This window comes from Actinoallomurus sp. NPDC050550 (assembly GCF_040655075.1).
In the GTDB taxonomy this organism is placed as follows: domain Bacteria; phylum Actinomycetota; class Actinomycetes; order Streptosporangiales; family Streptosporangiaceae; genus Actinoallomurus.
The window spans coordinates 1-56118 of record NZ_JBFAJC010000031.1 but is presented as its reverse complement, the minus strand read 5'-3'; the positions used below and the strand labels follow the sequence as shown (position 1 = coordinate 56118).

Genomic DNA, 56118 nt, shown 5'->3' with positions numbered 1-56118 from the left:
CCCGGACCGGTTCCGCCGTGTCGTGGCGACCAACACCTCCTTTCCCACCGGGGACCAGAATCTCGGCGGCGCGTTCGCCACGTGGCTGCAGCTCAGCCAGCGCGCGAACCCGTTCGACCCCGGAGAGGTCGTCGACCGGGGCACCGTGAGCGAACTCGACCCGGCGGTACGCGCGGCGTACGTCGCGCCGTTCCCCGACGAGTCCTACCTTCAGGGCGCCCGGCAGTTCCCGCTGCTCGTCCCCATCGTTCCCTTCGACGAGGCGGCACCGGCGAACCGCACGGCATGGACCGTGCTCGAAACCCTGAAGACCCCGTTCATGTGCGCCTTCAGCGACAACGACTACGGCGTCGGAGACGGCAACCGGATCTTCCGCTCGCGCATCCCCGGCGCGGCGGGACAGGCGCACACCACCATCACGAACGCCGGCCACTTCGTCCAGGAGGACCAGGGCCCACACCTCGCCGCCGTCATCGACGGCTTCATCGACTCGACGCGCTGAACGAAGACAGCGGGCCGGCGGGTCAGGGCAGGGCGCGAAGGGCGTCTTCGCCCCCTGCCGGCCTCCGCATGGGGCCCGCCGGGTGCCGACCTCACCAACTGATCCATTCGAGCCAGAAGAAGGCGAGCGCAGCCAGAGCACCGGGGGCGCCTGCCCCGAAGGCGACCACCATGGCCTGGCCGATGGCCAGCGGTCATGACTGATCCGTAGCGGCCCGTGCGGACTGTCGGCCATACGGTGATGCGAGAGCCGGACCTTCCGGCGCTTGGCGAAGATGGACATTGGTCGCTCCGGATCGGTCAGTTGGCGATGGCGATGGACTTCCCGATGGTCTCGGGCCGTTCGATCGCGCGGAGCATGAAATGCGCGGCGTCGGCGCGGGTGATGCGGTTGCCACCGCGAACGCTCTGCCCGTAAGCCGTCCGGTAGGTGCCGGTCGGCGGCTTGTCGGTCAGGAGCGGTACTCCTACGGCGGTCCAGTCCAATCCGCTGTCGCGCAGGAGATCCTCCATCAGTGCGACGTCGGCATAGTGCCGTCCGAGTCTCGCCTTCGCCATCGGACTGAGCACGTTCCGCATGAACCAGCCCATTCCCGGGTCGCGCTTGGGGGGATTCGGACGGCCGGGTGTCGGGATCGTCGAGATGCCCGCGACGCTGATGACGACGATGCGGCGTACGTCCGTCGCCTTCATCGCCTCGATGATCGCCTCGGTGCCCCGAGACGCGATACCGAATTCGCCCTTACCTCGGGGGCCGAGGCCGGATAGCACGGCGTCGGTTCCGCGGACGGCGGACCTGAGCGCCGCCGGGTCGGGTGACGCCAGGTCGGCGGTGACTTTACGTACGTCCGCGGTCAGCGCCTGCGGGTTCCGTACGACCGCGGTGACGTCGTGCCCGGCCGCGACCGCCTGTCTGACGAGTTGGCGGCCGATACCGCCGGTCGCCGCGAAGATCGTGAGTCTCACCGGCGGCTCCGAAAACAATATGGAATACATGCATTATCGTTTCCATACTATATTACGCCAAGCCGCCTTCCCACCTGCGACGACGCTCCCGGCGGGTCAGTCGCCGGCCAGTTGCTCGGTCGCGTGCTGCCCGGCGTCGATCGTGCGCCGCAGAAAGTCGGCGAGCGTCTGGAGCTCGCCGTCGCCGTACTCCGCACAGATCCCGTCCATCGAGGCACTCATCCCGGAGTAGAGCTCATACAACTCGGAGTTACGGTCGCGCAGGGGGTACACGGTGACGGCACGTCGGTCGACGGCATCCGGGTCACGCTGACGAACGGCCCAGCCGCCACGCTGAAGACGATCCAGAATGCCGGTCATCGTGGCCGGATGCAGGCCGGCGCGGCGAGCAAGGACGCTGGGACTCATCGGCCCGTGCCGGTTGAGCAGATCGACACAGTACAGATCGACGTCCTTCAAATCGACGTGGTCGCAGATCTGGTGGTTGAGCAACGACAGCTGAACGACCAACTCACGCAGAGACTCCTTGATCGCGGCAGTCGTACGCCGCCGATCCCGCGCAGACCCGGCGTCCTGACGCGTCGTCGACGCCATGGCCATACGCTCCTAACCAGATACAATACGTGACACGTATTTGATGGACTCCCGACAATGGTAGCGCCGCGTCACAGACCGAGCCACCTCGACGCGTTCATGCGTGCCTCCTGGCGAAGAGGCGGGCGCCGAGCGCCAGGAAACCCGCGGCGGCAACCCCGGTGCCCAAGAGGTCATCGAGGCGCCGGGTTCCGACGGGTCAGTCCGCTTCCCTTGGCTCCCAGATGACGGCGTACAGGCGCACCTCGGCCGGGCGACCGGAGGCGTCTCGCGTGACGGCGGCGATCCGGCAGAGCACGTAGCGGCGAGTGTCCGTGATGAGGCAGAAAAAGGTGCCGGGCCGGTCCAGGGCGGGGGTGACCGGTTCGCTGTAGTTCTGCTGTGCTCCGCATTCCGCGCGCGTGCCGTGGCTGCCGGGCGGCAGGATGGTGATGTCGTCGCTGCCGATGCTGTCGAGCGTGCGCTTGTCCGAGGTGAACTCAAGGTCGTACGGGTTGCCCCTGGACGCCTCGGCGGTCGGCCATGACCGGTCGTCGAAGTCGATGATCTGGTTCGTACGCAGCGTCACGACGCCTTCGCGGAGTACGGGGCGCGGGCGGCCCTTATTGTCGTCGTCCCGCGCGTCGGCCGCGGCCATTGTCCGTGCGGGGGACGCGGCGGGCCGACGCGCCGCGTGCGCGGCGAGCCGATGCGCCGGGTGCGCCGCAGTCGATGCGGCCGGTAGCAGGGCTGCGGCCGCGCCGCCGGTGGCGGCGAGCCCGATCACGACGGCCGCAGCGACCCACAGCCGTCGCCTACCGCGAGCGCGGTCAAGAGCGGACGCCGGCCCGGAATCGGGGGCGAGCCGGGAGGGGGAAGCGGACAAAGAAGCGGGAACGGGATCGGCGGCGGATGCCGGTGGCGCTTCGGTCAGCTCACGTGCTTCGGCCTCCGCCGCCTCGCCCCTCAACTCCGCGCGTACAGCGTGCCAGCGGTCCTTCCACGCCCGGGTGTCCCCGCCGCACGCGGCCACGAAGGCGAGGGTGACCTCGAGTGACGGCAACGCCTTTCCGGAGGCCGCCCGGGAGAGCGCGGTGGCGGAGAAGTGGGCCTCGGCGGCCATTTGCCGATAGTTCGGTGTCCCCGCCTTATGCCGGAGGGCGCGTAGGTCGTGGGCGAAGTCGGCCAGCGGTCCCTGCGTCGGGTCCAGCGGCCGCTCGGGTCTTCCCATCGGGGCGATGACCCTCCAAACCTGCACGGGCTATTGATGCCATATGTCCCGGATTGATTGTTAACCGCGGGCATCGCTTGGTCATCAACCTATGGCCGTCTTCTCTGGTGTCGCAAGACGTCACCGCGCGACCGACGCGGCGGTGACACGGATTCCTTGGCGGCTCGGCCGGTCCTCTTCGGGCCCCGAAGCCGTCGGCCTGACCGAGGGCAGGGATTTCCGGCCATTGCTGCGGAACTGGGGTGGGTGTGCTCATGGCTGACAAGGATTCGAAGGTGCTGCCTGACCGACCGTGTGCGTTGCCGGGGTGCACGGAACCGGTCATACCGGCCGAGGACGGGGTGACGCGGCTGTACTGCTCTCGTGCCCACCGGCATGCGGCACGTCGATTGCGTCGGGCCTCCGCTGTCTCCGCACCTCAGGCGGCGATCAGCCGAAAATCGGATGACATGGAGCAAAAAGTCACCCGGCAAGGGCGGCGCGCCCCGCTGGGGGCGGCGCTGGTCGGCGGAGTCGTGTTCATCTCCGGATCCGCAGTTGGAGTCGCCCGTTTTACCGGCCAACACTCCACTACGCCCATCGCGCGTCCCAGCGTGAGCCCCCAGCCCGTACGCGCCGGCGTCGATGTGACCGGTGGCGCCGGTTCGAAGATCCCGGCGGTCAAGCCGGTGGCGGACACCTCTCTCGTCGTCACGCTGAAGCAACTGTCACGCGTCCAGTCGTCGCTTCGGGAATTGTTCGCGCTGCCGCCTGGCAAGCGGACTCCCAAAGTGCTGCTGGCCATCCACGCACTCGAACAACGTGAGGCCGGTCTGCTGCAGCGTGCACGCTCCCTAATGAAGGGCACCGGCGCCAAGTCCGCGAAGCGCCAGCTCGCCGCCGCGATCGCCGCAACCGGTAAACAGTTGAAGGCGACGAACGCGGCGGACGCCGCGCTGCATCATGTCGCCGATGGCGGTCGGTCGCCGGGTCTCGTCGCCGCCGCCCGGGAGCTCGATACGCAGAAGGGCTCCCTGGCCGACCAGAAAGACACCCTTCAGAGGGCCATCGATCTCCTGTCCTCCCCGCTTGTCCCGGTCGCCGAGCCGCCGGGCGACGTTCCGAGAGCTCCCGAGGAGCGTCCCGGACACGGCCGACCTCATTGGCCTGTGAGGAGCCCGGGCAGGCACGACCTACCCGGTGACCCGCCCAAGGCGGTGGACTCATCGAGAAGTCGCCATGACGACGCGCCTGCCAAGGGGTCACCCACTGAACGTCCGCCGATACTGGGCCGCCCTCCAAGATCGGCGGCTGTTCATCTGGTCTACCCGGTCGGATCTGCTCTCGCCGCCCCGACCGGGCAGGGACAGTCGAGCCCGAGTTCCCAGAGCCCGGCGACCAGCCCCACAACGATGCCAGGAGCCGATTCGAACACCCCGAACGCTGCTCCGCGGACATCCGCGCCGAGCAGCAACAACGGCGGTTCCTCCCACGACCACTCGGGCTCCAGCGACGACCACGGCTCCAGCCACGACCACTCGCATTCCAGCGACGACCACAACTCCGACCACGAGCACTCGGACCACGAGCACTCGAACTCGAACGACCACCACGGCTCCAGCCACGACCACTCGGACCACGACCACCACAACTCCGACCACGACCACCACGACGACTGACATTTCTTCGGGTCGATGATGTGACGTGAACGCTGGTCGATAACCGGACCGGAAAAAGCTCGGCAGGCGATGAGACGGCGTCGCCGCCCCATCGCCTGCCATTGATCATCACGGAAGGACGCCGATGCGTCTGGCCGCGATCACCGCATCCATCCGGCTGTGCGCGCCGAGCTTGTGCATCGCGTTGCTCAGATAGCTCTTGACCGTCTCCGGCCGCAGGCCCAAGCGCCGGGCGGCCTCGGCGTTGCCGCAGCCCACCGCGACCAGGGCCAGCACGTCCAGTTCGCGGGGCGACAACGGATTCTCGAGGGCCTGCCGGTCGGTGGATCGGGTCAGACGGTCGCAAACCCGCTGGATGCGCTCGCGCAGGACCGGGTCGGTGATCTCCTGGGCGATCGAGCGCAGCTCTGCGTGCGCCTCCCGGACCTGTTCCCACTTCGGCGCGGACGGCGCGGCGCGGGCGGCCCGAGTGATCGTGGCCGTCTCGATCTCCACCAGCCGCCGTTCCACCTGCGCTTCGACGGCAAGCTGGACGCCCACACGCCGGGCGGTCTGGTCCATCGTCTCCAGAACCCGGTTGCCCAGTGACAGCGACTCACGGATACCGCTGTACAGGACCCCGAACACCGACTCGCCGACCATCACGGGCACCGCCGCGATCGCCCGCAGGCCTTCCGCGGTCACCGCCGTGTCGTACTCGTGGCTGATCTTCGAGTCGGCGGCATAGTCGTTGACGCTGCCCGGCCTGGCAGTGACCAGCACCCGTCCGCCCAAGCCGTTGCCGGCGCCGATGACCAGGCCGGAAAGCGCGTCGGTGCGGATCCCGACGAACTCGGTGAGCGGCATGCTCCGTCCTCCGGGCAAGACCACGCCACCGAAGGTGACGGGCAGCCCGGTCGCCCGGCACATCCTCTTCAGGGCGGCGCGCAGCAGCGCTCCCCGCTGCACCGTCGCGGTACTCATCGGAGGCCTTGCCACAGCCATGCCGTCAGAATGGCATCGCCCGGGAGCTGCGACCACCCCCGAACGGGGGTGCCCCCTCCCCCGTACTGGGGCGATGCTTCGGGATATGGGTGACTCACTGCTCTCCTACGCGTCCGGCGTCTCCTCCGCGCCGTTGGTGGGCGAGACGATCGGAGAGAACCTCGAGCGCGCCGCGGCCAGGTACGCAGACCGCGAGATGCTGGTCGACATGGCCGGCGGCAGGCGCTGGACCTACGCCGAATTCAACGCAGCCGTGGACGAGGTGGCCCTCGGGTTGCTGGCCATGGGCATCGCCAAGGGCGACCGAGTCGGCATCTGGGCGCCCAACTGCGCGGAATGGGTGCTGACCCAGTACGCCACCGCGAAGATCGGCGCCATCCTGGTCAACGTCAACCCGGCCTACCGCGCCCATGAGCTGGACTACGTGGTCCACCAGTCCGGCATGCGACTGCTGATCAGCGCCGTCGCGTACCGCACCAGCGACTATCGGGCCATGCTCGCCGAGGTCGGCTTCGAACGCGCGGTGTTCATCGGCGAGCCCGGCTGGGACGACCTGATCGCCGCCGGGCACGGCACCGACCCCGCCGCACTGCGCGAACGGATGGCTGCGCTGGCATTCGACGACCCGATCAACATTCAGTACACCTCGGGCACCACCGGATTCCCCAAGGGCGCCACGCTGTCCCACCACAACATCCTCAACAATGGATACTTCGTCGCCGAAGGTGTCCGCTACACCGCAGACGATCGGATCTGCCTGCCCGTGCCGCTGTACCACTGCTTCGGCATGGTGATGGGCAACCTCGCGGCCACCTCACATGGCGCCTGCGTGGTGCTCCCGGCACCCGGCTTCGATCCCGAGGCCACGCTGGCGGCGGTGCAGGCCGAGCGATGCACCTCCCTATACGGCGTGCCGACCATGTTCATCGCCGAACTGGACCACCCGCGGTTCGGCGAGTTCGACCTGTCCGACCTGCGCACTGGAATCATGGCCGGATCGCCCTGTCCGGTCGAGGTGATGAAGCGCGTCGTCAGCGAGATGCACATGAGCGAGGTAGCGATCTGCTACGGCATGACCGAGACCTCCCCCGTCTCCACGATGACCCGCCACGACGACGGCCTGGCCCGCCGCACCCAGACGGTCGGCCGGGTCATGCCACACCTCGAGGTGAAAATCGTCCACCCGGACACCGGCCTGGTCGTACGCCGGGGTGAGCCCGGCGAGCTGTGCACCCGCGGCTACTCGGTGATGCTCGGCTACTGGGACCAGCCGGACAGGACCGCCGAGGCCATCGACCAGGCCCGCTGGATGCACACCGGCGACCTGGCCACCATGGACGACGAGGGCTACCTCAACATCGTCGGCCGCCTCAAGGACATGGTCATCCGCGGCGGCGAGAACATCTACCCTCGCGAGATCGAGGAATACCTCTACACCCACCCCGACATCGCCGACGTCCAGGTCATCGGCGTCCCCGACCCCAAATACGGCGAAGAGCTCATGGCCTGGATCATCATGCGCCCAGGCGCCGAACCGCTCACCGCCGAACGCGTCCGAGACCACTGCACGGGTCGGCTCGCCCACTACAAGATCCCCCGCTACATCCACATCGTCGACGAATTCCCCATGACCGTCACTGGCAAGATCCGCAAAGGCGAGATGCGCGAACGCGCCATCGACCTGCTGGACCTGCACAACGCCGCGAACAGAAAGAATGCGTGACGATCGCCACCGACGTGGTGCGCACGCACAGCCATGACCGCGCTGCTCACCGTTCGCGCGACAGCCGCCTCGCGACTGCCGGGATGATGATCGCACCGGCGATCAGGTGTGCGGCGGCGAGCGTGAGCTTCGTCGAGATCACCGTGTCCGCTGCTGTGAGCGGCGCGGCGAGGGAGAGTGCGAGCAGTGGCAGTGCCGTGCGGAGGTAGGTGCGCTTGGGATTCTTCGCGAAGCGGGCCATGAGGATGACGGCGAACGTGAACCAGAACGTGACGACCATCGTCCCCATCGCGAACATGCCGACGGTGATCGGCGTCGCGTGGTGCGAGCCGAGGCCGGCGGCCCTCATCGGCACGCCGGCGGCTCGGGTGGCCAGTCCCCATGCCTCGACGGCGACGCCGGCGGCGAGGCCGGACAGGTAGCCGACCTGCCAGACGGGGCGGCGCGCCAGGAACGACGCCGACGGTGCGGACGACGCGGCGGACGTGGGCGTGGAGGCGGGCGTGGTGGACATGATGTTCCTCCGGGATTCTCCGATGGTGCCTTCTCAGGGAGAACGGGGCGGATCTGCGTTTCTCGACACGGACCCCGGCGGATCGGTAGGAAGAAGTCCGGCAGGGGCATGTCGAGAACGTGGACGCAGCTTCGTTCCTCCGGTGAGAGCGCGTTGGCCCGGCGTGCTTACGGTGGCCCGCCGGGCTGTGATCCATCGGAGAGAGGAACCGCGATGAAGTACCTGCTCATGATCTACGGCAAACAGGAGAAGTGGTCCAGCATCCCCGCGGAGGACTGGCCGCGCGAGATCGCCAAGCAGGACGCCTACAACAAGAAGTACACGGCGACCGGGGAACTGCTCGGCGGGTACGGGCTGGCCGACGCCGCCGCCGCGAAGCTGGTGACGCGCAAGGACGGGGTCCCGGCCGTCAGCGACGGCCCCTACCTGGAGACGAAGGAGTACATGGCCTCCTTCTACCTCGTCGACGTCGAGAGTGAGGAGCGGGCTCACGAGCTCGCCGCGGCGATGCCGTGGGCGGACCAGAACCCGACCGAGGTCTGGCCGATCCTGCACGAGTCCGCGAGTGACGCCTGAGGCCAGGGCCGAACCGGTGACGGACGCAGTCCGGCGACGCGTCGAGGACCTGCTGCGCGAACTGGCGCCGCAGGTCCTCGGCACGCTCATCGGCCGCTACGGCCAGTTCGGCGCCTGTGAGGACGCCACGCAGGAGGCGCTGCTCAAGGCCGTGCGGCACTGGCCCGAGGACGGGATCCCGCAGAGCCCGCGCGGCTGGCTGCTGACGGTCGCGTCCCGCGTCCTGATCGACGAGTCCCGCAGCGACAGTTCACGGCGCCGGCGCGAGGACGCGATTTTCGCCGCGACGCCGCAGTCTGAGCTGCTCGCCCGTCCCGTGGATTCGATCGCGGACCCCGGCGAGGCGGCAGCCGACCGCGAGGATTCGCTGAAACTGCTGTTCCTGTGCTGCCACCCGTCGCTGTCCGTGCCCAGCCAGATCGCTCTGACGCTGCGCGCCGTGGGCGGACTGACGACGGCGCAGATCGCCGCGGCCTTCCTTGTCCCCGAGGCGACGATGGCGCAGCGCATCAGCCGCGCGAAGGCGACGATCAAGTCCCGCGGGATACGGTTCGAGATGCCGCAGGGCGAGGCCCGCGAACGCCTGGGCGCGATGCGGCACGTCCTCTACCTGATCTTCAATGAGGGGTACACCGCCTCCTCGGGCGAGGACCTGACCGCACCGAGCATGTCGGACGAGGCCATCCGCCTCACACGCCTACTGCGCCGGCTGCTGCCCGAGGACGGCGAGACGGCCGGCCTCCTGGCCCTGATGCTGCTGACCGACGCTCGGCGCCCCGCCCGCACACTGCCCGACGGCACCCTGGTCCCGCTGGCCGAGCAGGACCGGACACGCTGGACACGGGCCTCGGTCGCCGAGGGCGTCGCATTGATCTCCGAGGTGCTGCCCCGCGGCGCGGTCGGGCCTTACCAGCTGCAGGCGGCGATCGCGGCGGTGCACGATGAGGCGCCCACGATGGACGACACCGACTGGCCACAGATCCTCGGCCTGTACGACCTGCTGGAGAAGACCGCCCCGAATCCGATGACGACGCTGAACCGGGCCGTCGCGGTCGCGATGGTGCACGGACCGAGGGCAGGGCTGGAGCTGGTCGCCTCCCTGGAGTCCGACAGCCGGATGGCGCGCAACCATCGGCTCCTGGCCACCCGGGCACATCTCAGGGAACTCGCCGGCGATCACGACGGCGCCGCGTCCGACTACCTGGATGCCGCACGGCGCACGGCCAGCATCCCCGAACGGCGGTACCTCGCCGACCGCGCCCTCGCCCAGCGCGAACACCCGGCAACGGACCAATGAGCTGCTCAGTGAGGGGCTCCGTGCCGATTGCGGCAGCAGCGGCCGGCCCGCCGCGACCTCGTGGCCTGACGCCCATCAGGTGTGTCAGTCCGAACGCGACCGTGTCCACTGGCCAGCACGTCTGACCAGGACGAATCAGTCTCGGCTGCCGTCCGCCTATTGTCCATCGAGACGCTGGACGAGGCGCTCCCCGAACGCCTGCCGGTCGTTGCTTCGAGGGAATGGTTCCTCGGGGACGGGAACGCCGAGGAACTCACAGAGAGGTTCCCAGCCTTGCCCGATCTCCATGACCAAGAGCCGGGAGGCTGGGATCTCCCGGCGGACCGCCTCATTGTGCTCGTTGAAGATCCTGATGACATGCTCGGCGTCCTCGAACCGACCGCCGAACTCGCCGTCCCACACCACCCGGCGGACGACCTCTTGCATCTCGGCGACGAGCGGGGCTGTCGCTGAGGCCGAGACCATACGGTAGATGCTCCCTTCGACGCTCTCGTACCACTGCCGCGGATCACGGACAGTGAGGATCACCTTCGCGTCGGAGAAGTGTCCGGTGAGCTGCCGCCAGAACCGCGTTCCCGGCCAGTCGACCGTCGCCCGGTAACCGCGGAAGACGGCGTCCCAGTCCGCGGTCCCGTCCTGGGCGATCTTCGCCCACAGCTTTCTCTGGTCGGAGCTCTGGGCGAGTTCGTCCATGTGGTGGCAGGGGCCGAATCCAAGCAGCTCCAGCGCGACTTTGAGGGAGAGCGTGCCGGTACGTCCGAACCCGGTACCAATGACATCAAGCACGAGCGCGTCCTCTCGTGAATGCGAAACCTCGGAGGCGAGAAAATATGGTCAGAACGGGTAGAACCCGACGACGTCCCGGCCGGCGTCTTTTGGCTCGGCAGCGATCTGACCCCCATGTGGAGGCCACGGCGCGGGCGGACGCGGGGCCGTAGTAGTAGGTGCTCTGCCGCTGCGTCTGCAGACGATATCAGACTCGTATGATATCGATCAAGTAGCTTACTGACGAGGCCGCCCCCAGCGGTCGGGGGAACCGCCCGCATGGGCGAATCGGATCGCGCGACGACGCCTGCGGCCCCACGCCTCCACTCGCCGACCACTCCTGGACGGCCGACGTGTCACTCGGCTTCGGCAAAACTATGTAACTCATATAATATGGTGTCGAGATACGGTTGAAGTCGGAGAAGACCTTGATCATGAAAGAGAGGCGTGAACGATGAAGCTCACGATCTTCGCTGCGACCGGCGGTATCGGCCGCCAACTCCTCGAGCAGGCCCTCGCCGCAGGACATGACGTCACCGCGGTCGCACGTAATCCCCGGAGTCTGGGCACGAAGGCGCGCACCATCACCGCCGACCTCACGGCGGCGGACCCGGCCGTGCTCGCCTCGGCGGTCGCGGGGAGCGACGCCGTACTGTCTGGGCTCGGGCCGCGTAACCCGCGGTCCGAGGCGGGAATCGCCTCGCGGGGCACGAAGGCCATCGTGACCGCGATGAAGGCGACCGGCGCACGGCGCCTCGTCGTCGTCAGCGCCGCGCCGATCGGCACGGTTCCCTCACCCGGCCACCCGAATCCGCCGAAACACGACCCAGGCGATGGGTTCTTCATGCGACATCTGGGAAGCCGGTTCGCGGGAGCCATGTTCCGCGAGCACTACGCCGACCTCGCATTGATGGAGGACATCGTCCGTGACAGCGGTCTGGACTGGACCATCAGCCGGCCGCCGCAGCTCAAGGACAAGCCGCTGACCGGCACCTACCGAACCGCCCGCGGGCAGAACGTGCGAGGCGGCGTGTCCGTCTCGCGCGCGAACGTCGCCCATCACATGCTCGCCGTGCTCGAGCAACCAGCGACGATCCACCAGATCTTCGGCATCGCCGACTGATGACCTCGGCAGAGGACCACGGCTCGCGCGACCGGGTCGATCAGACTTCGGCGCGCTGACGCGCGGAGCCGCTCCGGCCGGTGCGGAGGAAGACCGCGAGGGCCGCCAGGCAGAGGAACCCGGCCGCGCCGAGGCTCGCCAGGACGGAGGGGGTCAACAACGCGCCGAAGACGCCCTGCAGGGCCCGCGCGGTGAACAGCATCGCCGGGTCCACAGCGGCCCCGCCGAGGGCGGAGGCCAGGCCGAAGCCGGTGAGCCCGATCATCAAGCCGCGCCTGCGGCCGACAAGGTCGGACAGCCGGCCGCCCACGAGCAACAGGCCGCCATAGCCGAGCGCGTAGATGGTGATCACCCACTGCCGGCCCGGATCGGACAGATGAAGTGATCTCTGCAAGGACGGCAGCGCGATGTCATGATCGTCATATCAATCCCGATCATGAGCTGGGCCGTCGCGACCGCGGCCAGCGCTCACCAGCGCCGGGGATCGGGAGGCGCGGAGCCGTCAGCGGAAAGTCAGCTGGAACGGACTTCTGTCGACATCACATACCTCATACGGGAGGGAATTTGCTTATTCGGCGTTCGCCTGGCCGGTCAGGAATATGCGGCAGATGCGGGCCGTCGGTCCCGCTGGATCCATGCCGGCCGGTTCACGGTGATGCGACCCTCGCGGCGGGCGGCGGGCGGCGCGGCCATTGCCGTAGCCGCGCCGCCCGCCGGGGAGTCGGTCGACGGTGGGCGTCCTCGAGCTAGAAGATGCCGTTCTCGTTTGCGGCTTCCTCCGGGAGGTCCTGCATGACGTCCCAGTGCTCGATGAGCCTTCCGTTCTCGTCGAGCCGGAAGATGTCGACGATGGCCGTGCCGCGTTCTCCGGGCACACGAACTCCGTGGACGTGCCCGATGACGAAATCGCCCTCCGCGAAGATGTTCTTGATCTCGGCCCGCAGTTCAGGAAAGGCCTTCTTCATGAATTCGATGCGGCGCTCGAGGCCCTCGGCGCCATCGGCGATCGAGGGGTTGTGCTGTACGTAGCGGTCGCCGATGAGCCGCGACGCGGCGGCGAAATCCTTGTCGTTGATGGCGACCTCGTAGAAGGCCAGGACGTTCCGCTTGTTCCGTTCAAGCTTCGTATCCACAGAGCCGCCCGATCCGCTCGTACGGACTGCAGAGGTGATGTCCATGATCGATTCCTTCTATGAAAACAGCTGTTGCCCTACGACTGTAGCGATACCGCTGTTCGAATACAATCCGTCTCCATGGACTCGACTACCTCCGGTCGGCGCGGCGCCCGCGGCCGCAACCCCCGAGGACAGGGCGAACGGCTTCGCGAGGACATCATTTCCGCGGCACTCCGGATGCTCGACGAACTCGGCGACGACCAGGCACTGTCACTGCGCGCCGTCGCGCGCGAGGTCGGCATCGCCGCGACATCCGTCTACATCCACTTCGAGGACCGGGACGCGCTCGTCCTCGCCGCCCTGGAGCGCTTTCACCAGGACCTCATCCAGGCCGTCGACCAGGCCGAGTCCACCTCCACAGATCCGGTGGCCAAACTGCGCGCCCGGATCCACCTGCTCGGCACCTGGGTACAGCGTCACCCCGGCCTGTACAAGGTGCTCCACGAGAGCACCCTCAACCAGCGGCAGGCCATGGACTTCAAACAGGAACTGACCGAGCGCACCACCGCCGCGGTTCAGCAATGCATGGACGCCGGGCTCGCTCCGGACGGCGACGCCGCGATGGTGGCACTCGATCTGAGGGCCGCCGTCCATGGCGCCGTATCGATGCGCGTCAACCAGCCCGACCTGCCATGGCCACCGCTGGAGGAACAGCTCGACCGCTTCCTCATCAAGCTCGTCGCCGTCCCGTCCACGGCCTTCTGACGACAGACCCGATCGTCCCTGAGTTCACCGGGCAGCCGGCGCATCGCGGAGATGCCGCGTTTCCGGGACCGTTCCCGACCCCGCGCCGAGCGAAGGAGTCCAAGACCCACTCGGCCATAGGAACACCTGAACGCTCGTTGATGCGGACGTCCGCTCGTCGTGACGGTTACGGTAGGCACCATCCCTCACTCACCGCCGCGGACGACGCCAGGAGACGACTGTGATCGATCCGGGTCGGCTCAGGAGGTGGCCGTGATGACCAGTGCGGCGCGGTCGTCGTCGCTGTCGCCGCAGCCCTTAGTGAATGCGCGGAGCCCGTCGGTGATGGTGTCCAGGGCGTCCTGCGCGGTGAGCTCGCCGGATCCGCGGGCGGTGAGAGCGGCGACGAGGCGGTCGTCATCGAAGAGGTCGCCGTCGGGAGAGCGGGCCTCGGTGATCCCGTCTGTGACCATGACCAGGCTCTCACCGGGCTCGAGGATGAGCTTGTGGGGCTCGATGTCGGGGTCGGGACCGGCGCCCAGGAGCATGCCGGGGATGTGCAGAGCCTTGACCGTACCGTCGGCACGCCGGTGCAACGGGGGCAGGTGGCCGGCGCGGATGAGTTCCACGTTCAGCCGTCCGGCGGAGGGGCGCAGTTCGCCGTAGACCAGGGTGACGAAGCTCAGGTCGTACTGGGCTGCGCGTTCGAGGAGTGCGGTGTTGACCGCGTCGGCGATGGCGACCAGGTCGCACCGCAGGCGGGCGACGGCGCGGACAGTGTGGCGGACCAGGCCGGTCATCGTGGCGGCCACCGCACCGCGACCGCAGACGTCGCCGATCATGAACGCCCAGCGGTCGTCGTCCAGCCGGAACAGATCGTAGAAGTCCCCGCCGATCTCCAGCCCCTCGCCGGCGGGCTCGTAGAAGGAGGCGACGGTCGCGCCGGGCGGCTCGGGCAGATCCGGCAGCAGAAGGCCCGCCTGCAGGTCATGAGCCAGTTGGACGCGCTGGGTGTACTGGTACGCGTTCGTGGCGGTCGCGGCCGCCCGGCGGGCCAGTTCCTGAGCCAAAGCCACGCTCCGGCTGTTGAGGGGCCGTTCGGCGGTGGCCAGCAGGGTGAGGGCGCCGAGGACGCGGCCGCGGTCGGCGAGCGGCACGCACAGGTGGCCGGTCACGCCGAGCCGACGCCAGGGGCCGGGGACGGTGGGAGGGCTCTGGATCACCTCGGTGGTCCCGCGGGCCAGCAGGCGAGCCATCGTCTTCTCCTCCACGGGACTCCAGGCGGCCAGGAGGTCTTCCTGGGCCTTCGTCCCTGCGGCGGTGGCCGCCCTGAGGATCCGCCCGGTACATATCACGTCGACGACGCACATCGGAGCCAGGGCGGGTACCGCCAGCCGGGCCAGGTGCTGCAAGGTCTCGTCGACGTCCAGGTCACGGGCCAGCTCGGTGCTCGCCTCCAGGATGAAGGCGAGATCGTGGCGGGCGGCCCGTTCCTTGGCCTCGGCCGCGGCGCGCGCCTGCTGCACGTGGTGACGTTCGATCGCCAGCGCGGCGGTGCGGGTGAAGGCCGCGCTCAGTGCCAGGTCGACGTCCTGCGGGAGGCAGGGGCGCCGGTGGTACATCGCGAAGGTGCCCAGAAGCCTGCCGTCGGTCCCGAGAATGGGGGTGGACCAGCACGCGGCCAGGCCGGCAGCCTCCGCCACGTCCCGGAAGTCCCGCCAGTGGGGGTCGGTGCTGATGTCGATGGCGATCACCGGCTCCCGGCGGTAGGCCGCGGTGCCGCACGAACCGACGCCTTCGCCGACGCGGATGCCGTCGATGGCCTCGTTGTAGAAGTCTGGAAGGCTCGGCCCGGCGCCATGGAGCAGGTGCGCGCCCTCAGGATCGGCCAGCAGCACCGAGACGATCAGATCGGGCGACTGCTCCTCGAGGATGAGGGCCATCCCTTCGAGAGTCCGTTCGAGCGGCTGGTCGCGGGCGATCTGTTCCAGCAGGGCATGGTGCTCGGCGGCCAGCCGCTGGGCGTTCTTGCCCTGGGTGGTCTCCACCCCGACCACGGTGATGCCGACGATCTCCCCGGCGTCGTCCCGCTGGGGCTCGCAGGTGAAGTCGAAGAACGCCTCACGGGGCGGGTCGCCGACGGCCGGAATGATGCGGGTGTCGGCGGCGGTGTAAGCCCGGCCCGTACGGTAGATGTCGTCCATCAGCGCGATGAAGCCCTGCTCGGCGAGCTCCGGCATCACCTCGGCGATCGGCATGCCCGTCCGGGCGCAGTCGGACCCGATCGCCGCGAAGAACGCCGGGTTGGCCGCCTCAAGCACGTGCTCCGGGCCGGAAAGTCTGCAGAACACTGCGGCCGACCGGCCGAACATGGACATCAGGTCGTCCCAGCGCCCTGATCCCGCAGCCGGCGACGCCGACCACTTCAGCGCTTTATGCGACGCCGTCACCACCCCGTCTCCCCCTGACCTGGGTGTTCGTCTCATCACGGTATCCGACGAACCAAGCGATGCCATAGCGACGCACGTTTTCGCCATGGTGCAAGCCATCCGGGCACGCCGAGCCGGGGGCCGAGCATCTCGAACAACCTGTTCAGCAGGCCCGCGAAGACCGGCGCCACCTCCTCGCGCCAGGCCCGCAACGGCGCCCTAGCCTGTCCCTTGGATCTTGGTGGGTTGAGGGTGTAAGAACTCTGCGTGGATGACGAGCGGCTGCGGCGGCATGACCTCACCGACGCGGAGTGGGATCGGTTGGCGCCGCTTCTGCCAGCCGATCCGCCGCGTGGCGGGCGGTGGCTTGATCACCGCATGGTGATCAACGGCGTGGTCCACCGGACCCGGGCTGGGTGTGCCTGGCGGGATCTGCCGCCGTGGTACGGGAGCTGGAAGACGGTCTACAACCGGCATCGGCGCTGGTCGCTGGACGGTACGTGGGAGAAGATCCTCGACGGCCTGCGGGTCGGGTGTGACGAGGCCGAGCGTGAGGATTGGACGGTGGGCGTGGACTCCCCTGTGGTGCGCGCCCACCAGCACGCCGCCGGTGCCCGGCGCACCCAGCCCAGCGATCTGCCGTCCGGGGGGACTGTGCAGATCACGGTTCGAACACCGAGGCGCTCGGTCGCTCGCGGGGCGGGCTCTCGACGAAGATCCACGTGGTCGCCGATCGTCGCTGCCGTCCGATCGCCCGCCTGACCAGCCCCGGCCAGCACGGTGATAGCCCGAGGTTTATCCCGCTGCTGCGCGCCATCCGCATCGCGAGGCGCGGGCTCGGCCGACCGCGTACCCACCCGGGGGCTGCGATGGCGGACAAGGCCTATTCCTCGGCGGCGAACCGCGCCTACCTGCGCTCGCGCCAGATCACCGCGGTCATCCCGGTCAAGGCGGACCAGGTGGCCAACCGCCGCAAGAAGGGATCATGCGGCGGCCGGCCACCGTCCTTCGACACAGAGCGCTATAAGGAGCGCAACACCGTCGAGCGGTGCTTCAACAAGCTGCGTCAGCATCGCGCCGTGGCCACGCGGTACGAAAAGAGAGACCCCATCTACCAGGGCACCGTCGACGTCGCGTCCATACGGATCTGGCTCCGCGATCCCCCCTTTGCCGCACGCATAGATCCTTGATCCGGTTCACCGGCAACTTCCTCCGCCTGGCTGAACGAAATCGAGAGGCACGCGATGGGAATGTGTGTGTCGGCGAAGTGCCTGAGTGTCGTCGGATGGCTCTATGCTCCCCGTGCATGACGGCATTTGAGAATCAACCAGACTTCGCGCTGCTGCTGACCGACGGCGCTCAGCAGACGACAGACTCGACCCGTGTCACCATCACTCGCGAAGACGGTCCTGGTCTGACGTTGCCGACCGGGCGGTTGGCCGTCAGTGGTTTCGGGAGCGGCGAACCGTTTATCGAGACGGTCCCGCCCGGAACGTACGCCACCGCGGTGTTCACGGAGAACATCGCCCAACTTGAGGACGACGGGGTCACGGAGATGTTCGACTTCGATGAGTTTGGGGCGTTGCAGGTCACGATTGCCGATGCCCCGGTCGAGTCCTGGGAGCCGGCGATGGTGGACTACGCCGACCGGGCTGGTTCCGAGACCAACGCGTTCTTCGTCGATGGAGGGATCGGCATCGCGTGTGACGCGGCCCTTGCCGAGATGTTCCTTGAGATGCGCGATGTCATGGCGCCGTTTGAGAAGACCGAGTGCTCGATGCTGTTGGCCGGCGTGGTCGATGTCGAGTCCGGCGCCAACGCGTTGTGCATGATGTACGGCGGCGACGGCGTGCACGAGTCGTGGATAGGTCGAGCGGCCGACGGCTCGGTCGCGTGTTTCGTCGTCGTGTAGTACCGCAGGTCCCAGAAAGTCTCTTTCTGATCGGCGGGCGGACCGGAGGAAGATGCCGACGATGTGAAGCGGGGCCAGATAGATGGTCTTGCCCAGAGCCTAGCCGCCGCCACCGGCTACACCTGGGCGTTTTACGCCCTAACCCGCTGACCCGGCGCCAGGGCCCATCCGGTGATTCAGCCACCGCCCGCTACGCAGTGGATCGGCCGGCAACAGCGGCGCCAGCCGATCCCACTCCGCATCGCTCAGGTCGTACCGCTGAAACCGCTCGTCATCCAGGCAGAGTTCTTACACCCTCAACCCACCAAGATCTAAGGGACAGGCCCTAGCGGCACGGCGAACGGGAAGCCGCGTCCGCGGGGCGGCTTCGGGCGCGCCCGTCTATCCGGAGCTACTCGAGGTCGGCGAGGAGGTCATCGAGGGCCTGGGTGAGGGCTTCGGAGTTGGCGGGGGTGAACCAGGTGGTGCGGATGCGCTCGTTGTTACCCTTCGGGGTCTCGTGGTCGGCCGCGAGCTGCTGCAGGGTGCGGGTCTGGTCGCTCAGGGCACGACCGACCTCCTGGAAGAGGCCGCGGACGTAGCGGTCCGCGTCGCCGGAGGCGACGCCGTGGCCGACGGCCCACGAGGTGAGCGTGGCGAGGTACCGGTAGTGGGTGGTCAGCGTCCCCGTCACCGCGGAGAAGACGTTGAAGGCCGTCTCGTCCGCGACCGGGAGCGCCCCGCCCAGGTGCTCGAAGAGGGAGTCCACCACCGGGTGGGACGGGTACGTCACCGTGACGGAGCGGCGTTCGCGTATGGCGGGCAGGGGGATGGCCCGTACGAGCGGGGCATCGGTGGCCAGTGTCTTGCGCAGGTCGTCGTTGCCGACGGACGATGGCCCCGCCGATCTCGCCTACCCCGATGATGCCGATGCGCTTCACCGCGTCTTCCTCCATGGTGCGTGGTGGTCGTGACCCGTGTTGGTCGGGGTCAGTGATGTTGAGTTGGTATCGGTCCGCGTGTTTCCGGGGCGGGGCTGTCGTTCAGGTCGGTGTCGGGAGCGCTGCCGCCCGCCCATCGCCTGCGGAGTCGGCCGGAGCCGGCGTCATACCGGTCGCGGTCGTCTCCACAACAACGCGACCGCCAGGAGTCCTGCCAGGCAGGGAGCCATCCCGGCCCAGCCCAGCGCCGGCGGCAGGCCGGTGTCGCCGGAGGTGTCCTTGGTGAGCAGCCCGGTCAGCCCGACGCTTGTGCCGAGCACGAACATCACCATCGCCGCGGGGCGGGCCCACCGCTTGCCCGCCCTGACCGCCCACGTCGTCCAGAGCCAGGCGATGACGCCGAACCCTCCGATGACCGACAACAGGACCAGATAGGCGGTGACGGCCGAGTCGACACGCGCCTGGCCGTAGGCGGGATAGCCGGCCCGGATGTGATCGGCCAGCAGATGGGTGGTGGCACGGTCGACGTACGGGACGATCGTCACGAGGGCAGTGAGCCCAAGGCCCGTGTACATCGCTGCGATGGCCGATCGCTCACCAGGTGTCTTCGTCATCAGAGTCCTTTCCCTTCTGAAACCTACGTCGTAGATTTCCCTGACAAGATAGATTCTACGATGTAGGTTTGACAAGGAGGAGGAGCAGACGTGACCAGGCGCACACGGGGCACCTCAGCGGGGCTCGACCGCATACGCATCGCGGCCGCCGCCGTCGCGCTGGTCGACCGCGACGGCCTGGACCGCTTCGGGGTACGGCGGCTCGCCGACGACCTCGGAGTCGACCCGATGTCGATCTACCACCACATCAAGGGCAAAGCGGCACTCCTGGACGCCATCTCCGAAGCCGTGATCGCCGAAATGGACACCGGCACGAAGGAAGCACCCCACGATTGGGAACAGGTCGCCCGCCAGACAGCGCACAACTACCGGAAAATGGCCTACCGGCACCCCCGGGTGTTCCCACTGCTGGCCACCCGCCCCCAGAACTCCCCAGCGGCCCTGGCCGCTCTGGAACATCTCATCGCCGCAATGCGCCAGGCCGGCCTGCCCGACCAAATAACCGCCGACGCGCCGATGGCACTGTTCGGCTTCCTCAACGGCTACCTGCTGGCAGTCCTCAGCGGCAGCCCCGACCGACCCGCGATCGACGCAACCGCGTACCCGACAATGGCCGCCCTCGCACCTCTCCAAGCCGACTTCGGCTCCGCAGCGGAGTTCGACCGACTGCTCGACACCGTGCTGAGCGGGATCCGGGACCGGGCCACACGGCAGGCAACCCACTGAGACGCGTCCTGCCGCGAACACCCCGAGCCTGCGCCTGCAGAGATCGTCCAGGAGCAGGACGGCGCCCGTGGGACGCTGCGCCCCTGGTGGACGTCCTAGATGGGGTGGATCAAGGGTCGCGTGGATCGTCGACCACGGCCGCCGGTGAGTCGTCGAGGCCATCGTCGACCACCGGATCCATCCGATCCGGGGCAGCCGGGAGACCAAAGTGCCGTACGGCGCGGTGTTCAACCGCCATCCGTCCTCGGCCGCGACCGCGCCGGCGAAGAGTTCGCCGCTGGGACGCGAGACGAAGTCTCGCCAGAGAGTGGCGGCCGTGGATGGCGTCTCGGCGTGCGGGCCAGGAAGGCCGGCTTGCCGGCACGCGCGCAGACCGATGAGTTTCTCGGCGAGTTCAAGTCATCATCAGGACGGCACATAACACGGAGGCATGATGGGTCGGCTTGTGTCGCTGCTTCACCAGCGTCGGTTGGCTGAGCATGCCTCATTGACCTAAGGACGTGACATGTTCGACAGTGAACCGGATGCTGTGCTGGGGCCGTTCTCGTCTCCAGGCGCGCAAGCGACGCGGTGGGCGTCGGCGTTGGCGGTCCTCGGTGAGGCGGAGGTGTTCTGGCTTTCTACGGTGCGGCCTGACGGGCGACCGCACGTGACGCCGCTGTTGGCGGCTTGGAGTCTGGGTGGCGTGTGCTTCACCACGGGGGGTCAGGAGCGCAAGGCACGGAATCTTGAGCACAATCCCCACTGTGTGCTGACGACTGGCACGAATGCCTTGACCGGTATGGATGTCGTCGTCGAGGGTGTCGCATCCGTGGTGGACGAGCGCTCCGAGCGTGAACAGGCCGCCGCGGACTTCGAGCGGAAGTACGGCGCGCATCTGACCAGCCCCGAGGGCGTCTGGTATCGGTTGGGCGAGGCCATCATCGCTGGCGACACCAGGCTGTATCGAGTCGCGCCGACTGTCGGATTCGCTTTCGGCAAGCTACCGACGTCCAGCCAGACTCGCTACACGTGGCCGAGCCGGTGACGATGATGCCGTTACTGCAGCAAAAGGTCCAAAGCGTCCTCGACGAACTCGTTGATACCGGAGCCGAAACCGGCTTGCAGGTTGCCGTTTACCACCACGGTGTTCTTGTCGTCGACGCCGTCGCCGGCGTCGCCGACGGCCAGACCGGGCGCAGGGCGACCCCCGAGACCCCGTTCTTCAGCTTCTCCGCTGGCAAGGTCATGACGTCGCTGATCGCTCACCTGCTCGTCAGGACCGGTGCTGTCGGATACGACACACCAGTGGTCGACCTGTGGCCGGAGTTCGGTACCCACGACAAGGCGACTGCGACTCTTCGACACGTGCTCACACACTCGGTCGGCGTGCCGGCGATACCTCGTGGCATCGGCCCGGCCGACCTGACCGACTGGTCGCGAGTCTGCGCCGCGATCGCCGAGGCCGAACCGCGGTGGCGACCCGGGACCGAGACGGGATACCACTCGTTCACCTTCGGCTTCCTCGTCGGCGAGGTCGCACGCCGGGCCACAGGCAAACCGATGCGGCAACTCCTACACGAGTGGGTCACCGTGCCCCTGGGCATCGACGATGACCTGTACTTCGGTGTGCCCCGAACCGACCTGGCCCGGCTGGCACGACTCGAAGATGCCGCACCGCACCCGGTCGCCCCACCTGACGGCGATGCCATTCTTGCGCCCTGGGAACTGCGACCGACCGCGGCAATGGGCAACAGCCACGAGATCCTGCAAGCGGACATCCCGTCGGTCGGCACCTTCACCGCGCGGGGAATCGCTGCCATGAATGCCGCGGTCCTCGACGGTCGGCTCATCGATTCACACCAGCTCGAGGAGTTGACGGCGGTGGCCTTCGAGGGCACCGACCAGGTCTTCGGTAACCATGCGCGGATGGCCCTGGGCTATCCGCTCGGCCGCATCGGTACTCGGCCGGACGAGGCACCTACCACGTTCGGCTGGGTCGGTGGTGGCGGCAGCTACGTCTATGCGGACACTGCCACCGGCACCTCCTTCGCCATGACCAAGACCCGTCTCACCCCCCACTTCAACACCGCACAACGACTCGCAGACCTGACCACAGCCGAGATCAACCCACATGCTTGAGCATCGGCCGGTCCGCGGCCGCACCGCCCAGATCTCCGGACGTAGTCGGCCGCGCATTCGCGAGACGTGAAGGGTGGTTCCCCGGGACCTGTTTCGCGGCTGCGATGGGCGCCCCGACCGACCCGACGGAGCGAGGCCCAGCCGCTCGGTGCCGTGCTACCGTCGTGCCGGAGGCTCGTACGTGCCTGCCCCGGACGAGATGTGCGCCGTACCCGGCCCGCCAAGACGACGCACTCGAGGAGACGTCATGGGTGCCCGCACCTCCCCGATCGACTTCACCGGAGCGACTCCCCGGCCTCGTGGGCTGGATGTCCGATGGATTCACGGCTCGCCGTCGGCCAAGCACAACACCGACCCGGACATCCAGGTCCACGCCTACGACGAGCACACGTTCATCCTCCGACAGAACATGGCGATCGACTACGAGGCACCGTTCTTGTTCCTGCTCTTCGGCAACGCCCGGGCGGTGCTGATCGACACCGGAGCCACCGCATCCGCCGAGTTCTTCCCCCTTCGCCGGGTGGTCGACGAGCTCATTGAGTCCTGGCTCGCCCGTCACCCCCGGCACGGGTACCACCTGCTGGTGCTCCACACCCATCCGCACGGTGACCACATCGCGGGCGACGGCCAGTTCACCGATCGTCCCGACACCACGGTGGTCGGCGCGGAGCAGGACACCGCCTGGCCGTACTTCGGATTCGCCGACCACTCCGATGCCGTGACGCAGGTCGACCTGGGAGGCCGGGTGCTGGAGTGCCTGGCCACCCCGGGCCACCACGAAGCGGCGGTCACGTTCTACGATCCGTGGACCGGGTTCCTCCTCACCGGCGACACGGTCTACCCCGGCCGGCTCTACATCAAGGACTGGCGGGCATTCACCCGGACGATCGATCGCTTGATCGACTTCTGCGGCCACCGGACGGTCACCCACGTGCTCGGCTGCCACATCGAAATGACTCGGCAACCGGGCGTGGAATATCCGATCCGCACCGTCTACCAGCCCGACGAACCCCCACTGCAAATGACCACAGGCCACCTGCGCGAGATCCGCGCGGCGCTGAAGGAGATCGGCGACCGACCCAGCCTCCGTGCCTTCCCGCTCTTCGTACTGTGCCCCAGCGCATGAGCGGCACGAACAGACCAGGTCCCGTCCCCGTTCTGCCGTGATTGAGAACGGCGATCCCGACGGTCCAACGCTGCCGGCGCAGCTGGACACCACCGCCGAGCAGGCCGATGCATGGACCGGCTGCCGGTTGAACCGGTGTCCACGGGAACCTACATCAGGTTCGCGGGCCGGCCCGGCACGGGGGGCCGGGTTTTGATCAAGCCGATTTCGATGTCGCGGAGCAGGGTGATGGCCGCGTCGAGGTCGCCGGTGGTTTGAGCAGCGGCGGCGGAGACGGCGCTGGCCCACTCCTGCCGGGTGAGTGCGTGGTTGCGCATGCCGCGTTCGGTCGGGTGGATGGTGGCCCCGCGCCCGTCGTCGGCGCTGGCGCGGCGTTCGGCGAGGCCTTTGCGCTCGAGGCCGCGCAGCACGGTGGACAGGTTGGTGCGCTGCAGTCCGGTGCCGGCGGCGATCTGGCTGGGCGCGGCCCCCGGGTGCTCGTGCAGGTAGCGCATGACCATGCCTTCGGTCTGGGTGAGCGGGACCGCGTCGGGGTCGCGGTAGCCGCGGAACTGGATCTCCCGGGCGACGATCAGGATGAGGTCGGCCAGGTCAGCCCATCGCGGATCGTGGTCCGCGGCCGTCGGGTCCGGGCCGTCGCGCTGAGGCACTGTCACGTCTCCAAGAATATGTCAGAGGTCATAGTTATCGATCCATAGTTATCGACATATAGTGATGTAGTCATAACTACTTCGGGAGCCATCGTGACCTCTACCGTCCATCCAGCCCAGGCCGGCCCCGCGCGGGGCTCGGCCCGGGCGATCGCGCTGGCCGGCGGGCTGCACCCGTTCGGGGTGTTCATCCTGCTGGCCGGAGCCTTCATGCCGATCATGGATTTCTTCATCACGAACGTCGCGCTGCCCAGCATCGACGCGTCACTGCATGCCTCGCCGCCGGAACTGGAACTGGTGATCGCCGGGTACGGGGTCGCGTACGCTGCACTGCTGGTCCTCGGGGGCAGGCTGGGCGACCGGTACGGGCGGCATCGGGTCTTCCTCGGCGCGCTCCTCGGGTTCACGCTGGCGTCGCTGGCCTGCGGGCTGGCGTCGTCGGCGGGCTGCCTCATCGGGGCCCGGGTCATGCAGGGTGCCACCGCGGCGCTGCTCATCCCGCAGGTGCTGGCGACCTTCCATCACACTCTGGAAGGCGAGCGCAAGGCCCGCGCGCTGGCTCTGTACGGCGCCACCTCCGGTATCGCCGCGGTGGTCGGCCAGATCGTGGGCGGGCTGCTGGTCAGCGCGAACATCGCCGGCATCTCCTGGCGGCCGATCTTCCTGGTCAACGTCCCCGTCGGCATCATCGTGTTGCTGGTCGCCGCCCGCATCGTGCCCGCCACCCGGTCCCCGCACCCGGTCGGGATCGACCTGCCGGGCACCGTGCTGTTCGCAGTCACCCTGGTGGCTCTGCTGGCCCCGCTCACCGAGGGGCATTCCCTCGGCTGGCCGTGGTGGACCTGGCTGCTGCTCGCCATCGCGGTCGCCCTCGGCGCTATCACCTACCGAGTCGAAAAGCGGGCCGAGGCGCGCGGCGAGGTGCCGCTGCTGCCGCCGTCGCTGCTGCGGCTGCCGTCGATGTCGTGTGGCCTGGTGATGGTGCTGCTCTTCAGCATTGGGTTCGGCTCGTTCATGTTCGTCTTCGCGCTGACCGTCCAGGACGGGTTGCACAACGATGCGCTGCGAGGCGGCCTGTCGATCGTGCCGATGGCGGCGCTGTTCTTGGCCGGGTCACTGGCCGCGCCGCGCCTGATCACCCGGTTCGGTCGGGCCGCGCTCTCCGGCGGTGCCATCGTGCAGTTGGCCGGCCTGGCCTGGCTGGTCATTGTCCTGGTGACCGGCTGGCCGCACGTCGGGCTGCTGTCCATGGCGATGCCGCTGGCGCTGGTCGGGGCCGGGCAGTCGATGCTGTTCGCCGGGCTGTTCCGCAGCGTCCTGGCCGACGTGCCGACCCACTTGGGCGGCATCGGCAGCGGTGCGCTGATCACCCTGCAGCAGAGCGGCCTGGCCCTGGGTGTCGCCACCCTCGGCACCCTCTTCCTGGCCCTTCAGCCGCGCAGCTACCCGCGCGCCTTCGCCACCGTCGAGTACGTCCAGATGGGCATCGTCGCGCTGCTCGCGCTCGGCGCCGCGGCCCTGCCGCGCTTCACCCGGACCGGCGTCGACAACACCCCCGTCGTTGACGCCTGACCTGTCGACCGGCTGTCAGCTTCCCGCTGAAGCGCCTGCCACACCGCCCGCCCGCCCGCCCGCACGCACGCACGCACGCACGCACGCACGCGAAGACGACCACGCCATTCTCAGTTGTAGTAGGCCTCCAGTTCGGCGATCGAGGTGAAGGTCCGCGAACCGCCCGGTGTCCCGATCACGCGGACTCCGTCACCCCACGTCGGCGGGAAGGAGATCGTGTAGGACCTGTACGCGCCGGCCGAGGCGTCGTACGGGTAGGCGGGCGTTACGGTCGCGCCGCCGACGTCGGTCCAGTCGGCGCCGCGCCGGACCTGCACCCGTAGGTTCCCGGCGAACCAGCCGCCGTCGGGGAACATCTGGCCGGTGGTGTAGACGACCTTGTCCAGGTTGTAGCTCCTCGGCCAGGTGTAGCCCCACCAGCTCGCGGTCTTCGCCTCGTCGTTCCAGTCGTCCTCCGACAGGTCCTTGCGGCCGTCGTTGTAGTAGGTGTTGTTGCCGTAGTGGGCGACCTGTTCGATCGGCACGGTCCCCGGAGCGACGGCGAGGTTCGTACCGCCCCTCGTGTTGACCGGCCGGCTCGGGACGCGCGGCTCGAGCGTCATGCGGCGGAGCGAGAAGTGGTAGACCGAGGCGCCTCCGCCGCCGCACGGGCAAACATTCGACTGCACCCACATCGACCGGCCGTCGGGGCTGATGAACTTGGACGGGATCGTCGTCGCGTAGCCGCCGTGCTTGGATGACGTCCACGGATAGCCGCCGAAGTCCTTGGTCATGAAGTGCTTCCACGGCCCCCACGGTGTCGGCGACTCGTAGAACTCGAAGGTGTACTCGGTCCAGGACGTGTAGATGTACCGCCTGAGCGGTTTGTCGTACACCACACTCCCCTGGCTGATCACGCTCAGGTTGTGCACGTGCTCGGAGTAGATGGTCGGGTAGATCCGCCGGTCGTCGTGCAGCACGGACCGGCGCTGGGCGATGTCCGCCGACCACTGCGGATGTCCCACGGCGTCGGTGCCGGAGTAGAACTGCCAGGCCGACCGGTCCTGGATGCGGTCCTTGGGCACCCGTGCGAGGTAGACGTCGTCCGGGTCGGGCACGCGGTCGTTGAACGAGTCGCGCCAGTTGTAGTCCAGCCCGTACGCGTACACGTAGCCGTCGATCGCGTTCGCGTTGTTCTTGCCGTAGTCGAGGAACATGATCGTGGTGAAGGTGTGATCGTTGAACATCGGCTTCGTACGGTCCCAGGTCCACGTACGGCCGTGGTCGTCCGATCGGGCGATGGTCGCGTTATGGACGTCGTTGAAGTCCTTGGCGAGATCCTGGACGGCCAGGTAGAGCGAGCCGCCCACGCAGGCCATGCCGGTCGGCTTCCGCGTGTAGCCGGTCGGGTCGGTCCAGACCTGACCCACGCCGTCGCCCTTGGCCACGGTCGCGCCGGAGAAGCCGCTGGACGGGGTGCCGGTGATCCGGCTGACCGCGACGTCGGAGAAGTCCCCGTCGAGGCTGAAGCCCTTTCCGTCGCCGTTGGCGGCGTAGAGGTTGTCGTCGGAGGACCAGCAGGACGGCCACAGGTCGCCGTCGCTGGGGCTGCCGACCGTCTGGTGTTCCTCGATGGACGCCGTGGAGAAGGAGGTGCTCTCCGGCGGCGCACCCGCCACGGCGGTACCGGGCAGGGCGAGGGTGAGCGCCGCGGCCGCGGCGGCCCATCTGTACACACGCATGGTGCCTCCAGGGTGGGTTTACCTGCGGGGTAGGCGCGCGCCGACCGGCGGAAGGGTGAAGGGCCGGTGCGGCAACGTCTGGTACCAGTACGCGACCGAGGACAGGTCGTCCGAACGCTTGTTGGCGTGGCCGTGCTCGATCGTGACCCGGACAGAGCGGGCGAACGTCACGGGGTCTTCGATGTGGAAGCGGTAGACGGAGATCTGGCCGCTCCAGTTGGGCCCGCCGGGCAGGGTGATGCCGTGGTACGGGCCGCTGTAGGACTCCGACGGACACCAGGCCGTGTTGAAGTAGTCCTCGGTGCCGGTGCCGTGGAGCGACGGCGGGAAGGGCTCGCCGTCGATGAAGATCATGTCGTCGCCCTCGCCATACCAGTTCCACGCGTCGGTCTCGCGCAGGTTGTGCACGTTGAGGACGCAGCCGACGTAGTGGCCGCGGCCCTCCGCGTCGAGGATCACGTAGTTGCCGTCGCCGGTGAGGTTGGTGCCCTCCACCTGGAACTCGCGGTTGGACTGGTCGCCCTGCGGGATGCCGTCGGCCGGGTTCTCCCGCCGCCACTGGGCGTGGAAGTAACCGAGTTCCTCATCGATCGCGTCGAACAGCTCGTAGTCGATGTAGTAGTAGAAGAAGACCGGCTCCGCGGTGAGCTCGCTGATCAGCTCGAACCTCGCGCGCGACGCGAACGGCATATGGAACCAACTGTTGAAGCCCTTGCCGTCCTGCGGGCTCATCTGCAGCGGCGATGACACGAAGTTGACCGTGCGGCCGTGCCCGACGCCGAAGAAGTCGCCGAGCGGCACCAGCACGCTCGGGTGCTCTTGGTCGTCCCAGGTGACCTTGAGCACGAGCTTGCGCAGGAAGTCGGTCTCGGTGACATCGGGGCCGTCGCGATGCGGCAGCGCGACGGTGCACCAGATGTGGTTGACCGATCCCGGGCCCTCGATGTCGGCCAGTACGGCGCTCTCGCCGGCCTGGATCGTCAGCCGATCGTCGTTGCCGCCCGACCGGTCCCAGCTCGAGGCCCGCCGGCGCCGCGACGAGCGGAGCCGTGGGAGGTCGCGGAGGCTGCTGCCGAAGGATCCGTAGGACACGAAGGTGACTCCTTTACTTCAGGCCGGATGTCTTCATGGCGTCGACGAGCCGGCGTTGGCCGGCGAGGAACACCACCACGGTGGGGATCGCCGCGAGCAGGGCGGCCGCGAGCACGTAGTTCCACGCGGCGGCGTGCTCGCCCTGCAGGCCGGCCATGCCGAGCTGGACGACCCGCAGGTTCGGATCGCGAGTGATCGTCAGCGGCCAGAGGAAGGCGTTCCAGTTGGCGAGAAAGAACAGCACCGACAGCGACGCGAGCAGCGGCCGGCTGAGCGGCAGCACGACGTGCCAGTACGTCCGCACGTACCCGCAGCCGTCGAGCCCGGCCGCCTCCTCCAGCTCACGGGGGATGCTCAGGTAGTACTGCCGGAGCAGGAAGATGCCGTACGCGTTGAAGATGGCCGGCACGATCAGGCCCGCATACGTGTCGATCATGCCGAGCCGCTTCACGATCACGAACAGCGGGACGAGGATGACGGGCAGCGAGACCAGCATCGTCGAGACCACGCCGGAGAAGATCAGCCGCTGCCCGGGAAAGCGCAGCCGGGCCAGTGCGTACGCCGCCATCGAGTGGAACAGCAGCGCGACGACCGTGACCACGATCGAGACGAGCGCGCTGTTGAACAGGTACCGGGGGAACGGCACCTTCGTCAGCACGTACGTGATGTTGGACAGTGTGAGGCGCGAGGGCAGGCCGGTGTCGAAGGTCTCCGCGGCCGGCTTGAGCGCGCTCAGCACGAGCCAGAAGATCGGGAAGAGGGTCAGCGCGGCGAGCAGGTAGGCGACCGCCGCGCGCACGCCGAACCGGCGGCTACTCCGCATGGAACCGCCCTCCTCGGGTCGTCGCGAACAACACCGCGGTCACGACCATGAGGAACGCGACGGCCGTGGTCGTGATGGCCGCGGCGTAGCCGTAATGGCCTTCGGAGAACGCCTGCTCGTAGATGTAGTACACGACGGTCGAGGTCGAGTTGTCCGGGCCGCCCTTGCTCACCACGTACACCAGGTCGAACGCCTGCAGCCCGGTCACCGCGTTGACCAGCGAGGTCACCAGCACGAAGAAGCTGGTCGGCCGCAGCAGCGGCCACGTGACGTGCCGGAACCGCTGCCAGGGGCCGGCGCCGTCGACCCGCGCCGCGTCCTCGTACTCGCCCGGAATGTCCTTGAGCGCGGCGAGAAAGATCAACATTTGGTTGCCCATGAGGAACCACACGCTGATCAGCACGAGAGCCGGGAGGGCGAGGCTCGGGGTGCCGAGCCAGGAGACATCGCCGAGCCCGAGCGGGCGCAGCAGCCGCGGCACGACGCCCTGCTTGTCGGCGAGGAGGAACTGCCAGAGCAGGCCGGTGACGACGAGGCTGATCACGTTCGGCACGAAGAACGCCGCCCGGACGAACCCGACGCCGGGGAAGTGGTCGCGTACGAGGAGCGCGAGCGCCAGGCTGACGACGAACGCCAGCGGCACGAACATCACCACGTACGTGACGGTGACCCGCACGCTCTTCAGCAGCAGCGGGTCGTCGGCCATGGCCTTGAAGTTGTCGAGTCCGACGAAGGTGTAACCGCCGAAGCCGTCGACCTCGTACAGCGCGATCCCCAGCGCCAGCACCATCGGGAGCGCGACGAAGACGAGCAGGCCGAGCAGGTCCGGGGCGAGGAAACCGTATGCGGCGGCGGCCTCGCGCCGGCGGCGCCCGCGAGGGCCGGCGCCGCGCCGGCGCGGGGCACGGACGACCGGCCGCGATTCGGTGAGCGTGGCCATCAGAGGATCGGAGCGCCGTTGTAGCGCTTCAGGAACGTGTCGATCCGCTGGGCCGCGTCGGCCGCCGACTTGGCGGGGTCCGCGCCGTTCAGCTGGCAGGCCTGCAGCGCGTCCGAAACGGCCTTGTAGACCTCCGGTGTGTAGCGTGGCTCGGGATGGCCGCTCGGGCGGACGTCGTCGACGAACGTCTTCAGTGGGCCCTTCGCGAACGCACCGTGGGCGTCGGCGGCCTCCCGCACGGACTTGCGCACCGGGATGTTCGTCTTCACCACGGTGTTCCACTGGCGCACGCGCTCCACGCCGGGAGCGTCGGTCGAGCCGAGCGCCCAGGCGACGAACTTCGCCGCGGCCTCGGGGTTCTTGCCCTTCCGGTTGGCGACGAAGGCCCAGCCGCCCAGGTCCGTGGCCGCCTTGCCGCCGGGCGGCGTGGGCAGCGGGAAGACGCCGTACTCGAGCTGCTTCTTCTGCTGCGCCAGCTGGGCCACGGACCAGATGCCGGTCTGCTGGATGGCGCAGTAGCCTGAGCCGAGGTTGGCGGGCGCGTCGGCGGCACCGGTGCCCTTGACCTTGCGCGGCGCCACGCCCCGTTTGACGGCGTCTTGCCACAACTTCAGCGCGTTGACGGTGCCGGGGGCGTTGAACGGGCTCGTCTGGCCGGTGCTCACCGCCGAGCCGCCGCCCATCCACATGAACGGGTACCACGTGAAGTTCTGGTAGTAGCCGGGCGTCGTCTCCAGCAGCAGGCCGAACTGGTCCTTGGTGGTCAGTTTCTGGGCCACGGTGAGCAGCTGGTCCCAGGTCTTCGGGATGTCGGCGTCGGACAGGCCGGCCTTCTCGAACGCCGGCACGCTGTAGAACATCGCGAGCGGCTCGACCTCCATCGGCAGCCCGTAGATCTTGCCGCCGACCTTGCGGGTGTCGAGCGTGCCGGGCAGGAAGTCGGCGATGGCCTGCTGGGACAGGTACGGGGTCAGGTCCTCCAGTACGCGCCCGTTGTAGTACCGGAGGAAGTCGCCGGGGCTGATCAGGAAGATGTCCGGGCCTTCGCCGGAGGAGAAGGCGGTCTGGAGCTGCGTGCCGGCCGTGTAGTCGGCGACCGGCAGGAACCGGAGCTTGATCTTGACCTCGTTCTGCTTGTTCCACGTGTTGACGAGGTCGGCGAACCACTTGCTCTGCGGGTCCGGCACGGGGTTCGGGCTGTAGAAGTTCCAGAACGTGAGCTCCTTGGCGTTGCCGCTCTTCCCGCTGCCGCAGGCGGCGAGCAAGGGAGAGGCCGCGCCGAGCGTTCCGGCGACGGCCAGCGCACCGCCGGTCTGCCGGAGAAAGGCTCGCCGGCTCACCGCTCCGGGGAGCCGGTCGGTGGGACGAGATCCATGTGCAGGCATGTCTGCCTCCAGTGGCGTTGATCCGGATGCCGCGCCCCCGGCCGGCTGCGAGTCGTGCCCGTCGCAGTCGGCGCGCTTTGGAAATAACTCAAGAAATCGATTTCTGGGCACTGTATGTCCGTCGCATGAGGCAGTCAAGAGTTAGATTGCAACCGCGAGAAATCGTTTACCGGCTAGACTCGCGCCTCATCGGCTCTCGGGGCGAGAGCCGATGCCGTCGTCGATCGGTGGAGACTCCAGCGGATGACAACGATCTATGACGTGGCCCGCCGTGCCGGTGTGTCGACGGCGACGGTCTCACGGGTGCTCAACGGGCACGCGTCCGTGGACCCCGTCCTCGTCGCGCGGGTGCTCAGCGCGGTACGCGAGCTCGGCTACCGCCGCAACGCGGTCGCGCGCAACCTCCGCCGCGCGCAGACGACCCTCTGGGCGGTCATCATCTCCGACATCGGCAATCCGTTCTTCACCTCGATGGTCCGGGGCATCGAGGATGTCGCGCAGACCGCCGGCTACTCCGTCGTCCTGTGCAATAGCGACGAGGACCCCGACAAGGAGGCGACCTACATCGCGGCGGCGCTCACCGAGCAGATGGCCGGTGTGATCATCTCCTCGTCGCGGCGACCGAAGGCGGCGCAGGCCCTGGTCGAGTCCGGCACACCGGTCGTGGCGATCGATCGCGAGCTGCCCGGCGCGGACGTCGACACGGTGCTGGTCGCGAACGAGCGCGGCGCCGTGTCCGGCACCCGGCACCTGCTCGACGCGGGCTATGGTCGGGTCGCCTGCATCACCGGCCCCGAGGAGGTCAGCACCGCCCGCCAGCGGGCCGACGGATACCGCCGGGCCCTCGCCGAGAACGGCATCCCGATCGACCCGGAGCTGATCTACCACGCGGACTTCCGCGAGCACGGCGGATTCGTCGCGATGGGCGCACTGCTCGAGCTCGACAGCCGCCCGGACGCCGTGTTCGTCACCAACAACCTCATGACCGTCGGCGCGATGGAATGCCTGGTCGAACGCGGAGTCTCGGTGCCGGACGAGATGGGGATCGTCGGCTTCGACGACATCCCCTGGGCCCACCTGGTACGCCCGTCGCTGACGACGATCGCCCAGCCCACGTACGAACTCGGCCGCACCGCTGCGCGCCTGCTCCTCGACCGGATCGCCACCGTGCCGTCCAAGCCGTCCACGATCGTGCTGCCGACCGACCTGCGCATCCGCGAGAGCTCCATGCGACGCCATCGCCGAGGTCAGTCCTAGCTACTTGCCCCTGAAAAGGTCAAGGCCCGGCCGTGGTCGCGGTTGGGCAGTCAGTGGTCGCTGAAGATCGTTCGGGCTTCGCGTACCGCGTAGAAGACCAGGACGTATCCGGCCAGCGGGTCGGCCCACCACCAGCCGAGCCCGGCGTTGAGGAGCAGGCCGGCCAGGACCGTAGCGGCCAGGATCCCGTCGATGAGGGTGACGCGTCCTTCGGCGCGCAGGACCGGGTTGTGCAGGGCGGCGCCGGTGCGGGCCTTACCGGCGGCCAAGCCGAACATGGTCAACGCGGTGATCGCGGTCCAGGCGATCCCTGGCAGCGAGTGATGCGGGCGATGTCCGGTGACCAGCACCCAGGTCGATTGGATCAGCAGGTAGAGCGCCAGCGCGGCGAACGCGCCGCCGATCAACCGCAGCGCCCGACGCTGCCGGGCATCGCCGGTCCCCGACAACTCCCAGACCACCACGGTGGAGGCGCCGATCTCGATGAGCGAGTCCAGCCCGAACCCGGCGAGTGCGACCGAGCGGGCCGACCAGGCCGCGACCGCAAGCACCCCGACGCCGATCACGTTCCAGCCGAGTGTGATGTACTCCAGCGCGAAACCCCGGCGGAGCAAAGCGGCGCGGGCCGATTCGTCCAGTCTGGTCATCAGCGGATTGTCCCAGACGGAGCCGCTCACGGCCGCCCGGGCCTCGGTCATGCCGACCCTGCGGATGCTTGCCGGCGCGTGCTGACCCCAGCGGAGGACGCCCTCGATCCCGGGGAACCGGCCGATCGCCTGCTGCGCCTCTCGACGGCCACCACTACGACCTGGTCGATCCGGCGTCGGCGAGCCGTGTGTCGGACACGTCGTGGCTGGTGCGCAGGACGACCGGCTTCAACGGCCGACCTCTATCCCCTCGGCATGCCGGCGGGCGATGGCGCGCACTAGATCGACCTTGGTGCCGAAGTGATAGCTGACCGCGGCGTTGTTGCCCTGCCCGGCGGCCTCGCTGATCTGACGGTTGGCGACCGCATGCACCCCATGTTCGGCGAACAGCCGCTCCGCCGCGGTCAGGAGCGCCTCCCGCGTCGCACTGACCTGCTCATCCCGCCTCGTCCTGCCGGCCATCATCACCACCACTTCGGGACGTCACACCAGTCCGCGCGGCCCGTCCCCCAAGCCACCGCAGACCCTCGACCGGGTCGGTGAGGTCAAGCCACGAAAGCGTACGCAATAGCGACGCGGCGTACACGCATCAGCCGGGCGGCCTGCTCGAAGGCAAGATGGCCGTGATCACCGGTGTCGGTGCGGCCGAGACGATCGGCGCGGTGTTCGTCCACGAGGGCGCGCAGGTGCTCGCGGCCGACATCAGCGGCGCGGCGCATGTCGCCGCGTTCCTGGCCTCGGACCGGGCTTCGTTCGTGACCGGGGTGGTCGTTCCCGTCGACGGCGGATGGTCCGCGAGGCTCGCGTGAGGACGAAGGCGTCCGGCGGCAGGGCATGACCTTCCTGCCCTCGGGGACGCGGTCAGGAGGACCAGATGGCGCGGAACGTGGCGACCTGGAGATAGGCCGTGCTCATGAAGTCTGCTCCGGATGTTGTCAGACGGCGGCCCAGCCGTCGTCGACGGGGAGGACGGCGCCGTTGACGAAGGACGCGGCGTCGGAGGCCAGGAAGACGATGGCGGCGGCCTGCTCCTCCGCCGAACCCAGCCGGCCGATGCCGGCGCCGATCAACGCGCCGATGACGGTGGGTCCGTGGGCCTCTTCACCGGCGTCCACCCGCATGTTGGTCGCGGTGGGACCTGGGGCGACGGCGTTGGCGCGGATGCCCTGTCCCCGGTACATGACGGCCAGGTTCTTCACCAGGCCGACGATGCCGTGCTTGGAAGCGGTGTAGGCGGCGCCCGCCGCGCCGCCGCGCAGACCGGCCTCGGAGGCGGTGAAGACGATCGAGCCGCGTCCGGCGGCCAGCATGTGCGGCAGGGCCGCACGGGTCAGCAGGAACGGCGCCGTCAGATTGATCCGGATGACCCGTTCCCACTCGGCGTCGTCGGTCTCACCGAGCGCGGACATGCGGTCCATGATCCCGGCGTTGTTCACCAGGACGTCCAGACGGCCGAAGACCTCCATGGTCCACTCGACGACCACATCCACGACCTGCTGGTCGCTAAGGTCACCGACGACCGCGAGGGCGACTCCCCCGGCGGCCTCGATCTCCTTGACGGTCTCCTCGGAACCCGTCCGATCAAGGTCCGCGACCAGCACCTTCGCACCTTCCCGCGCGAACATCAGGGCCGTGGCCCTGCCGATTCCGGACGCGGCGCCGGTGACGACGACACCACGACCTTCGAGCCCCATACCGATCATGTGACGCGCCTTCTCTGTGTGAACTTCCTGCGGTTCTCGCCGACGCGGCCGGTGTACGTGGTGGTCACGCCCGCTCCTCCGCGACGAGCACCTCGTCCATGCCGCCGTCCTCACGCCAGCGCCGGAGCAGTGCGTGGAAGGCCACCGGTCCGTCGGCGTATGCCTCCCTCCGCTCCCGGGGCATGCCCTCGTTGTTGTAGTAGCCGGGGGTGCACTCGGCCTGGAACTTGTACAGGTCGGGCGCGTTATTTCGAAGTGTGGCCAGCCAGTCGTCCTGGGCCTCGGGGTTCGGCTCGACGTACCGGGCCCGGCGCGCCCGGGCCTGCGCGACCACCTCGGCGACGTGGGTGGCCTGCTCGTCGAGGACGTGGACGAAGTTCACGGCGGTCGCGCTCTGCGTCGGGCCAAGTTGGAAGAGGTTGGGGAAACCGTGGGTGTAGAACCCATGGAGCGTTCTGGGCCCCTGCGCCCAGGCCTGGAACAGATGGACACCGTGCCGTCCGTACACGGGCAGTCGTCCGGAGAGGATCCCGGAGATGCCCGCCTCGAAGCCGGTCGCGAAGATGATGCAGTCGACCTCGTACTCCCAGTCGCCGACCACGACGGCGTTCTCGGTGATCCGCTCGACGCCGTGCGTGTCGGCGGTGTCGACGAGGGTGACGTTGGGCCGGTTGAAGGTCTGCAGGTAGTCGTCGCTGAACGTGGGCCGCTTGCACATGTAGCGGTACCAGGGCTTGAGCTTCTCCGCCGTGTCCGGGTCCTGAACGATGGCGTCGATGCGGCCGCGGATCTCGTTCATCTTCTGGAAGTCGGCGAGTTCGTAGGCGCGTTCGCGCTCCTCGGCCGGAACATCCGCGTACGCGTTGGTCGGGACGAGCTTCTCCTGGAGCCGGGCACTGCTGGTCCAGGCGTCGCTCACCAGGTCCTCGTCCGTCCGGATGCCGGTGACGACCTTCAGGAAGTTCTCCATACGCTGCCGCTGCCAGCCGGGCTTCAGTGAGCCGGCCCAGTCCGGGTCGGTGGCGCGGTTGTCCCGTACGTCGACGGAGGAGGGCGTGCGCTGGAACACGTACAGGTGCTTCGCGTCCCGTCCCAGGTGGGGCACGACCTGGATGGCGGTCGCGCCGGTGCCGATCAGGGCGACGCGCTTGTCGGCCAGCTTGTGCAGGCCGCCGTTCGCGTCACCTCCGGTGTAGCCGTAGTCCCAGCGGCTGGTGTGGAAGGTATGTCCCTGGAAAGTCTCGATGCCGCGGATGCCGGGGAGTTTGGCCTGGCTGAGCGTTCCGGTGGCGACGATCACGTAGCGGGCCCGCATGCGGTCGCCGCGGTCGGTGGAGACGGTCCACTCCGACTCGGCGTCGTCCCACCGGAGTTCGGTCGCCCGGGTCTGGAAGCAGGCCTCGTCGCAGAGGTCGAAATGCCGGGCGATGGCTCGCGCGTGCTGCCGAATCTCCTCTCCCGGCGCGTACCGCCACTTGGGGACGTAGCCGACCTCCTCCAGCAGCGGCAGGTAGACGTACGACTCGATGTCGCAGTGGATGCCCGGGTAGCGGTTCCAGTACCAGGTACCGCCGAAGTCCCCACCTTCGTCGATCACCCGGATCGACTCCACGCCCGCCTGCCGCAGTCGGGCGGCGGCGAGCAGGCCGCCGAATCCGCCGCCGACGATCAGCGCCTCGACCCGGTCGCGCAGCGGCTCTCGCGTGTACGTCGGGTCTGCGTAGGGGTCTTCGGCGTAGTAGCCGAACTCGCCGCCGGTACTCCGGTATTGGGCGTTTCCGTCGGGGCGGATGCGGCGGTCGCGTTCGGCGCGGTACTTGGTCCGCAGGGCGTCGGGGTCGAAATCGAGGTCGGGGTCCGTGGAGCGGGAGGAGGTGTAGCGGGACATGCGTGTCCTTTTCCTCTCCTGATTCCTTCCAGGTTGCCGCGAAGCATCGGAGCTCAAAAATCTATCACTCAAAAAATTCGAGCCCAAAGGCGTCGACCACCGACATCGGGTTGAGACCGATCAGTCGATCGGCTTCTCCTCCTGCCCGGAACCGGCCGCAGGCGCCAGCATCCGCGTGAACGTCTCGGCGATCGCGGCGATGTCCACCGTGGGGTCGTGCATCCACTGGATCTGCAGGCCGTCCAGCACCGCCAGCACCGCCCTGGCCAGGTGGTCGGCCGGCTCGTCGGCCCGGATGATCCCGGCCCGCTGCAGTTCCTCGAGGTCCCGCGTGACCTCGGTTGCGAGGTTCCGGTAGCGCTCGGCGAAATAGCCGTGCGCGGGGCTCTCCGGGTCGGTGGCCGCCGCCGAGAGCGTGACGTACAGCTTGGCCAGCCCCGGGTGGTCGGTGGTGTGGCGCGTGCCCGCGACCATGCCGTCGATCAAGGTCTGGCCCTCCACCACTGAAGCGGCGAACGCCTTGCCCAGCACGTCCCGCCGCTCCAGAACCGCGAGAAGCAGGTCGTCGCGCGTCGGGAAGTAATACGTCAACGCCGGCTGCGTGACCCCGACCCGGTCGGCGATGTCCTGCAGGGAGGCCCGTTCTCCGTGCTCGTCGATGGCCTCATAGGCGGCCTGGAGAATCTGCTCCCGTCGTTCCGCGCTCTTGCGATACGGGCCGCGCCGTTTTCGCTGGTTCGTCACTCGTCAGACCGTACTTCAGGGTGGTGCCCGTCCTGGGCCTCGGCGCGGCCGGGCGCCGCCGTGTCAGGGCGTCGGCGCCAGGCAGGCCGTCCGCGGCTCCCTGCCGTACCGCCCTCGGTCAGGCGGTGGCGCGCTCGTCCCCGGTGCGGAGCCGCAACAGCACCACTCCGTACATCCGGTCCGCCGGGCACAGGCCCCACTGTTTTGAATCCTCCGAGCTGGGGTGGTCTCCGCGCAGCACCAGCATGCCCGGCGGCACGCGGCCGGGCCGGTCCCCTGCCACCCAGGGCGGTGTCGGGTCCCCGGTCGCCGCGACGACCCGTTTGACGTACCACCCGGCGGCTCCGGAGGGGTCGATGGGGCCGTTCCACCCCGTGTGCCGGTCGGGCCGCTGGACGACCACGAGCCGGCCGGGCCGGGCCCGGCGGCGGTGGCGCAGCACCAGCAGCACATCACCGTGGTGCAGGGTCGGGGTCATGCTGCCGCCCCGTACGGTGACGGTGGACAGCAGCAGCCGGGCCGCCAGCACGGCCCCGATCACCAGCGCCGCCGCGACGGCCCAGCCCAGGGCCTGGCTCATCCGGCGGCCACCGTGCTCGAAGCCGTCTCGCTCTCCCCGGCGCTGCCCGCCGACGACGCCGGGTCCTCTTGGTAGCCCTCCGCCTGACTGCGGAAGAGCTGGGCGTAGACGCCGTCCGGGGACGCGGTGAGGGAGGCGTGGTCGCCGCTCTCCAGGATCTGGCCGTCCTGCACGACGACGATGCGGTCGGCCCGGCGGACGGCGCTGAGCCGGTGGGAGACCAGGACGCTGGTGGAGCCCGCGCGCAGTTCCCGCAGCCGGTCGTGGACCGCCGCCTCGGCCACCGCGTCGAGGCCGGAGCTGGGCTCGTCCAGGATCATCAGGTCGCGGCCCTGACGCATCAGCCCGCGGGCCAGCGCCAGGCGCTGCCACTGTCCGCCGGAGAGATGGATGCCGCTCGTCCGCGCGGCCTCCTCCTTGTCGTCTTCCTCGTCTTCTGCGTGGAACACCCTGCTCAGCATCGTTTCGTAGCCGGCCGGCAGCCCCTCGACGATCTCGTGGACCCCGGCGCGCTCGGCGGCGGAGCGGATCCGGTCCGGGTCGTCGATCGCCTCCAGATCCCCGAGTCCGATGTTCTCGGCGGCGGTGAGGTCGTAGTCCATGTAGTCCTGGAACACCGCCCCGATCCGCTGACGCAGTTGCGCCACGGGTACGTCGCGGATGTCCACCCCGTCCCACAGCACGGCTCCGCGGTGCGGATCGTAGAACCGGCAGAGCAGCTTGACGAGTGTGCTCTTGCCGGCGCCGTTGAGCCCGACCACGGCCAGGCTGGTGCCGCACGGGATGGTCAGATTCAGCCCGCGCAGCACCCACGGGGCGTCCTCGCCGTAGCGGAACCACACGTCGCGCAGTTCGATGGAGTGCGCCAGCGGGGCGAGCTCCCGGGGCTGCGAGGGCCCGGCCAGGTCGTCCCGGGTCCCGACCACCGCCAGATAGTGGTGGAAGACCAGAGCGAACTGATGTCCCGTGGCGATGCTCTGCACCAGGGTGCCGAGCCCGGACTGGACTCCGGCCAGGGCGCCGATGAAGACCGAGACATCGCCGATGCTGATCGTCCTGGCGGCCGCGGCGTGCACGGCCCACAGCAGCCCCCCGGCCGCCAGCAGCGCCCCGAGGGCGGCGAGGAAGACCTGGACGCGCACCACGCTCCGCTCCAGCCGGTCCTCGGCGTCGTTGGCTGCGCGCAGTTCGGTGAGCATCCGGCCGTGCAGGAAGCCCCCCAGCCCGAACAGGCGGACCTCCTTGACGGCCTCCAGGTCCGTCAGCAGCATCTGGTAGAAAATCTTGCGCCGCATGCCGGGGCTGGTGCGCCACAGCAGCCCTGCCCGCTGCCGGCTGAGCGTCAGATGGGCGATCATCGCGGGTACGGCGGCCACCAGCGCGGCGCCCGCCATGATCGGGTTGATCGCCACCAGGGTGCCCAGGAACCCGGCGATGCCCAGGGTCCCCTGCAAGGTGGACAGGCCCATGTGGACCAGCCGGTCCGGGGCGCTTTCGGCGGACTGCTGGGCCAACCGCAGCCGGTCGTGGAAGCGCGGTTCCTCCAGGCGTGCCAGCCCGTTCATGCGGTTGACCGCGCCGAACAGCCGGTCCTGTGAGAGCAGGCCGATGGCGCGCCGGGCACGCCCCTCCGCATAGGTGGTGACGGCCGAAGTGGTGGCCATCGCGATGCCCAGGACACCGATGCCGGCCGCCATCCACACCAACGCCCCGGTACGGGGGTGGGAGGCGGTGAGCTCGTCGAGCGCGACCTTGGTCAGCCAGGCGATGGCCACCGGCGCCGTGCCATCGATCACCGCCATGACGAGCTGGAGGAACAGCATGCCGGGGCTGGCCTGCCAGGCGAGCGCGTAGGCCGCCTTCATCCCGCGGATGACGGAGACGCCGGACTCCGTCACGTCATCGTCGCCGCTCACGACATCGAGGGCAGCGTGGTCTCGCCCAGCCCCTGCAGGCCGACGCCGGCGGCGGTGGCGACCCCGTCAGGGCCGTAGTGGGCGAACCCGGGGTAGAAGCGGACCCCGAAGGCGGTGCCGACGGGCGCGTCGAGGAATTCGGGCAGCACGTGGTCCGCGACGCCGACGAGCCGGGCGGCCAGCTCACTGCCGGCCGCGTCGACGCCGACCACCGTGGCCAGTACCCGACCTCCCGCGTCCCGTACCCGGCGCGCGCGCTCGGCGAACTCCGGCACGCTGTCGTCGCAGCTCGAGCAGTCCAGCGACAGGAAGGCGACCAGCGCCGGCCGGCCGGCCAGGTCGTCTCTGGTGACCGTCGTGCCGTCGGCGGTGGTCGCGGTGAACTCGGGCATCCGGTCTCCGGGCGTGATGCCCAGGTCCGGGTCCCCGTCGGCGTGGTCGTGGTCGTTGTCCTGGGCGGCCTGCGGAGCGGCCAGACGGGCACGCCAGCGACGCACCACGGCCACGGTCAGCACGAGGTTCAGCGCGGTGACCACCGCGACGAGAACCAGCCCTGCGATGAGGTATTCCACGGATGTCCTTTCCGGCTCCGGCGCCTCACCGGCCCAGGTCCCCGGCCGCGACCGGGGACTGGAAGAGCGCGGCGATGTCATCGACGAAGACGGTCAAAGCGGTGAGCACGCCCGCCGAGACCACGGCCAGCGCGATCCCCGGTACCTGGCCGGGAACGCCGTCGCCGACAGATATCGCCACGTACGAGCCCAGGCCCGCCGCCGCCAGCAGCACCGCGTTGCGGGCGATGTGCCAGCCGCTCATGGGCACTTCGCTAGCGCCGAAGCAGGCACACTTCACCTTCTTCCCGCGGGCCACGACGAGGGTCGGGACGGCCGTCAGGCCGCAGCAGAACAGTGCGGCGGCGAGGAAACCAGCGGTGACGGTGGCGGGCAGGGCCAGCAGCAGCGCGATGAGCAGCTCGGCGGCCGGGACCAGCACGGCCAGCGGGCGGCGCAGCCGCGCGGGGATGAAATCGAAGCCTTTCAGAGAGGCGGCGAAGACCCCTGGTGAGCGTAGCTTGGCCACCGCCGCCAGCGTCATCACCGCCGCCAGGGTGAGGCGGCAGGCGAGCGATACGTACAGCACGGAAGCTCCTGGAAGAGATGGTGCGTGAGCGCCCCTGGCGGAGATGGGCCCATGCGTTCGGGGAGCGCCGGGGCCGGCGTGGCCGCCCTCGCCGAGGGCGGCCACGCGGCCGTCAAGCAGGTGTTACGCAGGCCGACGAAGCATCAGCAGTTGTTCTTGCTGGTGCTGTACCAGGCGCCGCAGTGAGTCACGCAGGCGCCGTTGACCGTGCAGGTGCGTTCGAAGCAGGTGCCGCCCTGCGACTTGTACTGCACATACGAGTCCGGCGGGCAGCCGGCGTCGGCGGTGGTCGTGGGAAGCAGCACCTCGATGGCGCGGGTGACACGCTGGGTCATGCTCTGGAACATGGTTCCTCCTTGTGGGGGGTGAACTGTTTCCACACACGGGCCGAGTGCCGCCGAGAAAGGGTCGAACGCGGCGGACGAGGCCCGCGGGGCTTTGGGGGGTGGCGCTCTGGCGCGCTAAGGGGCGACCAGTTCGGTCCGCAGGGCGGCGACGCCCACGCCCGCCGAGGTCACCATGCCGTTGGTGCCGTACCAGGCGTAGGTCGGGTAGTGCTTGGCTCCGTACCGCTGCGACAGCTCGGCCTTCGAGTCTTCGGCGATCACGATGTCCATCACGTCGCTGAGCATCGCGGCCAGTTCGCTGCCGGCCGAGTCGTCTCCATGGACGATCGCCAAGGATGTCCCCCCGGCGGCCCGCAGCCGCTCGGCGTGCCCGGCGAAGACGGGCACGGCCTCGACGCAGGCCTTGCACGTGAGCGAGAAGAATCCGACCAGGGTCTCCTTCCCGAGCAGGGTCCGCTCCGTCACGGCGGTGCCGTCGAGGGCACGGGCCGAGAAGTTCGGAATCCGATCGATCATCCGGACGTTGGAGACGGCTCCGGTAGTGGGGAGGCCGCCTGCGGCATCCAGCTCTCGCCACCGACGGAGCATGACCAGAAGGATCGCCAGGTTCAGCACACCGACGACGCCGACCAGCACCAGCCCCACTACAGCGAATATCACGACATGCGTCCTCTCCCAGAACCTACGGGCACCGGTAGGCCGCGGCCACTCGTCCATGATCGTCTAAAAGTGATCTTGCCGCAATGCCGGATTTACACCAGCACTTAATCCCTGGTTCCAGCGATGACACCGGGCTCTCGATGTGGCCGGCGCCGCACTCGCATCCCCGTGCCCGAGGCCGTCACGGCGTGCGGAACCCCCGGAAGGTCACGTGCTTCCGGGTCTCGAAACCGAGCCGCTCGTAGAGAGCGATGGCGCCGGTGTTCGTCTCGGCCACGTGCAGGAAGGGACGTTCGCCCCGAGCCACGATGCGCGCGACGAGCGCGCCGACCAGGCGGGCGGCGTGGCCTCGCCCGCGTGCCTCAGGAGCCGTGCAAACGGCGCTGATCTCGGTCCATCCCGGTGGCCGGAGACGTTCGCCCGCCATCGCCACCAAGGTGCCGTTGTCGCGGACGCCGAGAAAGGTGCCGAGTTCATGGGTGCGTGGCCGGAACGGCCCCGGTTGGGCCCGCGCGACGAGGTCGAGCATCTCGGGCACGCTGTCCGCGCCCAGTTCGATCACGCCGGTGTCGACCTCGGCATCGTGGGGTCGGCTGCCGCCGGTCCAGACCATCTGCCGGCCTTCGAGGACGAAGACCGGCTCCCAGTCCGACGGCGGGGTCGCCGGGCAGCTGAACATGTCGGCGAACTCCCCTGGACCGAGCAGCCGAGCCAGGTCGGCCCACTCCTCCGGATCCGGGTCGGCGGTCACCGCGGAGAAGGTCGCGACTCCCGGCAGGTAGGTGGCGGCCCTGCCGAATCGGCGGGCGAGATGTGCGTGGTGACCGCGGAGTGATTCGCCCACCGGGTCATCGAGTGCGACGGCGTCGCGGTTCCCCATCGTGCTGCACCTCTCGTGTCGTACGGGCTCTATCAGGATTCCGTACGGGCCCACGCCAGGTCGCTCTCGCCTCCTCTCAGCCGAAGTGCCGGATTCGGGTGGCCGTCGCGGGCGCGTAGGGCGGCCAGTCGTTCACCGATCCGGTCGTGACGAACTCGGCGACCGCGGTCGCGAAGCTGCGTCCCAGAGCCCGCTCGGCGTCTGTGGGCCTGCCCAGCATCGGGCTGTCCGGGTATGCGTCGAAGGTGTTGAAGAGGAAGGGCAGTTCGCCGCAGTGGGTGGCGCCCAAGGCGTACTCGTCCTCGGCCGGCTGGTAGTCGAACCGGTAGACGTAGGTCGCGTTGCCGCCTGCCGCGTGGTGGTCGGCGATCTGCAGCGAGCCGTCACGGAACAGCTCGTCGGTCTGCACCGCGGTGAAGATCTGCGCCGGTGTCGCCTGCGGAAGCCGGGCGGCATGCCGCTGGTAGACCTCGTGCGCCTGTTCGCCGATCTGACCGGTCAGGATGTCCAGCGCGCCCGCGGACGTGAGGTTCTGGATGTGCGGGTCGAAGGCGTAGAAGGCCGTCGCCTCGTCCCGGGCGGTACCGATCAGCAGCGCCTTGCCTTCCAGGGCGCCGTCGGCGAGCGCTCGCTGCCAGGCGCGGGGAACACCAGGGCCGCCGAGCACCGGATACATCGGCGGGGCGACGTTGCCCGGACGCGCGAGTCGCCCCGCGAGCCGCCCGTAGGCGGACAGTAGTTGTTCGACGGGCAGTGCGCGCAGTGCCGTTGCGGCGTCAGCGCCGGCCGGCACGCCGAGCAGCCGCAGGTATGCCTCGGCGTTCTCGGCCGCGTTCTGCGGGTCCTGCGGCGGCAGGCCGAAGGGACCGCTTTCCAGCAGCACCCGGGTGACGAGTCCCGTCGTCTGCGGATCGAGCGCCAACGACAGGGCCGAGTACGCTCCGGCCGACTGCCCGCCGACCGTCACCTCGCGCGGGTCGCCGCCGAAGGAGGCGATGTTGTCCTGCACCCAGCGCAGCACGGCGGCCTGGTCCTGGGGGCCGAGGTTGGCGGCGCCGATCTCCGGCAGGTACAGGTAGCCGAGCGGGCCCACCCGGTAGTTCGCGGTCACCACCACCATGTCGCCCAGTGCGGCCAGCGGGCCCCCGTCGTACCAGTCCCATCCGCCGGAGCCGCTGGTGAAGCCGCCCCCGTGCCACCAGACCAGGACCGGGCGGGGCGCACCGCCCTCGAACGCCCGTAGCGGACTGTGGACGTTGACGGTCAGGCTGCCGTCCTCGTTCCAGTCCGGCGCGCGGTGCCCCATCACCTGTTCCAGCCGGGAGGCCGCCTGCGGGACAGCCGGTCCGGCCTGCGCCGCCTCCCTCACCCCGGTCCATCCCGGGTGCGGCTGCGGCGGCGCGAAACGCAGCTCACCGACCGGCGACGCGGCATAAGGGATTCCCCGGAAGGAGATCACCTCGCCCTGCGCGACGCCCCTGATCTTGCCGCGGTCCGTGTCCACGATCCGGCCTTCGATGCCCGTCATCGTGCTCACCTCTCTGGTCTCGGCTGCTCTGAGTCGTTTCTATCCGGGAGCATCGATCTGAGCTAGAAAGAGAGCTCTCAGGCGCTGAAGAAGGACATACGATCTTGCGATATGGAGAAAGTCGGCCATCGGCTGAATGAGACGGACAGCCGGATCGCCGCCGCGATGCTGGCCTCCCCGCGTGCCTCGTGGCGCACGGTCGGCCGCGTCCTGGGCATCTCGGAGCGCACCGTGGTGCGTCGTGCGGCACCGCTGTTCCATGACGGAACGCTGCGGGCCACAGCCGTGCGCAACCCCGTGTGGTTCCCTGATCTGATTCCGCTGGCCCTGCGCATCCGGTGCCGGCCCAACCGGATCAGCGCCATCGCCGCCACCCTGGCCCGCCGTCCCGACACGATCTGGGTGGACGTCCTCGGCGGTGGCGACGAGATCTGCACCATCCTGTTCCTGGACGGGCCGGACGCACGCAACACACTGTTGCTGCGCGACCTGCCCGCCACACCCGCGGTCCAGTCGTGGATCTCTCATGTCCTCCTGCGGGTCTTCCCAGCCGCCTTCGACTGGAGCGGCGGCCTGCTGTCGGAAGCCGAGCTGTCCGGCCTGCGGCCGGACACATCTACCGCACCCGCCCGCTCCGCCCTCCTGCCCGTCGACCACCAGTTGATCGCCGCGCTGACCGAAGACGGACGAGCCTCCTACACCGACCTCGCCGCCCGCGCCGACACCACCCCGCTCACCGCCCGCCGCCGGCTGGAGGCACTGGTGGGCGGCCAGATCCTCAGGCTGGCGACCGAAGTCGACCTCGCCCGGCTGGGCATCCGCACCGAGGCACTCCTATGGATCACCGTCGCACCCGGCGGCCTGGAGGAGACCGGCCATCAGCTCAGCCGCCACCCGCAAGTCCGCTTCACCTCCGCCACCACCGGCCCGGCCAACCTCCTCGTGGCCGTCGCCGCGGCCGACCTCAACGCGCTCTACCACTTCCTGAGCGACACCATCGGCGCCCTCGACCACATCTCCACCGTCGAGGTCACCCCCATCCTGGCCGGGGTCAAACGGACCGGTCTGGTCCGCCCAGGAAGCCTCTGAGCTTCGGCAACGTCGCCGTCCCCACAGCGACGGACGCGCGACCGGTGGCCGGGTGACGCGATGGCGTTCTCCGGCCGAAGCATGGCCCAGCGGGCGGGTCAGAGGAACGTGGCGACGCGAGCGGCGAACTCCTCCGGAGCGACGATGTCGACACCGAGGTTTTCGGCCGTGGCCTTCTTCGACCCGGCTTTCTCGCCCGCGACGACCAGGCTGGTGCGGGCGAAGACCGATGAGGACGCCTTACCTCCGGCGCGTTCGATGAGCCATCTCGTCGACCAGGATCGTGGCGCGTTCGGGGCCGACGCCCTCGACCTGTTGGAATGCCTCGGCGTCGGCGGCTCGGATGGCGTCCATCGTCGCGAAGTGCGCATCTTCCCATCCGTGCCGAGCATCCAGCGGGCTCTGCAGAGCGTGGATGTCAGTGGCTTGACGTTTAATCGAGGCGTGGACATAGGTGAGCGCATTGCTGAGCTGACCGCTGAGGTCAAGCGGCTGAACGACCTGTATTACGGCACCGGCGACAGCCCGCTGCCAGACGCCGACTACGACGCGTTGAAGGACGAGCTGGCGGCGCTCGTCGCCGAGCACCCGGAGCTGGAGCCGGCCGACAGCCCGCTCGGCAAGGTCAACGCGCCCGCAGAGCTGACCGGCCCGACGGTGCGGCACGCGCGTCCGATGCTCTCATTGGCGAAGGCGACGGGTGAGGAGCAGATCCGTACCTTCTGTGAGCGCTTCGGCGGCCAGGTGTTCCGTGTGTCGGAGAAGCTCGACGGACTTTCGCTCAGCGTGGTCTACCTCGACGGGAGCCTGGACCATGTCGCCACGCGCGGCACGGGCACGGTCGGTGAGCTGGTGACCGAGAAGGTGCGGTACGTGATTCCCGGTCTGCCGGTCGAGATCGACGTGCCGGGGCGTGTGGAGGTCCGCGGTGAGGCGGTGATGCTGCGGTCGGTGTGGGCCGCCTACAACGAGGCGCACCCGGACCGTACGCTGACCAACCCGCGGTCGGGCGCGGCCGGGACGCTGGTGCTGAAGGACCCCGCGGCGGCCGCGGCCGCCAAACGGCTGCTGCGGTTCTTCGCGTTCGGTGCCGACCGTGACGGCGCCGCGCTGGAGATCCCGGCGGGCTTCGAGCCGGTCGCCCAGTACGTCTGCGCGAGCGTCGAGGAGGTGCTGGCGGCGATCGACGCGATCGGCGGCCGCCGCGACGGGCTGGACTACGACATCGACGGCGCGGTCGTCCGGTTGCACGAGCCGGCGGCGTTCGACGCGGCGGGCTTCAACAGCGCCGAGCCGCGCGGGGCGATCGCGTTCAAGTACCCGCCGGAGGAGAAGCTGACGAGGCTGCTGTCGGTGGAGTGGCCGGTGGGCAAGATCGGCAGGGTTCCGCCGCGCGCGAGGGTCGCGCCGGTGTTCGTCGGCGGCGTGACCGTGGAGAACGTCACCCTGCACAACCCCAGGCTGATCCGTGAGCGCGACTTGCGGATCGGGGACATGGTGGCGGTCGTACGGCGCGGCGACGTGATCCCGTTCGCGGGCCGCTCGCTGCCTGAGGAGCGCGACGGAACCGAGGTCGAGATCATCCCGCCGGCGCACTGCCCGTCGTGCGGTTCCGAGCTGGAGGTCCGCGGCACCGGTGAGGAGCGCTGGTGTGTGAACCTGCAGTGCCCGGCGCAGGCGACGCGCCGACTGATGCACTGGGCCTCGCGGCAGGCGGCCGACATGGAAGGCGTCGGCGACGTCTGGATCGAGAAGCTCGCCGAGGACGGCGTGCTCAAGCGCCGTAGCGACTTCTATGACCTGACGGCTGAGCAGTTGCTCGGCTATGAGCGGATGGGCGAGGTCAGCGCCAGGAACATGGTCGACTCGATCGCGTCCTCGAGGGGCATGGGGCTGCGGCGCGCGCTGATCGGCCTGGCGATCCCGATGGCCTCCGAGGGCACGGCCAAGCGCCTGTGCCTGGCCGGCTACGAGCGCATCGAGGACGTCGCCGCGGCGACGGCCGAGGATCTGGTGGCGATCCGCGACATCGGCCCGAGAGTCGCCGCGAGCGTCGTCGCGTTCTTCGCCCGCGTGGAGGTCAAGGAGGAGATCGCCAGGCTGCGTGAGCGCGGCGTCGACCTCGACGTGCTGGAAGAGGACCGGCCGCTCGACGCGGCGGCCGCGGGCGAGTCTCCGCTGAAGGGTAGGTCGGCCGTGATCACCGGTGCGTTCACCGACCCGCGCTCGGGCGCGAAGATCAGTCGCCCGGACGTCACGCGCCTGGTCGAGCAGGCGGCGGCGACGACCGCCTCGTCGGTCTCGGCCAACACCGACTACCTGCTCGCCGGCGACAACGTCGGAGCCGCCAAGACCGGCAAGGCCGAGAAGCTCGGCGTCACGATCGTCCGGCAGGACGAGCTGTGGCAGTGGCTGGCCAAGGCCGGCGTGCTCTAGTGCACATCGGCTCGCCACCCAGTCCGGCCAGCTTTTGGCCCCACCGCCGCGATCGCCACGCTGGCGACCGCGGCCGGTCACCGCGTCGCCATGGTGAAGCCGGCACAGGCCGGTCTCGCCCCCGGCGAGCGGCCCGACGTCGAGGAGGTCGCGCGCCTCGCCGGGTCGGTCACGCTTCGGGAACTGGCCCGCTATCCCGAACCACTCGCCCCGGCAACCGGCGCGCGCCGCAGCGGACTGCCTCCGGTCCGCCCCCGCGCGGCGGCGGAGGAGGCCGCCCGGCTCGCCGACGACCACGATCTCGTCCTGATCGAGGGCGCCGGCGGCCTTCTGGTCCGGTACGACGACGAAGGTAGGCGCTTCGCGGACGTACCGGTCGCGCTGCGCTCGCTGGGCGTCGACTCGTCCGTCCTGGTCGTCACCACCTCCGGGCTCGGCACCCTCAACACCACCGCCCTTTCCGCCGAAGCCCTGCGGGCACGTCGGCTGCCCCTACTCGGCCTGGTCATCGGCAGCTGGCCCGCCGCACCCGACCTGGCGACCCGCTGCAACCTGGCCGACCTGCCGACCGTCGCCGGCGCCCCGCTTCTGGGCGCCCTACCGGAGCGGTGCACCCGAACCGATCGGAAAGGGTTCGAGGCCGTCGCCCGCCGTTCCCTCGCGCCCAAGCTCGGCGGGACGTGGGACGCCGCGGCATTCGCCGACCGCCATGCGCCGCCGCCACCGGTCCCGAACGGGCGACCGCGCAGCTGACCCGGAGAACCCGCTCGGACAAGAGCACAGCTCGACTGCACATCGGCATCGAGGCGGGCCCGCTGAATGGTCGCGGAGAATCAGCGCTGTTTGTCCCCGTCGTCGACTACGAGTTCGGCGAGTCCTTTGAGCAGCTCAGCGGTCTTGGGGCCCTTGGCGGGGTGGATGGCGTTGGGGACGGTGTCGAGCAGGATGTATACGACGGCCGATGGTCCGGTACGGCCGGTGAGGCTCCAGTCGTCTCCGTCGGCGCGGACGATGGCCGTCTCGTCGTTCGTGAGGTAGCGGCGGACTCTGCCGTACGGCGCGACCTCGTCGGCGAGTTCGGTGAAGGCAACGGCTTCGCTCGTAGCGACATCATGCCTGGTGGGTACGGCAATTCCGGCCCTTCAACCTCGCCACCGGCACTGGAGGTGGGCGCCTGCCGTACCGAGCACCGAAGCCCTCACGTAGTGGCGTCCTTGGCGTACCGGCCGGGCGTCACGCCCATGATGTGCTTGAACGTCCGTGTCAGGTGCGCTTGGTCGTAGAAGCCGACCTCCACAGCGATTCGGGCGAGCGGCATCCCTGTCCTCAGCAACGCCTTGGCGCGCCGCACGCGTACCTGCGTCTGGTACGCGTGCGGCGTCATGCCCACGGTCTCGCGGAACACGCGGCACAGATGGAACGCGCTGAGACCCGCCCACCCCGACAACGTCCGTAGGGAGACGTTCTCCTCGGCGTGCTCTTCCAGGTATTCCCTGCTCAGCCGGACCGCTCGAGGCTCGGTGCCCGGAGAACGAGGAGTCCGCGGCGGTACGGCGTGGCGGCCGACGAGCAGGACGAACGCCTCGGTGAGGAGCACCTCCCGTTCGAGCATGCTCGATCCGGGTGATTCCGAGAGGCAGTGGAAGCGCCGCAGCCGGGCCACGAGGCCATGATCCCGGACGATCTCCGCGTGGAACTCGGGGAGCGCGGGCCCGCGTCCGGGGAACTCCGCCGCTATCTCCCGCAGCAACTCCGCACGCGGATATAGGGCCCGGTAGGTCCACGAGCCTTCGTCCGGCGGACCACCGGCGTGGTTCTCCTCAGGGTTCAGCACGATCACATCGCCCGGGGTGATGACGTGCCGGTCGCCCCGGTAGGTGGGCGTGGCGACGCCCGCCTCGGTGAGCGCGATGAAGAACTCCTCATGCGCGTGCGGGCGGAAGGTGAACTCCCTGACGGTGGCCTTGAACAACTCCAGGCTGCCAAGGTCCGCCGCGCACCACATCCGCGCGTCGGACGTCCCGGTCATGGAACCATCCTGGACGACAGCAATCCGGTACAAGAACGCGGGCCCGTCTCCTCCTAGCGTCCGGTGACATCCACGGACGCCAGGAGGAACAGGTGGACACTTCCGCGAAGACGGTGCTGGCCCGTACGGCCGAGATCGCGATCGACTGGCTGGAGACGCTGGAGCAGCGTCCGGCCGGGGAAACGGCCGGCGTGCAGGAGTTGCGCGCCCGGCTCGGCGGGCCGCTGCCGCGCGACGGCATCGGCCCGGTGACGGTGGTGGAGGAGCTGGCCCGCGCCGCCGAGCCGGGGCTGGTGGCCATCCCCTCGGGCCGCTACTTCGGATTCGTGATCGGCGGCGGGCTTCCGGCGGCCGTGGCGGCCGACTGGCTCACCTCAGTCTGGGACCAGTGCCCCGCGCTGTACGCGTGCGGCCCGGCCGCGACCGTGGCCGAGGAGGTGGCGGGCGCCTGGCTCGGGCAGTTGCTGGGACTGCCGCCGCACGCCTCGTTCGCCTTCGTGCCCGGCTGCCAGACAGCTCACCTGACCTGCCTGGCGGCGGCGCGGCATCACGTCCTGCACGCGGTGGGCTGGGATGTGGGGGAACACGGTCTGGCCGGCGCGCCGCCGATCCGCGTCCTGGTGGGCGAACGGCGGCACGCCAGCATCGACCGGACCTTCCGGTGGCTGGGCATCGGACGGGCGTCGCTGACGGTCGTCCCCGCCGACGGTTCCGCCCGGATGGATGCCACCCGGTTGCGCGCGGCGCTGTCCGGCGGCGACGGCCCGACGATCGTGTGCGCCCAGGCCGGCGAGATCAACACCGGCGCCTTCGACGACCTCGACGCGATCGCCGACGTGGCGGCCGAGGCGGGGGCGTGGCTGCACGTCGACGGGGCGTTCGGCCTGTGGGCCGCCGCCAGCCCCCGGTTCCGCCATCTGGTCCACGGCGCCGAACGCGCGGACTCTTGGGCCTTCGACGCGCACAAGTGGCTGAACGTCCCCTACGACTCCGGCATGGCCTACTGCGCTCACCCTGACGCCCACCGCGCCGCGATGAGCGTCACCGCTGACTACCTGGTTCAGGGTGGCCCCGGGCAGCCCCGCGAACCCATGGACTGGACACCCGCCTTCTCGCGCCGCGCCCGCGGGTTCGCCGTCTACGCGGCGCTGCGTTCGCTCGGGCGGCAGGGCGTCGCGGACATGGTGGAACGTGCCTGCGACCACGCCCGATCGTTCGCCGAGGGCCTGGCCACCATCCCCGGTTGCCAGGTACTTAACGACGTCGCGATCAACCAGGTGCTCTTCCGGTTCGAGGACGACGAGATCACCGATCGGGTCCTGCGCCGCGTGGTGGACGGCGGCGAGGTGTGGATGAGCGGGACGACGTTCGACGGCCATCGGGCCATTCGCATGTCCGTGTCCAACTGGCAGACCACCGACCATGACATCGCCCGCGCCCTCGACGCGTTCCGCGAGGCTGCGTCCTGTCGTGTGTGATCACCCGCATCGAGCTGTGGGACCTGTTCAACGACAAGGCGATCGGCGGCGAGGAGCAGGCCTTTCGCATCGTCATCCGCAGCTCGCCGTGGCGCGTCCCTACGGCAGAAGGGGCTGAAAGGGTCGACGATGGACGATGGCTACTGGATGGACTACGGCGACGACTGGCCGCCGCCAGAGGCCTTCGGGCTGCGCCCGCAGCCGTCGCGTCCCCGCCGGCTCCTCCGGGCTTTACGCCTGCACGGCGCTCCGATCATGGGCTGTGCCGTCTGCCTGTGGTGGTCGCTCCGTGAGCTGCTCATCGTGCTGTTGAGCTGACCGATGCGCCCCGCTCCCCTCCGAGACCGAGGAGCGGGACGCCTTGGCGACCGACGAGCGGTCTTGACAGGACGGGAAAACCTTTGCACGCTCTCAACGGCGTTTCCGTACGGTGAGGGTGGGCGTGATGGGCATTCGAACTCCCCGGGCCGCCGTCGGCCTGGCCGGCCTGACGGCGTTGATCGCGTCCCTCGTCGCGACGCCGGGAGCGGCAACGGCGGCGCGTCTCTCCCCGGGTGCGGTTCCCGGAGGGCAGGCGGCGCGGGCCACGGCGGCTCTCCCTCCTGAGCAGCGGGCGGCGCGACTCGTCGCTCAGCTGACGCTGGACGAGAAGATCTCGCAGTTGCACGGCATCCAGGACGCCGAGCACCTCCGTTATGTCCCCGGCGTCCCCCGGCTCGGCATCCCGCCCCTGCGGATCACGAACGGTCCGGCCGGCATCGGCCACAGCGACGACCGCCCGTACAAGCCCGCCACCGCGCTGCCCGCGCCGATCGGCCTCGCGGCGACCTTCGACACCCGCCTCGCCGAGGTGTACGGGACGGTGCAGGCGGACGAGACCCGCGACCTGGCGCACGGCCTGATCGAGGCACCCGACATCAACCTGACGCGCGTTCCGCAGAACGGCCGGACCTTCGAAACGTACGGCGAGGACCCGTACCTCGCCGGGCGGCTGGCGGTCGCGAACATCCGCGCCATCCAGCGGAAGGGCGTCATCGCCGAGGTCAAGCACTTCGCGGCCAACAACCAGGAGACCGGCCGGCTGACCGTCGACGAGCGGGTCGACGAGCGGACCTTGCAGGAGCTCTACCTGCCCGCCTTCGAAGCGTCGGTGAAGGAGGGGCACGTCGGATCGGTCATGTGCGCGTACCCGAAGGTGAACGGCTCCTACGCATGCGAGAACTCCTACCTGCTGGACACCGTGCTGCGCGGGCAGTGGGGTTTCAACGGGTTCGTGCAGTCCGACTTCGGCGCGACGCACAGCACGGTGCCGTCCGCGCTTGCCGGTGAGGACCTGGAGATGGCGACCGGCACGTACTTCGACACCGCGATGCGCCAGGCCGTCGAGTCGGGCCAGATCAAGGTGTCGGTGATCGACCGGATGATCGCGCGGCGGTACGCGGTCATGATCCGGGCAGGTCTCTTCGACCGGCCGCTCACTCCGGCTCCCATCCCCGCCCAGCAGGACGGCGCCATCGCCAGGAGCATCGCCGAGCAGGGCACCGTGCTGCTCAAGAACTCCGGCGCGCAGCTCCCGCTCGATCCCGCCCGGACCCGGTCGGTCGCGGTGATCGGGCCGTACGCCGGCGCGGCGCGCACCGGTGGCGGCGGCAGCTCGCAGGTGCTGCCCCTCTACACGGTGGACCCGGTCACCGGCATCAAGAACCCGCTGCCGTCCGGTTCGACCGTCTCGTACGCAGACGGCTCCAACGTGACGGCCGCCGCGACGCTCGCCCGGTCGGCGGACGTCGCGATCGTCATGGTGGGCGACGACGAGAAGGAGGGACAGGACCGAACCGGCCTGTCCCTGTCCGGCGACCAGGATCGGCTCGTCGCAGCGGTGGCGGCGGCCAACCCGCACACCGTCGTCGTCGTGAAGAGCGGCGCGCCGGTGCTCATGCCGTGGCTGGACAAGGTGCCCGCCGTCGTCGAGGCGTGGTACCCCGGAGAGGAGGACGGCAACGCGGTGAGCGCCGTCCTGTTCGGGGACGTCAACCCGTCCGGCAAGCTTCCGGTGACATTCCCGCGTGCCGATGGAGACACCCCGGCGCACACGCCGGATCGGTGGCCCGGCGTCGGAGGCACGGCGACGTACTCCGAAGGTCTGCAGATCGGCTACCGCTGGTACGACGGCCAGGACATCACGCCGCTGTTCCCGTTCGGCTTCGGCCTGTCCTACACCACCTTCCGGTACGGGCGGCTGCACGTCAGTCCGGTGCCGGCGCGCGATGGCAGGGTCACGGTCCAGGTGGACGTCACCAACACCGGGCGCCGGGCCGGCACCGACGTGGCGCAGGTGTACCTGAGCGATCCGGCCCTCGCCGGCGAACCGCCCCGCCAGTTGAAGGGCTTCCAGAAGGTGTCCCTGCGGCCGGGCCAGACGCGGCGGCTGACGTTCACCCTCGACCGACGGGCCTTCTCGGTCTGGGACACGGCCGCACACGCCTGGACGACCGTTCGCGGCTCGTACCAGGTCGCGGTCGGCGACTCGTCCCGCGACCTGCCACTTCGCGCCACGGTCCACGTCGCCGGCGCGGCGCGTTCCTGACATGAGCGAGAGTGCGGGGTCGGCCGCGGAGCGGCTTGGCCGGGTCGCGGCGAAGCTGGAGGGGCTGAGGGCTCGAAGCCGGCCGGACGTACGGATTTCGCAGCGATATGTTCTGAAGCCGGCGCTGGCCGAGGACGCGGTGATCGCGTTCGAAGAACGCCACGGAGTACGGCTGCCGGAGGAGTACCGCGCCTTCGTCACGACGCTGGGCAACGGCGGCGCCGGGCCGTACCGGGGCCTGGAACCCCTGGACCCGGATCGGCACCACGTGAGCCTGATGGAGGGTTTCCCGTTTCACCCCGAGGAATTCGTGGGTCCCGCGTGGACGCGAGGTCACGGACCCGATGCGCTGTCCTGCGGCACCTTGTGGCTGAATCGCCAGTACGACGAGGAATGGAGGTACCACGATCCCGCCGAGATCTGGACCCTGCTGGTCGTGAGCGGTCCGGGACGCGGACGGATGGTCGTGGTCGAGAAGGACAACGACTTCTTCGACCCCATCTATCATCCGGCCCGGGACTTCATCGCATGGTATGAGGATTGGCTGGACAGGGAGGTCTCCGGCGGCCGCTCCCGGCTTCGGACGAACGACTTCGAGCGGCCGGGCGATTCTCTGGGTCACTCCGATGTCGAGGAGGCGGTGTGGGCCGCGCGGACGACAGGGGTGTTGGCGCGGGTGTTGCAGCATCAGCGCCCCTCGGCGCTGCAGATCGCGAATCTCGGAGCGACCGCCGCACCGCCGCGACCGGCGCGTGTGCGCGCCGCCGCGATGTGGGCGCTGGCCACCGGATGCAGCCAAGGCGCCACCTCGGCGATCGTGCCCGCGCTGCGTGACACCGATCCCACGGTACGGCTGCAGGCGGTGAGAGCGTTGCGTGCGCAGCAGGACGCCGACGCCACCGTGGTCTTCGACGCGGTGCGCCCGCTTCTGGCCGACGTGACTCCCGCCGTCCGGCGGGCGGCGATATCTGTTCTCACGAGAATCCCGGACGCTGAATCCGCGACCGTACGGGACACGCTGCGCCCGCTTCTGACCGACTCGGATCCGGGAACCCGTGCCGCGGCGTTCGAAGAACTCGCCCACCGCGACGAATGGGCGTTCGACACTGTGCGCGACCTCGTGGGGAGCCCTGACGCCGAGATCCGCAGATCTGCGTTGGTCGCGCTGCACAACGCCCATTGGCTGGCGGTGCGGGAAGACCGCGACCATGCCGTCTCACGCGCGGCCGTCCGTGAGATCGCGCAAGGACGGCTCGCGGACACCGACGCCGCGGTCCGCGAACGCGCCGTACGCATTCTCGGAAACATCGCCGACGCGGAGTGAGTCAGCCGGTGGTGCGGGGGGGCGGGGGGGGGGGTCGGGGAATCTGGGGCGGGACACGAATTCAGGGTGGGGGGGGGTTTAGGA

53 protein-coding genes, 3 pseudogenes and 1 riboswitch (1 of these 57 only partly in view) are annotated in these 56118 nt (G+C 69.2%); of the genes and pseudogenes, 24 read left to right on the top strand and 32 right to left on the bottom strand.

The genetic code is table 11. The annotated features are described in order from the left end of the window. Nucleotides 1-502, top strand: the 3' portion of a protein-coding gene (locus tag AB0I04_RS34175; RefSeq protein WP_360894015.1) for a haloalkane dehalogenase. The gene continues 488 nt to the left of window position 1, outside the view; 502 of the gene's 990 nt are visible here — the last part of the coding sequence; its start codon lies beyond the left edge, outside the window; the stop codon is at nucleotides 500-502. A gap of 299 nt (nucleotides 503-801) precedes the next feature. Here AB0I04_RS34175 and AB0I04_RS34170 read toward each other — a convergent pair whose 3' ends face one another. The 3 genes from AB0I04_RS34170 to AB0I04_RS34160 all read right to left on the bottom strand — a co-directional run bounded on the left by AB0I04_RS34170 (nucleotide 802) and on the right by AB0I04_RS34160 (nucleotide 3271). Beyond that, entirely contained in the window at nucleotides 802-1467 is a 666-nt protein-coding gene (locus tag AB0I04_RS34170) for an NAD(P)H-binding protein (protein WP_360894012.1), read from the bottom strand. A 96-nt stretch (nucleotides 1468-1563) separates the two neighbouring features. Beyond that, nucleotides 1564-2061: a MarR family transcriptional regulator gene (locus tag AB0I04_RS34165; protein ID WP_360894009.1), complete on the bottom strand. Its 498-nt coding sequence runs from the start codon at nucleotides 2059-2061 to the stop codon at nucleotides 1564-1566. Nucleotides 2062-2260: 199 nt separating this feature from the next. Continuing rightward, nucleotides 2261-3271, bottom strand: coding sequence for a helix-turn-helix transcriptional regulator (locus AB0I04_RS34160; protein WP_360894006.1), 1011 nt, complete (start codon nucleotides 3269-3271; stop codon nucleotides 2261-2263). 449 nt (nucleotides 3272-3720) lie between these two features. On the opposite strand from AB0I04_RS34160, the gene AB0I04_RS34155 reads away from it, so the two are divergent. Beyond that, complete coding sequence (locus tag AB0I04_RS34155) at nucleotides 3721-4929, top strand: hypothetical protein (RefSeq protein ID WP_360894003.1); 1209 nt, start codon at nucleotides 3721-3723, stop codon at nucleotides 4927-4929. Between the two features lie 108 nt (nucleotides 4930-5037). On the opposite strand, the gene AB0I04_RS34150 is transcribed toward AB0I04_RS34155, so the two are convergent. Next, complete coding sequence (locus tag AB0I04_RS34150; RefSeq protein ID WP_360894000.1) at nucleotides 5038-5892, bottom strand: LuxR C-terminal-related transcriptional regulator; 855 nt, start codon at nucleotides 5890-5892, stop codon at nucleotides 5038-5040. A gap of 106 nt (nucleotides 5893-5998) precedes the next feature. On the opposite strand from AB0I04_RS34150, the gene AB0I04_RS34145 reads away from it, so the two are divergent. Then, nucleotides 5999-7636, top strand: coding sequence for an AMP-binding protein (locus AB0I04_RS34145; protein ID WP_360893997.1), 1638 nt, complete (start codon nucleotides 5999-6001; stop codon nucleotides 7634-7636). A 46-nt stretch (nucleotides 7637-7682) separates the two neighbouring features. Here AB0I04_RS34145 and AB0I04_RS34140 read toward each other — a convergent pair whose 3' ends face one another. Then, complete coding sequence (locus AB0I04_RS34140; RefSeq protein WP_360893994.1) at nucleotides 7683-8150, bottom strand: DUF6069 family protein; 468 nt, start codon at nucleotides 8148-8150, stop codon at nucleotides 7683-7685. Nucleotides 8151-8363: 213 nt separating this feature from the next. Between AB0I04_RS34140 and AB0I04_RS34135 the strand changes: the two genes are divergently transcribed. Both AB0I04_RS34135 and AB0I04_RS34130 read left to right on the top strand, forming a co-directional pair. Beyond that, complete coding sequence (locus AB0I04_RS34135; protein WP_360893991.1) at nucleotides 8364-8726, top strand: YciI family protein; 363 nt, start codon at nucleotides 8364-8366, stop codon at nucleotides 8724-8726. A gap of 16 nt (nucleotides 8727-8742) precedes the next feature. Further along, nucleotides 8743-10023: a DUF6596 domain-containing protein gene (locus AB0I04_RS34130; RefSeq protein ID WP_360893988.1), complete on the top strand. Its 1281-nt coding sequence runs from the start codon at nucleotides 8743-8745 to the stop codon at nucleotides 10021-10023. Nucleotides 10024-10179: 156 nt separating this feature from the next. Here AB0I04_RS34130 and AB0I04_RS34125 read toward each other — a convergent pair whose 3' ends face one another. Continuing rightward, nucleotides 10180-10809: a sulfotransferase family protein gene (locus AB0I04_RS34125; protein ID WP_360893985.1), complete on the bottom strand. Its 630-nt coding sequence runs from the start codon at nucleotides 10807-10809 to the stop codon at nucleotides 10180-10182. A 433-nt stretch (nucleotides 10810-11242) separates the two neighbouring features. Here AB0I04_RS34125 and AB0I04_RS34120 point away from each other — a divergent pair, with 433 nt between their 5' ends. Next, nucleotides 11243-11911 (top strand): NAD(P)H-binding protein, encoded by a 669-nt coding sequence (locus tag AB0I04_RS34120; RefSeq protein ID WP_360893982.1) that lies wholly within the window; start codon nucleotides 11243-11245, stop codon nucleotides 11909-11911. A gap of 40 nt (nucleotides 11912-11951) precedes the next feature. Here the strand turns inward: AB0I04_RS34120 and AB0I04_RS34115 are convergent, their stop codons facing one another. After that, nucleotides 11952-12305 carry an MFS transporter gene (locus tag AB0I04_RS34115; RefSeq protein WP_360893979.1) on the bottom strand — a complete coding sequence of 118 codons (354 nt, stop codon included), beginning with the start codon at nucleotides 12303-12305 and terminating at the stop codon, nucleotides 11952-11954. Between the two features lie 352 nt (nucleotides 12306-12657). Next, nucleotides 12658-13089, bottom strand: coding sequence for a nuclear transport factor 2 family protein (locus AB0I04_RS34110; protein ID WP_360893976.1), 432 nt, complete (start codon nucleotides 13087-13089; stop codon nucleotides 12658-12660). Nucleotides 13090-13164: 75 nt separating this feature from the next. Here AB0I04_RS34110 and AB0I04_RS34105 point away from each other — a divergent pair, with 75 nt between their 5' ends. After that, entirely contained in the window at nucleotides 13165-13791 is a 627-nt protein-coding gene (locus tag AB0I04_RS34105) for a TetR/AcrR family transcriptional regulator (RefSeq protein WP_360893974.1), read from the top strand. 239 nt (nucleotides 13792-14030) lie between these two features. Here AB0I04_RS34105 and AB0I04_RS34100 read toward each other — a convergent pair whose 3' ends face one another. Further along, nucleotides 14031-16220: a SpoIIE family protein phosphatase gene (locus AB0I04_RS34100; protein WP_360893971.1), complete on the bottom strand. Its 2190-nt coding sequence runs from the start codon at nucleotides 16218-16220 to the stop codon at nucleotides 14031-14033. A 261-nt stretch (nucleotides 16221-16481) separates the two neighbouring features. Between AB0I04_RS34100 and AB0I04_RS34095 the strand changes: the two genes are divergently transcribed. After that, a protein-coding gene (locus tag AB0I04_RS34095; protein ID WP_360894211.1) for an IS5 family transposase occupies nucleotides 16482-17389 on the top strand; the annotation gives its coding sequence in 2 pieces (ribosomal slippage) (nucleotides 16482-16860 and nucleotides 16860-17389; 909 coding nt in all). Between the two features lie 116 nt (nucleotides 17390-17505). After that, complete coding sequence (locus tag AB0I04_RS34090; protein WP_360893969.1) at nucleotides 17506-18111, top strand: DUF4241 domain-containing protein; 606 nt, start codon at nucleotides 17506-17508, stop codon at nucleotides 18109-18111. A gap of 391 nt (nucleotides 18112-18502) precedes the next feature. On the opposite strand, the gene AB0I04_RS34085 is transcribed toward AB0I04_RS34090, so the two are convergent. Together AB0I04_RS34085 and AB0I04_RS34080 are read right to left on the bottom strand one after the other, a co-directional pair. Beyond that, a complete protein-coding gene (locus tag AB0I04_RS34085; RefSeq protein WP_360893966.1) occupies nucleotides 18503-18883 on the bottom strand; it encodes a hypothetical protein in 381 nt (126 codons plus the stop codon). Between the two features lie 312 nt (nucleotides 18884-19195). Further along, nucleotides 19196-19645, bottom strand: a complete 450-nt coding sequence (locus tag AB0I04_RS34080; protein ID WP_360893963.1) for a hypothetical protein — start codon at nucleotides 19643-19645, stop codon at nucleotides 19196-19198. A 90-nt stretch (nucleotides 19646-19735) separates the two neighbouring features. Here AB0I04_RS34080 and AB0I04_RS34075 point away from each other — a divergent pair, with 90 nt between their 5' ends. The 4 genes from AB0I04_RS34075 (at nucleotide 19736) to AB0I04_RS34060 (ending at nucleotide 23618) form a co-directional block, all read left to right on the top strand. After that, entirely contained in the window at nucleotides 19736-20371 is a 636-nt protein-coding gene (locus AB0I04_RS34075; protein WP_360893960.1) for a TetR/AcrR family transcriptional regulator C-terminal domain-containing protein, read from the top strand. A gap of 505 nt (nucleotides 20372-20876) precedes the next feature. Further along, the gene (locus tag AB0I04_RS34070) at nucleotides 20877-21398 is read left to right on the top strand and encodes a pyridoxamine 5'-phosphate oxidase family protein (protein ID WP_360893958.1); all 522 of its coding nucleotides are present in this window, start codon (nucleotides 20877-20879) and stop codon (nucleotides 21396-21398) included. Then, complete coding sequence (locus tag AB0I04_RS34065; RefSeq protein WP_360893955.1) at nucleotides 21383-22492, top strand: serine hydrolase domain-containing protein; 1110 nt, start codon at nucleotides 21383-21385, stop codon at nucleotides 22490-22492. Before AB0I04_RS34070 ends, AB0I04_RS34065 begins: the two co-directional genes overlap by 16 nt. Before the next feature lie 167 nt (nucleotides 22493-22659). Then, a riboswitch (guanidine-III (ykkC-III) riboswitch) is annotated at nucleotides 22660-22727 on the top strand. Between the two features lie 12 nt (nucleotides 22728-22739). Further along, nucleotides 22740-23618 carry an MBL fold metallo-hydrolase gene (locus tag AB0I04_RS34060; RefSeq protein ID WP_360893952.1) on the top strand — a complete coding sequence of 293 codons (879 nt, stop codon included), beginning with the start codon at nucleotides 22740-22742 and terminating at the stop codon, nucleotides 23616-23618. 149 nt (nucleotides 23619-23767) lie between these two features. Here the strand turns inward: AB0I04_RS34060 and AB0I04_RS34055 are convergent, their stop codons facing one another. Further along, nucleotides 23768-24274, bottom strand: a complete 507-nt coding sequence (locus AB0I04_RS34055; protein ID WP_360893949.1) for a MarR family transcriptional regulator — start codon at nucleotides 24272-24274, stop codon at nucleotides 23768-23770. 87 nt (nucleotides 24275-24361) lie between these two features. Between AB0I04_RS34055 and AB0I04_RS34050 the strand changes: the two genes are divergently transcribed. Further along, nucleotides 24362-25840, top strand: a complete 1479-nt coding sequence (locus AB0I04_RS34050) for an MFS transporter (protein ID WP_360893946.1) — start codon at nucleotides 24362-24364, stop codon at nucleotides 25838-25840. Between the two features lie 110 nt (nucleotides 25841-25950). Here the strand turns inward: AB0I04_RS34050 and AB0I04_RS34045 are convergent, their stop codons facing one another. The 5 genes from AB0I04_RS34045 to AB0I04_RS34025 are packed head-to-tail and all read right to left on the bottom strand — an operon-like array spanning nucleotide 25951 to nucleotide 31801. Continuing rightward, nucleotides 25951-27561 carry a DUF4185 domain-containing protein gene (locus AB0I04_RS34045; RefSeq protein WP_360893943.1) on the bottom strand — a complete coding sequence of 537 codons (1611 nt, stop codon included), beginning with the start codon at nucleotides 27559-27561 and terminating at the stop codon, nucleotides 25951-25953. An 18-nt stretch (nucleotides 27562-27579) separates the two neighbouring features. After that, a complete protein-coding gene (locus AB0I04_RS34040; protein WP_360893940.1) occupies nucleotides 27580-28653 on the bottom strand; it encodes a glycoside hydrolase family 172 protein in 1074 nt (357 codons plus the stop codon). 13 nt (nucleotides 28654-28666) lie between these two features. Then, nucleotides 28667-29476, bottom strand: coding sequence for a carbohydrate ABC transporter permease (locus AB0I04_RS34035; RefSeq protein WP_360893937.1), 810 nt, complete (start codon nucleotides 29474-29476; stop codon nucleotides 28667-28669). Then, complete coding sequence (locus tag AB0I04_RS34030; protein ID WP_360893934.1) at nucleotides 29466-30416, bottom strand: sugar ABC transporter permease; 951 nt, start codon at nucleotides 30414-30416, stop codon at nucleotides 29466-29468. Before AB0I04_RS34030 ends, AB0I04_RS34035 begins: the two co-directional genes overlap by 11 nt. After that, nucleotides 30416-31801 (bottom strand): sugar ABC transporter substrate-binding protein, encoded by a 1386-nt coding sequence (locus tag AB0I04_RS34025; RefSeq protein WP_360893931.1) that lies wholly within the window; start codon nucleotides 31799-31801, stop codon nucleotides 30416-30418. Before AB0I04_RS34025 ends, AB0I04_RS34030 begins: the two co-directional genes overlap by 1 nt. A gap of 237 nt (nucleotides 31802-32038) precedes the next feature. Between AB0I04_RS34025 and AB0I04_RS34020 the strand changes: the two are divergent. Both AB0I04_RS34020 and AB0I04_RS34015 read left to right on the top strand, forming a co-directional pair. Further along, nucleotides 32039-32176, top strand: a pseudogene (locus tag AB0I04_RS34020) (LacI family DNA-binding transcriptional regulator); the annotation flags it as partial. Further along, on the top strand, nucleotides 32150-33058 hold the full coding sequence (locus AB0I04_RS34015) for a substrate-binding domain-containing protein (RefSeq protein ID WP_360894208.1): 909 nt from the start codon (nucleotides 32150-32152) through the stop codon (nucleotides 33056-33058). The pseudogene AB0I04_RS34020 and the gene AB0I04_RS34015, both read left to right, overlap by 27 nt. Nucleotides 33059-33108: 50 nt before the next feature. Here the strand turns inward: AB0I04_RS34015 and AB0I04_RS34010 are convergent, their stop codons facing one another. Continuing rightward, the gene (locus AB0I04_RS34010; protein ID WP_360893928.1) at nucleotides 33109-33705 is read right to left on the bottom strand and encodes a cation transporter; all 597 of its coding nucleotides are present in this window, start codon (nucleotides 33703-33705) and stop codon (nucleotides 33109-33111) included. Nucleotides 33706-33945: 240 nt separating this feature from the next. Next, nucleotides 33946-34167, bottom strand: a pseudogene (locus tag AB0I04_RS34005) (TetR family transcriptional regulator); the annotation flags it as partial. A gap of 77 nt (nucleotides 34168-34244) precedes the next feature. Here AB0I04_RS34005 and AB0I04_RS34000 point away from each other — a divergent pair. Continuing rightward, nucleotides 34245-34514 carry an SDR family oxidoreductase gene (locus tag AB0I04_RS34000; RefSeq protein WP_360893925.1) on the top strand — a complete coding sequence of 90 codons (270 nt, stop codon included), beginning with the start codon at nucleotides 34245-34247 and terminating at the stop codon, nucleotides 34512-34514. A 126-nt stretch (nucleotides 34515-34640) separates the two neighbouring features. Here AB0I04_RS34000 and AB0I04_RS33995 read toward each other — a convergent pair whose 3' ends face one another. From AB0I04_RS33995 to AB0I04_RS33945, 11 genes are all read right to left on the bottom strand, one after another. Further along, complete coding sequence (locus tag AB0I04_RS33995) at nucleotides 34641-35408, bottom strand: SDR family oxidoreductase (RefSeq protein ID WP_360893922.1); 768 nt, start codon at nucleotides 35406-35408, stop codon at nucleotides 34641-34643. A gap of 64 nt (nucleotides 35409-35472) precedes the next feature. Continuing rightward, a complete protein-coding gene (locus tag AB0I04_RS33990; protein ID WP_360893919.1) occupies nucleotides 35473-37296 on the bottom strand; it encodes an NAD(P)/FAD-dependent oxidoreductase in 1824 nt (607 codons plus the stop codon). A 120-nt stretch (nucleotides 37297-37416) separates the two neighbouring features. Then, nucleotides 37417-38040 (bottom strand): TetR/AcrR family transcriptional regulator, encoded by a 624-nt coding sequence (locus tag AB0I04_RS33985; RefSeq protein WP_360893917.1) that lies wholly within the window; start codon nucleotides 38038-38040, stop codon nucleotides 37417-37419. Between the two features lie 118 nt (nucleotides 38041-38158). Then, nucleotides 38159-38620, bottom strand: coding sequence for a S26 family signal peptidase (locus AB0I04_RS33980; RefSeq protein WP_360893914.1), 462 nt, complete (start codon nucleotides 38618-38620; stop codon nucleotides 38159-38161). Further along, complete coding sequence (locus AB0I04_RS33975) at nucleotides 38617-40536, bottom strand: ABC transporter ATP-binding protein (RefSeq protein ID WP_360893911.1); 1920 nt, start codon at nucleotides 40534-40536, stop codon at nucleotides 38617-38619. The genes AB0I04_RS33980 and AB0I04_RS33975 overlap by 4 nt, the downstream gene beginning before the upstream one ends. Continuing rightward, on the bottom strand, nucleotides 40533-41108 hold the full coding sequence (locus tag AB0I04_RS33970; RefSeq protein WP_360893909.1) for a redoxin domain-containing protein: 576 nt from the start codon (nucleotides 41106-41108) through the stop codon (nucleotides 40533-40535). The genes AB0I04_RS33975 and AB0I04_RS33970 overlap by 4 nt, the downstream gene beginning before the upstream one ends. A 25-nt stretch (nucleotides 41109-41133) precedes the next feature. Further along, a complete protein-coding gene (locus tag AB0I04_RS33965; RefSeq protein WP_360893906.1) occupies nucleotides 41134-41676 on the bottom strand; it encodes a MauE/DoxX family redox-associated membrane protein in 543 nt (180 codons plus the stop codon). Nucleotides 41677-41819: 143 nt separating this feature from the next. Then, on the bottom strand, nucleotides 41820-42023 hold the full coding sequence (locus AB0I04_RS33960; protein ID WP_360893904.1) for a hypothetical protein: 204 nt from the start codon (nucleotides 42021-42023) through the stop codon (nucleotides 41820-41822). A 114-nt stretch (nucleotides 42024-42137) separates the two neighbouring features. Then, nucleotides 42138-42683 carry a redoxin domain-containing protein gene (locus AB0I04_RS33955; RefSeq protein ID WP_360893901.1) on the bottom strand — a complete coding sequence of 182 codons (546 nt, stop codon included), beginning with the start codon at nucleotides 42681-42683 and terminating at the stop codon, nucleotides 42138-42140. A gap of 181 nt (nucleotides 42684-42864) precedes the next feature. Beyond that, complete coding sequence (locus AB0I04_RS33950; protein ID WP_360893899.1) at nucleotides 42865-43563, bottom strand: GNAT family N-acetyltransferase; 699 nt, start codon at nucleotides 43561-43563, stop codon at nucleotides 42865-42867. Nucleotides 43564-43639: 76 nt separating this feature from the next. Then, entirely contained in the window at nucleotides 43640-45091 is a 1452-nt protein-coding gene (locus AB0I04_RS33945) for a carboxylesterase family protein (RefSeq protein WP_360893896.1), read from the bottom strand. Nucleotides 45092-45202: 111 nt separating this feature from the next. Here AB0I04_RS33945 and AB0I04_RS33940 point away from each other — a divergent pair, with 111 nt between their 5' ends. Next, on the top strand, nucleotides 45203-46180 hold the full coding sequence (locus AB0I04_RS33940; protein ID WP_360893893.1) for an AsnC family transcriptional regulator: 978 nt from the start codon (nucleotides 45203-45205) through the stop codon (nucleotides 46178-46180). Between the two features lie 98 nt (nucleotides 46181-46278). Here the strand turns inward: AB0I04_RS33940 and AB0I04_RS33935 are convergent, their stop codons facing one another. Continuing rightward, nucleotides 46279-46551: a BRCT domain-containing protein gene (locus AB0I04_RS33935; protein ID WP_360893890.1), complete on the bottom strand. Its 273-nt coding sequence runs from the start codon at nucleotides 46549-46551 to the stop codon at nucleotides 46279-46281. On the opposite strand from AB0I04_RS33935, the gene ligA reads away from it, so the two are divergent. Together ligA and bioD are read left to right on the top strand one after the other, a co-directional pair. Next, nucleotides 46439-48616 carry an NAD-dependent DNA ligase LigA gene (ligA, locus tag AB0I04_RS33930; protein WP_360893887.1) on the top strand — a complete coding sequence of 726 codons (2178 nt, stop codon included), beginning with the start codon at nucleotides 46439-46441 and terminating at the stop codon, nucleotides 48614-48616. The two genes, AB0I04_RS33935 and ligA, sit on opposite strands and share 113 nt — an antisense overlap. A gap of 36 nt (nucleotides 48617-48652) precedes the next feature. Next, nucleotides 48653-49369 (top strand): annotated as a pseudogene (bioD, locus tag AB0I04_RS33925) (ATP-dependent dethiobiotin synthetase BioD); the annotation flags it as partial. 445 nt (nucleotides 49370-49814) lie between these two features. Here the strand turns inward: bioD and AB0I04_RS33920 are convergent. Beyond that, nucleotides 49815-50645 (bottom strand): AraC family transcriptional regulator, encoded by an 831-nt coding sequence (locus AB0I04_RS33920; protein ID WP_360893884.1) that lies wholly within the window; start codon nucleotides 50643-50645, stop codon nucleotides 49815-49817. A 92-nt stretch (nucleotides 50646-50737) separates the two neighbouring features. Here AB0I04_RS33920 and AB0I04_RS33915 point away from each other — a divergent pair, with 92 nt between their 5' ends. The 4 genes from AB0I04_RS33915 to AB0I04_RS33900 all read left to right on the top strand — a co-directional run bounded on the left by AB0I04_RS33915 (nucleotide 50738) and on the right by AB0I04_RS33900 (nucleotide 56034). Beyond that, on the top strand, nucleotides 50738-52123 hold the full coding sequence (locus AB0I04_RS33915) for a pyridoxal-dependent decarboxylase (protein WP_360893881.1): 1386 nt from the start codon (nucleotides 50738-50740) through the stop codon (nucleotides 52121-52123). A 129-nt stretch (nucleotides 52124-52252) separates the two neighbouring features. After that, the gene (locus AB0I04_RS33910) at nucleotides 52253-52441 is read left to right on the top strand and encodes a hypothetical protein (RefSeq protein WP_360893878.1); all 189 of its coding nucleotides are present in this window, start codon (nucleotides 52253-52255) and stop codon (nucleotides 52439-52441) included. A 127-nt stretch (nucleotides 52442-52568) separates the two neighbouring features. Beyond that, nucleotides 52569-54710 carry a glycoside hydrolase family 3 C-terminal domain-containing protein gene (locus AB0I04_RS33905; protein ID WP_360893875.1) on the top strand — a complete coding sequence of 714 codons (2142 nt, stop codon included), beginning with the start codon at nucleotides 52569-52571 and terminating at the stop codon, nucleotides 54708-54710. 1 nt (nucleotide 54711) lies between these two features. After that, nucleotides 54712-56034 (top strand): HEAT repeat domain-containing protein, encoded by a 1323-nt coding sequence (locus tag AB0I04_RS33900; RefSeq protein WP_360893872.1) that lies wholly within the window; start codon nucleotides 54712-54714, stop codon nucleotides 56032-56034. Nucleotides 56035-56118 lie beyond the last annotated feature (84 nt).

Coding starts and splice junctions, on each gene's coding strand:
- AB0I04_RS34165 (WP_360894009.1), bottom strand. CDS start 2,061: ATGGCGTCGACGACGCGTCAGGACGCCGGGTCTGCGCGGGATCGGCGG.
- AB0I04_RS34160 (WP_360894006.1), bottom strand. CDS start 3,271: ATGGGAAGACCCGAGCGGCCGCTGGACCCGACGCAGGGACCGCTGGCC.
- AB0I04_RS34155 (WP_360894003.1), top strand. CDS start 3,721: ATGGAGCAAAAAGTCACCCGGCAAGGGCGGCGCGCCCCGCTGGGGGCG.
- AB0I04_RS34150 (WP_360894000.1), bottom strand. CDS start 5,892: ATGAGTACCGCGACGGTGCAGCGGGGAGCGCTGCTGCGCGCCGCCCTG.
- AB0I04_RS34145 (WP_360893997.1), top strand. CDS start 5,999: ATGGGTGACTCACTGCTCTCCTACGCGTCCGGCGTCTCCTCCGCGCCG.
- AB0I04_RS34140 (WP_360893994.1), bottom strand. CDS start 8,150: ATGTCCACCACGCCCGCCTCCACGCCCACGTCCGCCGCGTCGTCCGCA.
- AB0I04_RS34135 (WP_360893991.1), top strand. CDS start 8,364: ATGAAGTACCTGCTCATGATCTACGGCAAACAGGAGAAGTGGTCCAGC.
- AB0I04_RS34120 (WP_360893982.1), top strand. CDS start 11,243: ATGAAGCTCACGATCTTCGCTGCGACCGGCGGTATCGGCCGCCAACTC.
- AB0I04_RS34110 (WP_360893976.1), bottom strand. CDS start 13,089: ATGGACATCACCTCTGCAGTCCGTACGAGCGGATCGGGCGGCTCTGTG.
- AB0I04_RS34105 (WP_360893974.1), top strand. CDS start 13,165: ATGGACTCGACTACCTCCGGTCGGCGCGGCGCCCGCGGCCGCAACCCC.
- AB0I04_RS34090 (WP_360893969.1), top strand. CDS start 17,506: ATGACGGCATTTGAGAATCAACCAGACTTCGCGCTGCTGCTGACCGAC.
- AB0I04_RS34080 (WP_360893963.1), bottom strand. CDS start 19,645: ATGACGAAGACACCTGGTGAGCGATCGGCCATCGCAGCGATGTACACG.
- AB0I04_RS34070 (WP_360893958.1), top strand. CDS start 20,877: ATGTTCGACAGTGAACCGGATGCTGTGCTGGGGCCGTTCTCGTCTCCA.
- AB0I04_RS34060 (WP_360893952.1), top strand. CDS start 22,740: ATGGGTGCCCGCACCTCCCCGATCGACTTCACCGGAGCGACTCCCCGG.
- AB0I04_RS34045 (WP_360893943.1), bottom strand. CDS start 27,561: ATGCGTGTGTACAGATGGGCCGCCGCGGCCGCGGCGCTCACCCTCGCC.
- AB0I04_RS34035 (WP_360893937.1), bottom strand. CDS start 29,476: ATGCGGAGTAGCCGCCGGTTCGGCGTGCGCGCGGCGGTCGCCTACCTG.
- AB0I04_RS34030 (WP_360893934.1), bottom strand. CDS start 30,416: ATGGCCACGCTCACCGAATCGCGGCCGGTCGTCCGTGCCCCGCGCCGG.
- AB0I04_RS34025 (WP_360893931.1), bottom strand. CDS start 31,801: ATGCCTGCACATGGATCTCGTCCCACCGACCGGCTCCCCGGAGCGGTG.
- AB0I04_RS34010 (WP_360893928.1), bottom strand. CDS start 33,705: ATGACCAGACTGGACGAATCGGCCCGCGCCGCTTTGCTCCGCCGGGGT.
- AB0I04_RS33995 (WP_360893922.1), bottom strand. CDS start 35,408: ATGATCGGTATGGGGCTCGAAGGTCGTGGTGTCGTCGTCACCGGCGCC.
- AB0I04_RS33990 (WP_360893919.1), bottom strand. CDS start 37,296: ATGTCCCGCTACACCTCCTCCCGCTCCACGGACCCCGACCTCGATTTC.
- AB0I04_RS33980 (WP_360893914.1), bottom strand. CDS start 38,620: ATGAGCCAGGCCCTGGGCTGGGCCGTCGCGGCGGCGCTGGTGATCGGG.
- AB0I04_RS33960 (WP_360893904.1), bottom strand. CDS start 42,023: ATGTTCCAGAGCATGACCCAGCGTGTCACCCGCGCCATCGAGGTGCTG.
- AB0I04_RS33950 (WP_360893899.1), bottom strand. CDS start 43,563: ATGGGGAACCGCGACGCCGTCGCACTCGATGACCCGGTGGGCGAATCA.
- AB0I04_RS33945 (WP_360893896.1), bottom strand. CDS start 45,091: ATGACGGGCATCGAAGGCCGGATCGTGGACACGGACCGCGGCAAGATC.
- AB0I04_RS33940 (WP_360893893.1), top strand. CDS start 45,203: ATGGAGAAAGTCGGCCATCGGCTGAATGAGACGGACAGCCGGATCGCC.
- ligA (WP_360893887.1), top strand. CDS start 46,439: ATGAGCCATCTCGTCGACCAGGATCGTGGCGCGTTCGGGGCCGACGCC.
- AB0I04_RS33935 (WP_360893890.1), bottom strand. CDS start 46,551: ATGCGCACTTCGCGACGATGGACGCCATCCGAGCCGCCGACGCCGAGG.
- AB0I04_RS33920 (WP_360893884.1), bottom strand. CDS start 50,645: ATGACCGGGACGTCCGACGCGCGGATGTGGTGCGCGGCGGACCTTGGC.
- AB0I04_RS33910 (WP_360893878.1), top strand. CDS start 52,253: ATGGACGATGGCTACTGGATGGACTACGGCGACGACTGGCCGCCGCCA.
- AB0I04_RS33905 (WP_360893875.1), top strand. CDS start 52,569: ATGGGCATTCGAACTCCCCGGGCCGCCGTCGGCCTGGCCGGCCTGACG.
- AB0I04_RS33900 (WP_360893872.1), top strand. CDS start 54,712: ATGAGCGAGAGTGCGGGGTCGGCCGCGGAGCGGCTTGGCCGGGTCGCG.